The organism is Myxococcus sp. AS-1-15, from assembly GCF_020037055.1.
Lineage (GTDB): Bacteria > Myxococcota > Myxococcia > Myxococcales > Myxococcaceae > Myxococcus > Myxococcus fulvus.
The window spans coordinates 402714-458994 of the sequence record NZ_JAIQDF010000005.1 but is presented as its reverse complement, the minus strand read 5'-3'; the positions used below and the strand labels follow the sequence as shown (position 1 = coordinate 458994).

Genomic DNA, 56281 nt, shown 5'->3' with positions numbered 1-56281 from the left:
CCGGGACGACGTGGTGCGCTTCCACCAGGAGCGGCTGGGGCCCAAGGTCGCCATGCTGGTCGTGGTCGGCGCGGTGGACCCGGGCCGGGTGGCCGCGGCGGCCGAGGAGGCCTTCGCCGGTTGGACGGGCGGGCCGGACAAGGCGCCCGTCATTCCTCCGCTGGAGAAGGTGGCCAAGGCGGGGCGGGTCATCGTGGTGGACAAGCCGGACCAGACGCAGTCGCAGGTGCGCATGGGCGGCCCGGGCTACCGCACGGGGCACGAGGACTACTTCCCGGCGGCGGTGATGAACACCGCGCTGGGCGGCGGCTTCACGTCGCGCCTGATGAACGAGGTCCGCGTCAACCGGGGCCTCACGTATGGCATCGGCTGCTGGTTCGACGCGATGCACGCGGCCGGCATCTTCGCGCTGTCCACCTTCACGAAGACGGAGTCGACGCGGGAGATCATCGACGTGTCGCTCGGGGAGATCGCCAAGGTGCGCGACTCCGGCCTCAAGCCGACCGAGCTGCGCGACGCGCAGGCGTACATGGGCGGGCTGTATCCGCTGCGCACGGAGACGAACGAGTCCATCGCGAGCGCCATCTCCGACATCCGGTTGAACGGGTTGGGGGATGACTGGGTGTTGCGCTTCCGAGACAGGCTCAAGGCGGTGACGCCGCGGCAGGTGGCGGCGGTGGCGAAGAAGTACTGCTTCGCGGAGCCGCCCACGATTGTCGTGCTGGGCAACGCGGCCGCGGTGAAGAAGCAGCTGAAGGGCCTGGGGCCCATCACCGTCGTGCCGGCGTCGGAGTACGAGTGACCGAGCCTCGCATCCTCTTCGAAGGGGGAGGGGTGCTGGTGGTGGACAAGCCGCCCGGGGTGCCCGTCATCCCCGGGCGGGACGGCGGGCCCTCGCTGCGCGATGCCTTGGAGTCGCAGCGCGGGCGGAAGATCTTCGTGGTGCACCGGCTGGATCGGGACACGTCGGGGGCGCTCGTGTTCGCGCTCGACGCGGCCGTGCACCGCGCGCTGTCCATCGCGTTCGAGTCCGGCAAGGTGCGCAAGCGCTACCTCGCGCTGGTGGAGGGCCGCATCGACGCGCCGTCGCTCGTCGATGTGCCGCTCATCGCCGCGCGAAAGGGCCGCATGCGGGTGGCGAGGCCGGGCGAGGCGGAGGCGAAGCCGTCACGCACGCGGGTGCGTCCGGTGGAGAGCTTCGACAAGGCCACGCTCGTGGAGGCCGAGCCGCTCACGGGCCGCACGCACCAGATTCGCGTGCACCTGCTGTCGCTGGGACATCCGCTGCTGATGGACCACCAGTACGGCCGCGACACGGCGTTGACGGAGAAGGACCTGGGAGGGCAGGGCGACGGCGTGGTCCTCGAGCGCACGCCCCTGCATGCCGCGCGGGTCGAGTGGCCCGCGCTGCCAGGCGTAGAGGCTCGCGGAGTGGATGCGCCGCTGCCGGAGGACATGGTGCGCGCGCGTGACCTGCTCCGGCGCACGCTGGGTTGAGCGGGTGGCGCCGAGGTGGGCGTCACTGCCGGAGGATGCGCGCGCCTGCGCCGGTGAAGCCGTGTGAGGTGCCTGCGCCGCTGCTGGCGACATGGCGCACGCATGCTGCTTCGGCCCGCGCCCTGTCGAGCCGAACGGGCTACTTCACCTTGAAGGCGTTGGACGACGCCTGCACGCCGAAGCGGTCCGTCACGGTCAGCACCACGTTGGCGCCCTGCGCGTCGATGGCGATGTTCTGCACGCAGATGCCCCCGACGAACTTGTCCAGTGAGGTGGGGTTCACGTTGCCGTTGTTCTTGCTGATGGACAGGTCGACCTTGTCCGTGAAGTCCGCGGCGCGCGGGCCCACGGCGCGGACCGTGATGGTGAAGGGCTGGCCGATGTCCTGGTCCGAGATGGGCTCGAACGCGTAGCCGGTGATGTCTCCCTCGCCCATCGGTCGGGTCGGATCCTGCCCCGCGTCGGGCTCCGGGCCTCCATCCGCGACGTAGACGCCTCCGTCGGGGATGCCATCGGGCCCCGCGTCCGGCGTTCCCGCGTCCTGATTCCAGAGCGTGAATCCCTGGGGGCTCGTGGTCTCACGCCCATCGTCCAGCGCCACGCGCACGTCATAGGCCGCGGCGCCGAGGTTCGCGGGGAGGTCCACCGCGAAGAGGCTCTGCGCGTTCAGCGCGATCACCCTGGCCTCCTGATCTCCGATCCACACCCGCGTGCGGCCTTGGAGCTGCGCCTCTCCCTCGGCGTAGTCCAGGCGGACGGGGAACGCCGCATCGATCTCCAGGAGGATGGGGTCGGTGCGGCCGACGGTGTCCGAGGCGGGCCTGACGGAGACGATGCGTGGCGCGGGGAGCGACGTGCTCGAGCCACAGGCGGACAACACCAGCATCGCCAGGAGCACGAGCGCGCGGGTCATGGCTCGAACCTCATCCCCAGCAGCACCGAAACACCGCCGAGCTGGGCGTCCAACCACGGCGTGCTCGCCGGAGCCCACGCACCGCGCAGCTCTCCCAACGCGCTCCAGCGCCCGAATCGGTACGCGCCCTGGATGGCCAGCAACCCCATGCCGGAAAGCTTGCTCTCTTTCACCTCCGCCGGGAAGTCGGTCTGGAGTCGGTGACGGAAAGGCGCCACTCCTCCTCCTGCTCGGCCGTACAGGGACAGCGCCGCGCCGCGCAACAACTCGACGCGCGCCGACACGAGCACCGGCACCGCGAACACCTGCGAGCGCACCGCGCCGAGCGCGCCCACCGTGCCCCGGAAGGACGCGGCCCGCACGCCCACCTCCAGCTCCCCCGCCAATCGTCGCTCCCACCAGGGCGTGGTGAACGCCACCCCCAGCGCACCGAAGGGACCCGAGTTGTCGCCCCGCGCGAACACGCCCCCCGCGAGCACCTGGACCGCCGGGCGCCACGGTGCATCGCCCACGAGGGCAGGGGGCGGTTTGGCCGCGGGAGGCTTCGTCACGACGACGACGCGGAAGACCTCCGCGTGCGCGCGCACGTCGTCTCCAGCGCCGTCGGCCTGGACGACGGCCGTCACCGAGGCCGCGTCCTCCTCCGGCGTCACCCGGAAGCGGGCGATGTCACCGACCTCGATGGGCTCGGCCCGTCCCCCATCGACGTGCAATTTCAACCGCGCCACATCCAGCGGCCCCTCGCCCGCCACGAGCAACCACCCGCCCCGGGCAGGCAGCGGTGCGGGCGTGAGGGCCGCGACATGGGGACTCACCCTCGGGACATCCAACGGCGCGGAGGCATCCGTGCGCAGCTCCCCGCGCGTGGCGAGCACCCGCGCCGAAGCGACCCCCGGAGGCACCTCGAGAGGGACACGCGCCTTGCCCTTCCCATCCGCCTGGACGGGACCGAAGTGCGTCTCACCCACGAGCACCGTGACGGAGGCCCCTGGCGAGGTCGCCACGTCGAGCGTCGTCTGCCCCAGCAGGGCGAGCCGCAGCACGGTGACCTCGGGCGGGCCGTCGGCGGCCTCCACCCAGAACAGGAACACCGCCACCAGCGGATGCCGGACGGGCGGCGGCGTCCACTGGAACGTCCGCACCGCGCCGTGCGCCAGGCGCTCCTCGGCGAAGTGTCCGGAGGAGGCGGCCACCCGCAGCCCCCCCGTCTCCGGAGGCACGCGGACCTTGAGGGACACCGTCTTGTCCCTCCCGAGGACGACCCGGGTGGGGGAGGCGAGCACCTCCAACCCGGGCCCTCCCGAAACCGGGACCGCCATGGCCGACGACGCGGCCACGGCGAAGACTAGAAAAGCCAGGAAGGGCGGTAAGCGGGTGCGCACGAGCGATTCCGCCGAACTTCGCCCTCCAGGCTCTTTCCGGTCAACCCTCGCTGACGGGGGCGTCCTCGGCGGGGGTGTCCAGCGCGGCGGCCTGCGGCTTGTCCGCGGGGCCGGTGGCCTGCCGGACGGGCGGGCTGAAGGCGGGCTTCTCGGTGGGAGCGCCGCCCCGACCGTGCACCAGCGTCTTGGTGTCGGTGCGGAAGGTGATGTCGAACTTGTCGCCCCGCACGGCCGTCACGAAGCCCACGCCGAACGTCGGGTGCTGGAGGACCTGATCCACCGCGTAGGTGTCCTTCGGGCTGTAGCGGGGCGCGTTGGCCACGTCCTTGCCCGCCAGCTGCTCCTCGAAGGAGATGATGATCTTCTCCGCCTTGGTGGTGCCGCTGGACGACGCCCGGCTCGCGCGCGGGGTGCTGCTGCTGGTGGAGGTGGGGCGGTCCGTGGTGCCAGGAGCCCCGCGGTAGGCGTGGTCCCCGTTGCACGTGTTGCAGCGCACCCGAGCAATCTTCGTCCCCACCATCGCCAGGATGGTGTGCGCGAGGGTGAGCTTGCAGCGGGTACAGTACGCGTCCACCTCGCCGCCGACCTTTTGAGTTGCCATGTTCGTCTGAGTTCTCGGCCCGGCGCGCCTGTGACGGGGAGCCGGGCATGAAGGAAAGGGGCGCGGAACATAAACGCAACGCTTCGAAGTGAGGTAGTCCCTTCGTCGTCCGCTCGCACGGGAACACTTCGCTTGTGCCCCCCTTCGCACCACGTAAGAGTAGGCGCCTGAACGCATGACCACGCAGACCCCCAGCAAGCCGGCTCGCGAGCCCGGGATGCTCACCCAGACGGTGAGCAGCTTCGGCAAGGGCCTCATCGACGTCGTCAGCTCCATTGGTGGCGTGGTGACGCTGGCCTTCGACGTGGCCCGGTGGAGCGTCCGACCTCCCTACCGGCTCCACAACCTGTTCGCCCAGCTGGACTTCGTGGGGGTGGGCTCCATCTTCATCGTCGGGCTGACCGGCCTCTTCACGGGCATGGTGTTCGCCCTGCAGACCTCCGAGGCCTTCCGCATGTTCGACGCGGAGAGCCTGGTGGGCCCCACGGTGGCGCTGACGCTGACGCGGGAGCTGGCGGCGGTGTTCTCCGCGCTGATGGTCACCATGCGGGCGGGCTCGGCCATGTGCACGGAGCTGGGTACCATGCGCGTCACCGAGCAGGTGGACGCCCTGGAGACCATGGCCGTCAACCCGGTGCAGTACCTGCTGGTCCCCCGGGTGCTGGCGGGCCTGTTCATGGTCCCCATGCTGACCATGCTGTTCAACACCACGGGCATGTCCGGCGCCTACTTCGTCGCGGTGGGCGGGCTGGGCATCTCCCCGGGCACGTTCCTCACGCGCACCCAGGCTTGGCTGGAGCCGGCGGACGTCTACGAGGGCGTCATCAAGGGCGCGGTCTTCGGCCTCTCCGTGGCGCTCATCTGCTGCTACAAGGGCTTCAACGCCTCGGGCGGCGCCAAGGGCGTCGGTCAGGCGACGACGGAGGCGATGGTGGCCAGCGCGCTGTCCATCTTCATCCTCGATTTCCTCGTGGGCATCGTGATGCACTGATGGCTGCCTCCGGTCCTCCTCCGCGTCCCGAAGCCGGCGCGTCCACGAAGCCGATGATTCAAATCGTGGACCTGCAGAAGACGTTCGGTGAGAACAAGGTGCTCACCGGCATCAACCTCTCCGTGCCCCAGGGCAGCACGTGCGTCATCCTCGGGGGCTCCGGCTCCGGGAAGACGGTGCTGATGAAGCACATGATCGGCCTGCTCCGCCCGGACAGCGGCCAGGTCAACATCGATGGGGAGGACATCGTCCCCATGGGCGTCGAGGACCTGCAGCGGGTGCGCAACAAGTTCGGCATGGTGTTCCAGGCCGCGGCCCTGTTCGACTCGATGACGGTGTTCGAGAACGTGGCCTTCCCGCTGCGCGAGCACACGAAGCTGTCGGAGGACGAGCTGTACGCCAAGGTCCGCGCCAAGCTGGACCTGATGGACCTGAAGCGGGAGGTGGAGTCGAAGTTCCCCTCGGACCTGTCGGGCGGCATGCGCAAGCGCGTGGGCCTGGCGCGGGCGGTGGTGCTGGACCCGAAGATCGTCCTCTACGACGAGCCGACCACCGGCCTGGACCCCATCACCACGGACTCCGTGGACGAGATGATCCTCGCGGCTCAAAAGGGGCTGGGGGTCACCAGCGTGGTCATCAGCCACGACATCTCCTCGGCCTTCAACGTGGCGGACCAGATCGCCTTCCTGTCCAAGGGCGTCATCGTGGAGAACGGCACCCCGGAGCAGCTGCGCATGTCCCAGCACCCCGCGGTGAAGGTGTTCCTGGAGACGTGGTTCGGGAAGAATTGACAGGGTCTGCGCCCGCCGGGTCCGGTTTCAGGAAAATGTGGCACTCCGGATGCAAAACGTTAGAGTCGCGCCCGGCCGGTAGCCCTCGGAGTCACATCAGGTGAAGAAGCTCGTTACGCCTTTCCGTGTTGGCCTGCTGGTCATCGCCGCGGGGGCCTTTTTCGTCGGCTTCGTGCTGTTCGCGCGCGAGGGCGGCCTGAGCGACAGTGACTCCACGCGTGTCTGGGCCTACTTCCGGGATGCCTCCGGCCTGGCGGTGCGCGGGCGGGTGCAGATCGCCGGCATCCGGGTGGGAGAGATCGACGACATCGTCCTGGAGGGCACGCGGGCGCGGGTGTTCCTGAAGATCCGCAACGACGTGGACCTGCGCGAGGACGCGGTCCTCACCAAGCGCTCGGAGTCGCTCCTGGGCGACTACCTGCTGGACCTGAACCCGGGCACGGAGAACGCCCCCAAGCTGGAGACGAACGGGCAGATCCGCCGCGTCATCGACAGCCAGGGCATGGAGGCCATCTTCGAGTCGCTGTCGCAGATCACCTCCGACATCCAGCAGGTGACGGGCGCGCTGCGAGAGGTGCTCGGCGGCGAGCGCGGGGCGGGCTCGCTCCAGCGCATCGTCGAGAACCTGGTGCGGCTGTCGGACTCGGTGGACGCCACCGTGCGCCGCAACGCGGACCGCCTGGACGTCATCCTGGCCAACTTCGAGGGCGTGTCGTCCGACGTGCGGACCATCACCCAGAGCAACCAGGCCGACGTGGGCCGCATCGTCGACAACATCGAGTTCATCACCCGCGACGTGCGCGAGGTGCTCGCCAGCGTCAAGAACATCGTCGGCAGCGGGGAAGGGGACTTCAAGGAGAGCGTCGCCAGCCTCAAGCAGACGCTCACCAAGCTGGACAACTCCCTGGGCAACCTGGAGGAGATCACCCGCAAGGTGAAGGACGGCGAGAGCACCGCCGGCATGCTGCTCACCGACGAGAGCGTGGGCCGCGAGGTGCGCGAGACGGTGCGCGACGTGTCCAGCCTGGTCTCCCGCCTCACGGAGCTGCAGACGGAGGTGGGCATCCAGAGCACCTACCTGGCCGCGCAGGGTCGCTCGAAGAACATGCTGTCCCTGCGCCTCATCCCCCGGCCGGACAAGTACTACCTGCTGGAGATCGTCGACGACCCGCGCGGCACCGTCACCACCCAGGTGGTGCAGACCAACCCGCCGTCGGAAGGCGACCCGGTCATCCAGACGCAGAAGGTGACCAAGGAGAGCCTGAAGATCAGCGCGCAGTTCGCCAAGCGCTGGTACTTCACCACCCTGCGGGTGGGCCTCATCGAGTCCACCGGCGGCGTGGGCGCGGACCTGCACCTGTTCGACGACGCGCTGACCCTGAAGATGGACGCGTTCAACTTCGCCGCGGACGAGCTGCGCTACCCCCGGCTGCGCGCCACGCTGCGGGCCCAGGCCTTCGACCACCTGTTCGTCGTCGCGGGCATGGACGACATGCTCAACGCGCAGCAGCGCGACGTCGTCACCCAGCGGCTCATCGCCGGCCGCGACTTCTTCGTGGGCGGCGGCCTGTTCTTCACCGACGACGACCTCAAGGCCATCATCACGGCCACCGGCATCCCCTCGCCCTGAGCGTCGCCGGAGCGCGGCGAGCTTGACGCCGGCCGTGAAACCGCGTACCCGGCACGGGCACGGGGTCCTGGTAGGAAGCCGTGCTTTCTCGGCCATTTCCAGGAAGCTCGCATGTCCCTGCTCGTCGTCGGCTCCGTCGCATTGGACTCGGTGGAAACCCCCTTCGGACAGAAGGAGGACGTCCTCGGCGGGTCCGCCACGTTCTTCTCCACGTCGGCGTCGTTCTTCTCCCCCGTGCGCGTCGTCGCCGTGGTGGGGGAGGACTTCCCCGAGGCCCATGTCAGCTTCCTGAAGGGCCGGGGCATCGACCTGGAGGGCCTCACCCGCGAGTCCGGCCGCACGTTCCGCTGGAAGGGCCGCTACGGCTACGAGCTGAACGAGGCGAAGACGCTCGACACCCAGCTCAACGTCTTCCAGGCGTTCTCGCCGGACCTGCCCGCGTCCTACCGCGACACGCCCTACGTCTTCCTGGGCAACATCCACCCGGAGCTTCAGGCACGCGTGGTGGACCAGGTCCGCAACCCCAAGCTGGTGGCCGCGGACACCATGAACTTCTGGATCCAGGGCAGCCGCGACGCGCTGCTCAAGACGCTCCAGCGGGTCAACCTGCTCTTCGTGAACGACGCGGAGGCGCGGCAGCTGGCCGGCGAGCACAACGTGGTGAAGGCCGCCCGCGCCATCCTCGGCATGGGGCCCCAGCGCGTGGTGGTCAAGCGCGGTGAGTACGGCGCGCTCCTCTTCGAGAAGGACCACATCTTCGCCTGCCCGGCCTTCCCCCTGGCCGAGGTCTTCGACCCCACGGGCGCCGGAGACACCTTCGCGGGTGGCTTCATGGGCACCGTGGCCACCGCGGCGTCCGGGGTGGACTCGGCCGTCCTGCGCCGCGCCATGGTCATGGGCAGCGTCATGGCCTCCTTCACCGTGGAGAAGTTCAGCCTGGAGCGCCTGCGCGAGGTGACGCGCCCGGAGATCCACGCCCGCTTCGCGGAATTCAAGAAGCTGACCCACTTCGAGGACCTGGGGCCGCTGGAGCGCTGAGTGCCGGGCGGGCAGGGTGGGGTCCGGCCCCACCCATGAACTTGACGGTGGATTCAGGCCGTCCCTAGGCTTTCCTCCTTTTGGGTGCTCGGGGAAGGAAGAGGGTTGAGCGATAACCGAAAGTCCGCGCGGGTGCCGACCTTGCTTCGTTGTTGGTGCGAGACCGACAATGTCACCCTGTACGCGCGCATCACCAACCTGAGCGAGGGCGGCCTGTTCCTGCGGACGAGCACGCCGCTGAAGCGAGGGGCGAAGGCGGTGCTCCGGCTGACCCCGGGGGATGATCCCGAGGTGCAGACCGCGGCCACGGTGGTATGGCTGCGGGAGGAGGAGGACCGGGCCTATCCGCCGGGGATGGGGTTGCGGTTCGAGTCGCTGGACGCGGAAACCCTGGGGCGGCTCCGGCGGATTATCTCTCAGCAGCAGAAGAACCCCGTGAAGGCGGTCTGGGCCGGCTGAGCGCCGGGCTCCCACCAGCCGAGGCATCCATGCGCATCGCCGTCATCTCCGACATCCACTCCAACATCGAGGCGCTCACCGAGGTGCTGCGGGTCTGCGAGCAGCAGAAGGTGGACCGCATCGTCTCCCTGGGTGACATCGTCGGGTACGGCGCGTCGCCGAATCCCTGCTGTGAGCTGGTGCGCTCGGTGGCGGAGGTGACGCTCTTGGGCAACCACGACGCCGCGGTGGCGGGGCGGATGGACTACTCGTACTACTACGACGCCGCCCGGCACGCGCTGGACTGGTCCGCCAACGTCCTCACGGACGAGAACATGGCGTGGCTGCGCAGCCTGCCGTACACGTACCGCATCGGCGAGGTCGGCTTCTGCCACGGCTCGCCCATCGACCCGAAGGCGTACGAGTACATCTTCGCGCTCGAGCAGGCGCGGGAGCTGACGCCGTACGTGGAGGAGCTGCCCGAGGTGACGTTCATCGGGCACAGTCACCTGTGCCGCGCGTTCGCCATCGGCAATGGCGAGGTGAACGACGTGGTGGCCCAGAAGTTCGGTATCCGCCGGGGCTACAAGTACATCATCTCCGTGGGCAGCGTGGGCCAGCCGCGCGACTACGACAACCGGGCCTGCTTCGTCATCTGCGACACGGACGCTCGCACGGTGGAGTACCTGCGGGTGGAGTACGACATCGAGACGGCGGCGCAGAAGATCTTCGACGCGGACCTGGCGCTCAACTTCGGCAAGCGACTGTTCCTCGGGGTTTGACGCGCCGCCTTCGGAAAACTGTGCACGGGCCGGGGGACATGAAATAAACCGGGTCCGTGCGCCCCCAGGTCCTCCGAGTGTCCCTCCGGCCCTTCGCGGCCCTGCTGTCCTCCCTGTTGCTGCTGCTGTCGGCCTGCCGCCGCGAGCCGCAACCGTCGTCGCCGGAGTACCAGCAGGCCACGCGCCAGTTCCGCGAGCTGTACGCGCAGAAGCTGGATGAGGCCTACCTGGACCCGAAGATGGGCCCCATCGAGGCGCAGCTCCAGCGCGTGCCGCAGGACAGCCTGGATGCCCCTTCCGCGCAGGAGCTGCTCCAGCGCATCCAGCGCGAGCGCACCCGCATGCAGTCGGAGCTCGCCGCGCGCCAGAAGGCCGTGGCCAGCGCCCGCGAGATTCCGCCCGGCGCGCCCTCCACCACGCTCGCGCCCCCGCCGCCTCCTCCTCGCGCCGAGCCCGTGGACGCGGGGCCTCCGGACGCGGGCCCCATCAACGGTCCCCAGGTCGGTTCTCCGGCGAGCGAGCTGGTGGCCGGCTTCCGCGGCTGCTTCAAGCGCGGCACGCCCATCGACGTGGAGGGGCGGGGCATCCGGGACGCGTGGGAGATGACCGACAGCACGGCCTGCCGCCTGGAGTACCCGGGCCACGTGGGCACGGTGCTGCTGACCGAACAAGGCCGGGTCCTGATGTTGTTGCCCAAGAGCTCCGTGACGACGGTGACGCGGACACTGGATGCCGGGACCGTGCCCCCCGCGGCGACGGACGCCGGCCGTTAATCAAAGACGCCCCATGAACGACCAGACCTTCATGAAGTTGATGCGCCTGTTGCCCAAGTCGGCCCTGTCGACGGTGGTGGGCATGGCCACTCGAGCCCCGCTGCCCGCGCCGGTGCACCAGGCGGCCATGCGCGCGTTCGCCCGCTCCTACAACGTGGACATGGCGGAGGCCGAGCACCCCATCGAGCACTACCCGACGTTCGCCCAGTTCTTCACGCGCGGCCTGAAGACGGGCCTGCGCCCCATCGACGCGGACGCGAAGTCCGTGGTGTCGCCGGTGGACGGGCGCGTGTCGCAGGTGGGCTACTCCGACCTGGGCCGGTGCCTGCAGGCCAAGGGCATCGAGTACACGGTGGACGAGCTGTTGGGTGACGCGGAGGCGGCGAAGCCGTTCCACGGTGGCGCCTGGACGACCATCTACCTGTCGCCCAGGGACTATCACCGCATCCACTCGCCGCTGGCGGGCACCATCACCGGCTACGCGTACATCCCCGGTGAGTTCTGGCCGGTGAACCCGGCGTCGGTGCTCAACAAGCAGTCCCTGTTCTGCGTCAACGAGCGGCTGGTGACGTACCTGGAGACGGCCGCGGGCAAGTGCGCCGTGGTGAAGGTGGGCGCCACCTGCGTGTCGCGCATCAAGGCGGCGTACGACGACGTCACCACGCACACGGGCCAGCCGGGCAAGGTGCACCGGTATCAAGAGGGCTACAAGGTGGAGAAGGGCGGCGAACTGGGCCGCTTCGAGATGGGCTCCACCGTCATCCTGCTGTTCGAGCCGGGCCGCGTGAAGTGGGACCCGGTGCTGCAGGAGGACGCGGTGCTGCGGCTGGGGCAGCGCATCGGAGTGGTGCCGTGAGCCAGACGCTCGCCGCCGTCAAGGGCATGAATGATCTCCTGCCAGGGGAGATTGAAATCTGGCAGCACGTGGAGGGGCTGGCCCGGGAGCTGTTCGGGCGCTTCGGCTACGGGGAGATCCGCACGCCCATGGTGGAGGACACCGCGCTCTTCGTGCGCAGCGTGGGCGAGGAGACGGACATCGTCGGCAAGGAGATGTACACCTTCGACGACAAGGGTGGCCGCAGCCTGTCCTTGCGTCCCGAGGGCACGGCGCCCGCGGCGCGCGCGTACATCGAGCACTCCATCCTGAACCAGGAGCCGCTGACGCGCTGGTTCTACACGGGGCCGATGTTCCGGTACGAGCGGATGAAGACGGGCCGCTACCGGCAGTTCTATCAAGTCGGCGCGGAGGCCTACGGCTCGAAGGAGCCGGCCCAGGACGTCGAGGTGATGGACATGGTGGCCCAGTTCCTCCAGGCGCTGGGGCTCCAGGACATCGCGCTCAACCTCAACTCGCTCGGCGACGAGGCCTGTCGGCCCGCGTACCACGCGAAGCTGGTGGAGTACCTCAAGGCGCACATCGACGAGCTGTGCGGCGACTGTCACCGCCGCATGGAGACGAACCCGCTGCGCGTGCTCGACTGCAAGAACCCCAAGTGCCAGGAGGTCGCCGGCAAGGGGCCCAACGTGCTCGAGTTCCTGTGCGAGCCGTGCAAGGCGCACTTCGACGACGTGCAGCGCAAGCTGACGGCGCTGGACATCAAGTACGTCGTCAACCCGCGCATGGTGCGCGGCCTGGACTACTACACGCGCACCGTCTTCGAGTTCATCGCCTCGCACCCGGCGCTCGGCACCGCGAGCACGGTGGGCGGCGGTGGTCGCTATGACAAGCTGGTGAAGAGCCTGGGCGGGCCGGACGTGCCCGCCGTGGGCTTCGCGTGTGGTCTGGACCGGCTGGTGCTGCTCTTGAAGGAGGGCACCCGGAAGTTCGGCGTGTCGCCGGACCTGTTCATCGCGGTGGCGGATCCGGGCTCGCAGGACACGGCCTTCACCCTGGCCAGCAAGCTGCGGCGCGAGGGCCTGCGCGTCGACTTCGACACCCGGGGCGGCAGCCTCAAGAGCCAGATGAAGCGCTCCGACAAGAGCGGGGCCCGCTTCACGCTGGTGCTCGGTGAGCAGGAGCGCACCTCGGGAGAGGCGAAGCTCAAGCGGATGGCGGATGGCTCGCTGATCCCCGTGAGCCTGAGCGGCCTCGCCGCCGCGGTGCGTGAGCATTCGGCGACCGAGGTGGTGCAGCGCATCATCAAGACCTGATGTGTCAGTCAGGGAATTTGTTGAATCCCTGATATTTCGCTGAATCCCGGAGGTGGTCTGTAACCTCCGGGAAATTCAGGGAGAACTCCGGGCGACTCAGTCGCGTGACCTTGGCCGGTGCGGTAGACTTCCGCCGTCAATGTCGAGTGAGTCCCCCAGCTCCGCTCCGTCCCAGGCCTTGCGCTGGATTCCCGTTCGGGGAGACAGCATGTGGCCGTCGTTGCGGGATGGAGACGTGGCGGGTGTCGAGCCGCTGTCTCGCGAGCCCCGCCCTGGTGAGGTCGTGCTGGCGCGGTTCGACGATGCGCTGGTGCTCCATCGGGTGTGCGCGGTGCGCGAGGGCGTGCTGTCGCTGCGCGGTGACAACGCGGCGGGAGAGGACCCTCCCATCGCCGCGTCGCGGATCCTCGGGTGCGTGGCGCGCGTGCGCAGGAGGGGCGTGGAGCTGGACTCGGCGTGGGATGGTGGGCCGTCGCGCCTGGGACGGCTGCGCGCGTTGGTGCGCGGGCGGGTGGCGCGGTGGCTGGGGCGGCGCTCATGAGCGGCGACTTCGGAGGGGACAGTCATCCCCGGCGTCGCTCGGGAGCGGAGGGGCAGCGCTTCGGCGCGGACTTCCTGCTGCTGGACGCGGAGGGCCGCACGCTGCGGGGCCTCAACGCGACGGCGGTGCGAATCTGGGAGCTCAGCGACGGGACGCGCTCGGCGCGCTCGGTGGCCGAGGTGGTGGCCCGTGAGTTCTCCATGGACGTGGGCGCGGTGCTCGCGGACACGTTGCGATTTCTGACGGAACTGGCCCGCTTGGGCCTCATCGAAGAGCTTCAGGAGGTGCGGTGATGCGAGCGCGCATTGCGGGCTTCTCGGCGGCGGCGCTGCTGCTGGCGGCCTGTACGGAGGGCGGCGTGGCGCCCAAGGTGTCGGAGTGGACGGACGCGCCTTCCCGGGAGGTGCCGCCGGTGTCCCCGACGGACGTGTTGGGCGAGGAGGACGTGGCGGCCCGGCCTCCCGCGGCGGAGGTTCCCGTCGTCGGCGAGCCGATGCCCGCGCCCCTGACGGGGCACGCCGAGGTGGTGGAGTCCGGCTCGCGAGGCCTGTCCGACGTGTCCCAGGTGGACGTGGACCTGACGCTCACGGGCGTGCGCGGCAAGGGCACGGTGGAGGTGGAGTTCGTGTCGCCCGCCGGCCACCCGTATGAGCGGCGGACGAGCGTGGTGGTGGCGAAGCCGGACATGACGCGGACCTTGCGCTTCTCGCTGCCCGTGGCCGGGACGACGGTGGCCACCTCCGCCATGATCGGCACCTGGCAGGTGCGCTTCCTCTTCGACGGGGCGCCGCTGACCACGGCCGCCTTCACCCTGGAGCCGTGACGTGAGCCCCGCCCCCCTGAAGTCCGTCAACGCCCGCCTCGCCGCGCTCGTCGCCGCGCTCGTGCTGCCCTCGGCCGCGCTGGCGCAGAGCACCACGCGCGCCGCCGTCTTCACCACGCTCCCTGGACCCGGGGAGACGGTGGCCACCGTGGTGATGGACGAGGTGTCCGAGCTGCGCGTCCGGGTGCGCAACAACACGCGCGCCAACTCGCCGCAGTTCCGTCCCATCAACCAGGTCAACTTCGTGCTGCCCACGGGCTACACGCTGTTGGAGAGCCCCGCGCCCGCCGGATGGGTCGCCACCCACAACGTGGCGACGCGCAGCGTCCGCTACAACCTCCCGGTGAACTGCGCGGGCGCGGATGCCGGGCTGATGTTCGACGAGTCCGCGACGTTCACGCTGCGGATGATCCCGAACATCAGCGCGACGAACGCCGTCGGCCAGCAGTTCACGACACAGCTCTCCGCGCACGAGGCCTGCGGCAACCTGTCGTTCGGCACCAATCGCACGCAGGATGAGGCCGAGTGGCAGCGCGTGAGCCTGGCGACGCGCGTGGACATCTCCCCGCGCGCCGTGGGCGTGGGGGACGACATCACCGCGCGGCTGGTCGTCGAGAACCGCTCCTCCACCGCGAACCAGACCAACATCACGGCCGAGGGTCCGAGCACGGGCGCCGGTGGCGTGACGTTCCAGGTCGTCGAGGTGCAGCCCGCCAACTTCGCGGTGACCATCCCCCAGCGTGGCGCGGGCATCCTCTCCGCCCGGGCCACGACGCAGACGGGGGGAACCATGGTGGCCAGCGTGCGGGGACGCAACGGCTCGGCCTCCGTCACGTCGAACGTCGCGGACACCCCCATGGTGAACGTGGCGCCGCTGGCCGCCGCGGGCGACGTGGACAACACCCAGGCCTTCACGGGCGAGACGGTCAAGGTGCGCCTGAGCGTCACCAACACGTCCCCCACGAACGCGTATCTGAACGTGACGCCTCGGGCGCCCGTGCTGGTCGGCTCGGCGCAGGTTGCGCTCGCGTCGGGGCCCAGTCCGGCCAACGTGGCGCGGCTGGCGCCGGGAGCGTCCGCGCACTTCATCTGGAGCTACACCGTCACCGGCGCGGAGCTCTCGACCTATGCGTTCGATGTCCAGGCGGATGCGACGCTGAATGGCGCCACCGTCTCGACGCCGGTGGTGCGCTCGGCCGAGGGCCGCGTCGTCGCGCACCGGGTGAAGGTCAGCCCGTCGGTGCTGGTGCCGGGGCAGGGCAATCAGACGGTGACGTACACGGTGCAGAACCGCGGCACGGTGCCGCTCGATGAGGTCAAGCTGCTCCGGCCGCCGGTGAACTTCTTCGGCATCACCGGCAACCCGCCCGCGCCCACCGGATGGATGTCCTATTACGACACGGCGACGGCGAGCTACACGTGGCTGGCGAACACCAACGCGGTGCGCATCATGCCCAACCAGGAGCGCACCTTCACGGTGACGTACGCCTCCGTGGCCAACGTCAACGCGCCCACCGTGTTCCGACACCGCGTGCACCTCCCTCTGGCCTACGCGTCGGATGCTGCTGCCCGCATCGAGACGCCGCTGGTGCTCGCCACGGGCCTGGCGCCGGAGGTCGAGCGCCTCACCGCGGTGGCTCGCGATGCCAGCGTGACGGTGACGTGGGACAACCCCTCGGTGCACAACGGGGTGCTCATCCTCCGCTCCGCCGGTGCCGCGCCGAACGCGGCGCCCGTCGCGGGCCAGACGTACGCGGCCGGTGCGACGCTGGGCAACGCCACCGTCGTCCTGTCGGAGTCGTTCAGCTCGGCGACATCCTTCGAGGACACGGGCGTCGTCAACGGCACGACGTACTACTACCGCGTCTACAACACGGATGACGTGGGGTTGTACTCGGCGGGCAATCGTCCCACGGCCTCGGTGGCGCTGATGGCCACGCCTCGGGCGCGCGTGGGCTCGGCGCCGCTGTGGTGCTACTCGGTGGGCCTGGACGCGCGGCTGCAGCCCATCACCGAGCTGGGCGTGGGCATCTTCAGCTCCTTCAATGACTCGGTGGTCGCCAACCTGACGAACGTCACCCACCCCTCCGCGGATGGCGCGGAGCGCTGGCGTCCGCTGCCGCTGTCGGGGCTCATCGGCAGCCGCTTCCCGGTGGTGCCGCTCAATGGCCTGCCGGGCCAGTACATCCTCACGGCGGACCAGAGTGGCGTGGCGTATGCGCTCAACGCGACCACGGGCACGGTGCTGTGGCGCTGGAACAACAACGGCGCGCCCATCGGCACCATCCAGTCGTTCCCGGTGACGCAGCTCCACGACTACGCGAACGCGGCGTACAAGGCCGCGCGTCCGAACACGGACCTGGTGTTCTTCGCGACGCGGCTGGCGAACGCCGCGCAGAACCGCGTGGTGGCGCTCAATGCGCGCACGGGTGCGCCCGTCTTCACTTACCAGCCCGGGGACCTGGGCATGGTGAGCGGCGGCATGGTGGTCGACTACACCACCAACCGGCTGTTCATCGGCGCGAAGGCGAACGGGTCCGCGGCCACGTTCCGTGTGCTCAACACGCTCAACGGCGCCGAGGTGGGGCGCCTGTCACTGGGGGATCTGGAGCACAGCCTGGTACGCAACGGCGTGGCGAATCAGATCTTCGCGACGAACAGCGACGGCGTGGTGCACGCCGTCGACGGCAACACGATGCAGGCCGTGTGGAGCGTGAACGTGGGGACCCGGCCCTCGCCGAGCACGCCCGCCTTCACCAGCTTCGTGCGCCCGCTCGGCGGCGGCTTCGTGGCGAGCCTGGCCAGTGGCGCCGTGGAGTTCTGGGACTACTCGGCGCCCGGCGCGACGGCGCCCACGCGTGTGTGGACCACGCCCATCGCGAACCCGTCCGGTACGTTCACCCTCAACCAGGCCGGCGTGGTCCGCATCTACGCGGGCAGCTCCGATGGCAACGTGCACCAGCTCGAGATGATCGGCGGCGTGGACTCCGGCCAGGTCGCCATCGGTGGTACGCAGCTCATCGGCACGCCGACCATCGACACCACTGTCTCCCGACTGCACGTCGGCTCTCAGGACGGCCGCATCTGCGCCTTCCCGGTACCGTTCCCGTGAACCCTCCCTCGACCCCCTCGGCCCCGCAGTCCCCGGCGGTGGAGACGTCTCCGTCGTCCGTTGTCACGCCTCGCTACGAGGCGCCCGCCATCCTGTGGGAGCAGCCCTTCGTCGCGCTCGCGGCGATGTCGCAGTGCAACATCCCTGGCGAGTCGGAGTGCACGCCCTGAGCTCGTCGGGAGCCGGCCCGTCCGGTCCCCGTCGCTCGGGCCGCCTCGATGATTCGCAGGAGACGTCCGGCCCCTGGCTCACGCTGGCGGGCTGGACGGTGGGGCTTCATGTGCCGGAAGCCCGCGTCCAGGAGCTGCTCCGGCGCTCGCTCGCGGGCTTCATCGTCGACGCGCCTCCGGCGGGTGCTCGCGTCTCACGGTTGGAGGTGCGTCCGCCCGAGGTGCCGCGCGCGGAGCCGGCGACGCGAGCGCTTCCCCGTCCCTGGCGCGCGGAGGATGGCGCGCTCGTCCTCGAGGGGGAGGACTACTCGGCGCGCATCGAGGCGGGTGGTGCGCGGGGCGCGGTGGTCGGCGCGGGGCGCTTCCCGGTGGAGGTGGTCCTTCGCGTGATGCTGGCGGCGGAGCTGGCGCGGCGCGGTGGGATGTTGGTGCATGGCGTGGCGCTCGTGCATGACGGGGCCGCGGCGCTGTTCACGGGGCACTCGGGCGCTGGCAAGAGCACGCTGGGCGGACTGTGGATGGGGGCGGGGGAGTCACTGCTCTCGGACGAGCTGGTCGCGATATGGCCGGAGGCACCGGGCCTGTGGCGGGCCTCGGGGACGCCGTGGAACGTGGGCTTCCCTCGGGAGGCGCGACTGGGGGCGGTGGGGACGCTGGCGTGGGATTCGAGCTCGCGCTGGGAGCGTCAGGGTGGGGGAGAGACGGGGCGGATGCTGGTGCACAATGTGCTGTTGCCCGAGGCGTCCCCAGCGGGCAGGGCCGCGATGCTGGCGTCCGCGGGTCGACTGTTGTCCGAGGTGGAGTCGGCGCGGTTGGTGTTCTCTCGGGATGAGTCCGCCGTCACGGTGGTGAGGGCTGCGTTGGGAGCGTCGCGACATGGGTGAGGGGCCGGTGTTGACGGTGGTCGCGGGGCCGACGGCCTCCGGGAAGACGGCGCTGGGCATCGAGCTGGCGCGTCGCCTGGGCGGAGAGATCGTCAGCGCGGACTCGCAGCAGGTGTATCGGCACTTCGACATCGGTACCGCGAAGCCGTCCGTGGAGGAGCTCGCGGCGGTGCCGCACCACCTGCTGTCCGTGGTGGACCCGCTGGAGACGTTCTCGGCCGCCGAGTACCAGCGTCGCGCGGACGCGGCCATCGCGGACATCGCCGGCCGCGGTCGGCCTGTCATCGTCGTGGGCGGGACGGGGCTCTACCTGCGCATCCTGCTGCACGGCGTGGTGGAGGCTCCAGGCGCGCTCCCCGCGCTGCGCGCCGAGATGGAGGCGGTCGCGGCCGAGCAGGGACGTGAGGCCGTCCACCGTCGACTGGCCGCCGTGGATCCCGAGACGGCCGCGAAGCTGCCGATCCAGGACCTGGTGCGTGTCGTCAGGGCGCTGGAGATCCACGCGCAGACGGGCGTGCCCGCCTCGGAGTTCCGCAAGGCCCATGCGTTCCTCCCGGACCGCTATCCCTTCCGCCTCTTCGTCCTGGAGCCGGCTCGCGAGGACCTGTACGCGCGCATCAACGCGCGCACCGAGGCCATGTTCGCCGCGGGCCTCGTGGACGAGACACGCGCGTTGATGGAGCGGGGGTTCGCGGACGCGGCCCCCATGCGCAGCGTGGGCTACGTGCAGGCGCGCGCGGTGGTGGACGGACGCATGAGCCTCTCGGAGGCCATCCAGGACACGGCGCAGGAGACACGCCGGTACGCCAAGCGTCAGCTCACCTGGTTCCGCAAGGAGGCGGGCGCCGTCTTCGTCCAGCCTCCGTACGCCGCGCTCCGCGAGCACTCACCGCAATCCCCCGGGTGAGGCCTTGGTGCCTCGCCCCCCGTGGGTGAGGCCTGCCCCCGAGGGAGGGGCGAGGAGGGGAGGGACCGGGAAGGCGCGACGTTGTCCCCGCGACGCGAGGCACCCATGTTCGCCGCTGAATCCTTTCTCGACGCGGGAGCGGAGCGACATGGATACACAGTTCAGACGTGACCCCATCTCGACCGAAGGAGGAAGAGCCACCTCGGCGGCCTGGGGACCTCTCTTCGTCCTCGGCGTGCTGATGGCGATCCTGGGCCTGGTGGCGTTGGGCTCCTCGTTCATCACGAGCATGGTCTCCGTCATCCTCTTCGGCGCGCTGCTCGCCGGGACGGGCATCGCGGAGATCGTCTCCTCCTTCCGCGTGCGGAAGTCCGGAGGCCCGTTCTGGCTCTACCTGCTCAACGGCGTGCTCTCCACCGTGGTCGGCATCTTCGTCCTGATGAACCCCGCGGCGGGCCTGGGCGCATTGACGCTCCTGCTCGCGGGCTACTTCTTCGCGAGCGGCCTCTTCCACGTGGTGACGTCGCTGATGGACCGCTATCCGAAGTGGGGCTGGGACTTCGCCTACGGCGCCATCTCCATCGCGCTGGGCGTCATCGTCATGGCCCAGTGGCCCATCTCCGCGGTGTGGCTGGTGGGCACCCTGGTGGGCATCTCCATCCTCATGCGCGGCATCGCCCTCATGGCGGGTTCCCTGGAGCTGCGTCGCGCGATGCGGAGCGTCTCCGTGTCGCCCTGACCCCAGGCCGCTGATTCCAGATTGAAAGGGCACGGTGACCGTCTGGCCACCGTGCCCTTGTTCTTCGCGCAGACGCCTCGCGTGACTAATAGGCGGCGTAGCGGTCCGATGCGCCCGTCTCGCTCGGGGGCGGGGGCGCGACCCGCTCGTTCGTGCCGCCGGACGACGTCAGTCGGCCCGTGAGGATGCGCATCAGCAGCTCCGGGTCCACGGGCTTGGGCAGGAAGGCCTCCGCCCCCGCGTCGAGCGCGCGCTGACGCACGTGTGGCCGGTTCAGCCCGCTCATCACCACCACCCGCGTGTTGCGCGTGAGGGGATGCTGCTTCAAGCCCTCGCACAGCCGCAGCCCATCCACCCAGTGCAGCACGACGTCGAGGACGATGGCCGTCGGAGGTCTGCGCGCCACCGCGCAGAACAGCGCGAGCTCGTCCGCGAAGGCGACGACCTTGGCCCCCGTGCTCTCCAGGAGCGCCGTGAGCGCCTCGCGGGCATCGGCGTCGTCATCCACCACGTAGTACAGGTCCGGCTCCAGCTCCGGGATGGCCAGGGGCACCGGCTCCAGCGACATCCGCAGCCAGTTGCTCATCGTCTCGCGCAGGCCCGCCCAGCGCACGGCCCCCAGCAGGGCCAGCGGCGTGGGAGCGTTCAACCCGAGCACACCACCGCCATGGACGCCCACGGACGTGCGCCGCCCCTTCGCCGCGACGAAGGCGGAGGGCGCCCGCTTGCCGGCGCGCCGCAACCAGCCCACCGCCCGGGCGCCGGCCGACGCGTCCTCCATCAGCTCGCACAGGCCCTCGCGCACATACCGGCGCTCCAGGGCCCCCGCGTCCAATCCCCCATCCAGGAGCGCCACCGCCGCCCGGCTGCACGACGCCAGCGTCTCCGACAGCCCCACCTGCAGCGGATGTCCGAAGGCCGCCGGACCCACGGCAATCTGCCCCGGAGCCACCAGCGTGCGCCCGGGCCCGAAGGGCAGCCGCGTGGTCTCCAGCGCCGCCAGCTCGAAGCCTTCCTCCAGCAGCCCATCCCGCGAGGCCATCATCAGCGCCTGGCACAGGTCGGCCGGCGTCACCGCGGGCCCGAAGGCCAGCGCGTAGACGGAGTCCGCGCCCGGCAGGAGGAACAAGCCATCCACCGTGGGAAGCGGCGCGACCCAGAGCCGCGCCACCGGCGCGATCTCCAGCCGCGACGACGCATGACGCAGCCGAGCCTGCACCGCGGGCATCGTCGGCGCGGGCCGGAAGCCCGGGAAGAAGTGGTCGCCCATGAGGGGCCCCGCCCCCCCCGCCAGGGCCACCGCGTGGAAGCGCTCGCCGCCTCCCTGGGCGCGGACCACCAGGGGGCCCGCGCCTCGCACGGACGCCGGCGCATCGGGGGCCGCGGGCTGCCGCTCCACCCGGTCCACGTGCCGCTCGAGGAAGCGCGCGCCCTGGGCGCTGGCCGCCGTGGCCAGCACGTCCCGCACCTGGGCCAGCCCGCCTTGCCCCTGGGGCCAGCCGTCCACCACCCACAGGCCACCGGGAGAGGAGGGGAGCAGCTCGCGCCGCCCCTCGGAGATGATCTCCACGCCGCGCAGCTCGTGGGCGCGCCACTCGGTGGGGATGCGACAGCCCAGCGCGGCCAGCCGCGAGCGACACTCCGGCGTCAGCACGGCGGGCGGCGCGGTGCGCTCCGACAGGCCACCCGAGTAGACGCGCACATCGAGCGTCAGCCCCCGCGCCCTGCCATTGAAGAGCAGCGAGGCCGCCAGCCCCGCACCCGCGATACCGCCTCCGACGACCGCCACCCTCGAACCGCTCGTCAGCCTGTTGCCCAGAATCATCCGCACCCTCTTGCTTCCCGCCGTCGCCTGCTGCGTCGTGCCCGCGCTCAGTGCCGTTGCACGGAAGGCGCCATGGCCGGACGGCCGAACACCACCACCCGGTCGCGCCCCTCGCGCTTGGCCTCATAGAGGGCCGCGTCGGCGGCCTTCATCAGCCCTTCCGTGTCGCCCCGGGGTGTCTCCAATGTGTGGTCCGCGATGCCCACGCTCACGCTCAACCCGAAGGAGGCGGGGCGGCCGTCGCTCTTCTGCACGCCCACGGAGCGCAGGCCGGAGCGGATGCGCTCGGCGAACACCGCCGCCTCCAGCGCCGTCTGGTGGGGCAAGAGCGCCACGAACTCGTCGCCGCCGAAGCGCGCCGCGAAGTCCGACTCGCGCAGGTTGCCCTTGAGCTGGTTGGCCAGCGCGAGGATGGCCCGGTTGCCCACGTCGTGGCCCATGCCGTCGTTGATGGCCTTCAAGTGGTCCAGGTCGATGATCACCACGCTCAGCGGGTAGCCGTAGCGCTGGGCGCGCCGCAGCTCCTCCTCCAGCCGCACGGTGAGCGCCCGGAAGTTCGCCAGCCCCGTGAGGGCATCCGTCTGGGCGAGGATCTGCAGCCGCCGCTGCTGTTCACTCTGCCGCAGCGCCCGGTCGATCCGTGCCATGAGCTCCCTCGCGCTCGCCGGCTTGTGGATGAAGTCCACCGCGCCCATCTCCAGGCAGCGCTCCAGGGTGGCCTCGTCCGCGTCCCCGGTCAGGAAGATGACCGGCGTGGACTCCGTCCGGGAGTCCTCCTGCAGCGCCTCCAGCACCGCCAGCCCATCCCCGCTGGGCAGGAACCTGTCCAGCAGCACCAGGTCCGGCCGGTGTTCCCTCGCCAGCTCCAACCCCACGCCCGCGTCCGCCGCCCCCAGCACGTCGAAACGCGAGGCGAGCAGATCCGACAGGCTCTCCAGCACGCTCGCGTCGTCCTCGATGACCAGGAGGAGGGACCGCTCCGAGGTGCGCCCTCGCCGTTGCATGAACCTCTCCGCTTCGTTGCGCTCCTGATGATTGGCGGTCCAGAGGTCTCGGATGCCACGCCCCACCAGGTGCTCCCGCCGCCCCTGCGCCCCAGGCGCATCCGCCGCCTCCCGGTCCTGCGAGCACCCACCGCCTCCCGCAACCTTCACCCGAGACCTCCGGCCGCCAAGCCCATCGCCCTTGCCCGACGGGGAGTCACCCCCACCGACGCGCGTGGGCGTGGAGCAAGCTGCATGCCCTCGAGGAGGGCATCCGAGCGGACGTCATTTCAGGGGGTTGCACTCGCGCGCGGCGCCGCCAGCAGGAGCCAGGCGGAAGTCGTTCCAGCGTGCGTCGTGGGGAACCGGTAGGAATTCCCGGGCGGAGGAGGGCGGGGCGCCCTCCACTCCGGCCCGTCGCGGCGGATCAACGTCGGGTAACGAACTGCATGCGCCGGCCACCGCCACCGCCCATGGGGGGCATCATCGGCGGGGTCTCCAGGCCGAACTGCCACCACATGGGCTCGTACGGCTTCATCTTCAGTCGTTTGTCGTTCTGGAGCTGGCCGAGGCTGGCCTTGAGCTTCTCGTCCTTGGGGTTCTCCTCCACCCCGCGACCGAGCACCTTGAGGGCCTCGTCCTTCTCCTTCTTCTGCAGGAGGCACCAGGCGTACACCGCCCAGACGATGGCCTCCTTCTTCCCGCTCTTGGCGGCGGCCTCGAAGGCGGCCTTCATGGCCGGGGTGTCATTGCGCTGGAAGTACAGGGCGCCCTCCATGGCCTTGGCCATGTAGTTGCGCGAGCTGCCCTGCTTGAAGTGGACCAGCGCGCCGTCCAGGTCCTTCACCATGTACTTCAACATTCCAATCTGCGCGTGAATCTCCGGCCCCACCATGAACTGCCACCTGTCGTAGACGAGGCCCTTCTCCAGCGTCTTCACCGCGCGCTCCACCCGGCCCTCGGCGTCCTTCTTGCTCGTGGGCTGGGACTGGAGGTCCGACTGCACCGTCGTCATGAGCGCCTGGATCTGCCCGGCGACCCGGCGGCCCAGGAAGAAGAAGGTGATGACGGCCGCGATGAGGCCCGGGACGAGCCCGGCCCAGATGGAGAAGTTGGCGAGCTTCACCAGCAGCGCGACCACGATTCCCACTGCCAGCGAGATAAGAAGGTTGTACATGCGGGGGCCCTCATAGCGATGTACGTGCAGCACCGCAATCTTCGGATGCATCCGCGCGGCCATCGCGGTATACGTCTGGCCGCTTCACCAACAAACGGCCCTCTGTCGAAATTGGTAGACGAGGCGGACTCAAAATCCGCTGCGGCTGACCCCGCGTCCCGGTTCGAGTCCGGGGAGGGCCAATTCCCACGAGGGGCGGGCTGCCAGCATCCGCTGGGCGGCCCCCCTGCCCGGGAGTGTGGAGGACGAGCTCCCGTCAGGGGCGTCGGAGATACCCCGCGATGAAGGTTCTGCTGGTCGAGGACGACGCGAGCCTCCGGGAAGGGATGGGCGAGTTGATCGCCGACCTGGCGGAGGTCCGCTCGGTGGGCGACGTGGCCCAGGCGCTGGAGGTCCTCTCCCAGGAGCGCTTCGAGCTGGTCCTCACGGACCTGCGCATCGGCGGCAGCGAGGCGGGCGGGCGGGCCGTGCTGGAGGCGGCCCGGAAGGGGCGCCAGGCGGTGGCCATGGTCAGCGCGGCGTCCCCGGATGAGGTGGCGCGGGCGCTGCGTCCCCATGTCCCCGACGGCATCCTGGTGAAGCCCTTCCAGATCGAGGACATCCTCGGGCTGGTGGAGCGCTTCCTCGCCGTGCACCGGGGCGTGGAGGCGGCGTCTCGGGGGACGACGGTTCCCTCGGAGGGAGATTGGGTGGAGTGCTCGCCCGGTGTGCACCTGGCGTCGCCAGGGGGTGGGGCGGGTGGCGCCATCTGGGTGCGGCTGGTGGCGGGCGGCCAGTGGGCCTGGGCGGCGCGGCCGCGGGGACGCGAGGCGGCGCTGCTGCTCGAGGGTGAGCTGGACGTCGAGGGGACGCGCTTCGTGGCCCCGGCGTCATTCTTCGTGGGCGCGGAGGACTCTCCCGAGGTGCGTACGGCCACCGGGTGCCTGGTCATCACGCTCGGCGTGGACGGTTGAAAGGGCAGGTTGGCATCCGTGGACACTGTCTGGCCCACACATCCGCTGGAGGCGGCGCGGCTCGGTCGTCCTTCGAGGCGGGGCGCGACGGCGGCGCTCGAGGCGCACATCGCGGTGTTGCGCGGCGAACCCTTGAAGGCCGCGCTGGCCAATGCGCTGCGCGACGCGGATGGGCTCGGAGGCCAGGAGCGCCGGTTCGCCGCGCTCGTGGTGCGCGAGCTGTCCCGGCATCAGCGCCTGCTGGACCTGGCGGCGAAGCTGTTGGGGCATCCTCCGGGGAAGCTGGTGCTCACGGAGGACCAGGCGCTGGTGCGCTACGCGCTGTGGCGGCGCATCTTCTGTGGTGAGGGCTGGACGCGCATCGGCCCGGAGGTCCGGCTCCCCGGGCCGGTGAGGCCGCGCACCCTCAAGGACGAGGTGCTCCAGAAGGTGGTGGAGTCTCCGCTGCCGGAGGCGCCGCTGCCGGACACCCACGCGGAGCGGCTGGCGGTGCGCTACTCGTTCCCCAACTGGCTGGTGCAGAAGCTGGCGCAGGCCTATCCGGAGTCGGTGCTGGAGGGGCTGTTGTCCTCACTCGACGAGGAGCCCGGGCTGCACTTCCGGGTGCGGCCGCCGGGGACTCGCGACGCGGTGCTGGCCGCGCTCCAGGAGGAGGGCGTCGCCGCGGAGGCGGTGCTCGCGGCGCCGGACGCGGTGCGGGTGGTGGACGCGAGCCACCGCATCTTCGAGACGCGGGTGATGAAGACCGGGCGGCTCCAGGTCCAGGACGTGGGCAGCCAGCTGATCTCAGAGGTGTGTCGTCCGGTGGGCGGCTCGCTGCAGGGGCTCACCGTGGCGGATGTCTGCGCGGGCGCGGGCGGCAAGACGCTGGCGCTGGCGGACTTCGTCGGTCCCACGGGGAAGGTGCTCGCGGGAGATCGCTCCCGTCGCCGGCTGGCCGAGGCCCGGGAGCGCGTGCGCCACTTCTCCTTGAGACAGGTGGCCTTCCCCCATCCGCTGCCGCTGTCGGAGGCGGACGTGCTGCTGATCGACGCGCCGTGCAGCGGGACGGGCTCGCTGGCGCGCGAGCCGGATCAGAAGTGGAAGCTGAACGCGGCGGAGATCGCCAAGTACCAGACGACCCAGTCGGAGCTGCTCGACGAGGTGAGTCGTCAGGCGAAGCACGGGGCGCTGGTGGTCTACGCCACGTGCTCGGTGCTGCCGGACGAGGACGAGGCCGTCGTCGAGGGCTTCCTCGCGAAGCACCCGGAGTTCACGCTGGAGCCGGTGGCGGACGTGCTCGGAGCGGAACGGGCGGCGCTCGCCGCCCAGGGGCCGTACCTCAAGGCGCTGCCTCCTCGCGTGCCCGGGGGCGGCTTCTTCGCGGCGCGGCTCCGGCGGACCGGGCAGGGTTGACAGTCCACGAGGCCACACGCTACGCCAGCGTAGGTCCTTCAAGGGGTGTCACCGACGTGCCGGCCGACCCGAAGCAGTCCGAGGTGGTGAAGCAGATCAACGAGGCCTTCCAGGCGGCGCAGGCCCGACTGGCGCAGCTGCGCGAGGCGGTGGAGCGCAACTCGGACCTGGCCCGGGCGAACGCCAAGGCCACGGTGCTGAAGGACCAGAAGGAGCGCGCCTTCAAGGAACTCGGCGAGGTCGTCTACCGGCAGATCCAGAAGGGCAGGCTGGAGCTGCCGGCCGGCTTCGCGTCCGCGCTCAAGGCCATCGAGGCCGCCGAGCAGGCGGCCGAGGCGCACGCGCGCGAGCTGACGGACATCCTCCGGGAAGGGGAAGAAGTCGCTGAGCGGTTGAAGGTTGGAAAAAACGCACCGAAGCCGCAAACAGTTCTTGGCCCTGGGAGCAAGAGGCGGTAGAAGGCACCCACTTTCGACGTCAGGCCGCTCCCCAAGGCGGCCGGCAGCAAAAGACGGGGCTATAGCTCAGCTGGGAGAGCGCTTGAATGGCATTCAAGAGGTCACCGGTTCGATCCCGGTTAGCTCCACTCTGAAGTAGGAAGGCCCGCCTGGGAAACCCGGCGGGCCTTTTTCTTTTCCGGTGAGTGTCGCCGGGCAGAGCGACGGTCCGCGCGCGATGGAGTCTCGTGGCACGACGCGGATCCGCGGGCCCCTCGTTCCCGAGCCACCTCGGATGTCACCGGGCCAGGTGGCTCGCGTCGGCTCGCTGCTTCGGAGTCCTCGAGAAATCGCCGCTGCGTTTCGCGTCATCACGCATCTGTTCGTGCGACGGCGTGGTGCGGGACAGGGGCGCGCGTTGACGGGCGACTCTCGACAGCGAACGAAGTTGGTCAATGACTGGGCGTCGGCGAACGAAGATGCTGCGCCGTCGCCGGGTTCTCGGATATGGGGCCCGCACGAGGCCGAGTGATGCGCAGACACCTGGATCGAGGCGTGACAGTGGCGCTGGTGCTCGCGGCCGGGATGTCGGCCGCGCAGTTCACACCGGGCTCAGCGGGGCAGGGTGGCGGTTCGACGCCAGGGACGACGGGGACGGGCACGACGTCCGGCACCTCCGGCACGGGCACCTCGGGTGGCGCGTCTGGGGCTTCGACGACCTCGGGCACGGGCACGGCGACACCGACTCCGGGGACTGGCTCCGCGGCGCCTGGTGTCTCGGGGCCGCAGACGCCCGCGCCGACGACGGGCGCCGGTGGCGGCACGCTTCCTCCGGGGCCTCCGACAATTGCTCCCGAGTCGGTGGACTCGGCATCGACGCCCTCCGGCGGACGGACGGTGTCTCCGGCTCCGATGAAGGAGCCCGCGCGAGAGGCCCAGCAGGTGAAGCAGGGCGTCGCCAACGTGCCCGACACACAGGCCCCGCGGAAGGCCGGTCCGTTGACGCTGGCTCAGCTGGTGGAGCGCGCGCGCACGTCTGATTTGCGGGTGGAGGAGGCCTCCGCGGAGCTGCGCAAGTTCGAGGCGCTCTACAAGCAGGCGCGGTGGGCCTGGTTCCCCAAGTTCGAAATCACCGTGGGCATGGGCGGCCCCATCCCCGAGGCGCGCAACGATGGCCTCGGCGGCCCGCCCACCACCAAGGCCTCGCTCGAGGGAGACCTCGACTTCGGCAAGGTGGGCGTGACGGTGTTCTCCAACGGCAACGCGGTGTTGCCCATCTACACCTTCGGCAAGCTGTCCGCGCTGGAGAAGGCCGGGGCCCAAGGGCCCATCCTCGGCGCGGCGCTGCGTGAGCGTGTGCGGGACGAGGTCGGCTTCCAGGCCGCGCAGGCGTACTACAGCTATCAGCTGGCGCGCGCCGGCCTCCAGCAGATGGAGGAGGTGTCCAAGCGCCTGGAGGACGCCGCCGAGAAGATCGCCGCGCTCCTGAAGGAGGAGTCGCCGCAGGTGGCCCAGGTGGACACGTACAAGGTCCGCTTCTTCCGGCAGGTGGTGGAGGCGCGCAAGGCGGACGTCATCCAGGGGCGCGCGCTCGCGATGACGGCCATCGGCCTGCTCGCCAACGCGCCGCCGGGCGAGGAGGTCGCCGTCGTCGAGGAGGACCTGCCGCTCGAGGACGAGGTTCAGCCCCCGTCGCTGGAGCGCGCGCTGGAGCTGGCCGAGCAGTACCGCCCCGAGCTCACCGCGGTCGCCGCCGGCATCGTCGCGCGCGAGTCCGAAGTGTTGATTCGCGAGCGGAGCTACTTCCCGGACTTCGGCCTCGCGGGCTTCTACGATTTGCGCTTCACGACCAGCGCGACGCGGCAGCGCAGCCCCTTCGCGTATGACCCCTACAACGACCGGACCGCGGGCGTCGGCCTGGTGATGCGGGGGACGTTCGACATCCCCATCAAGGACGCGCAGCTGGACCAGGCGCGCGCGGAGCTCGACAAGCTGCGCGCCCAGGAGAAGCAGATCCACGCCGCCATCCGCCTGGAGGTGACCAAGGTCCACGGCGAGCTGGTGGCCGCGTGGGCCAAGGCCAAGGCCTTCACGGACGCGGAGAAGAGCGCCCGTCGCTGGGTGACCTCCGCCTTCGCCGCCTTCGACCTGGGCACCGGGGAGACGAGAGACCTGGTGGACGCCTTCACCGCCTATGCGCAGGTTACAGGCGACCGGGCGAAGAGCTGGTTCGACGTCCGGTTGGGAATGGCGGCCCTCTCTCGTGTCACCGGGACGCCCCCGGCCCTGCGTGAATAATCGGGGCCACGCGCCTGTCCGCTGTATCGACCTTCTGCACGGAGCCGAAAACCATGATTGCTTCCCTGCTCGCCGCAACCCTGCTCGCCGCGGCGCCCACGCCCCTCACCGTCGTCAAGTCCGGGAACGCGGATGTCCAGAAGGCGGCCAATGCTCCCGGCGCCACCGTCGAGTCGCTCGCCAGCGTCGTCGAGAAGTTCGTCGACTTCCAGGAGCTGGCCAGGCGCGCCCTGGGTGACAAGACGTGGGACTCGCTCACGCCCGCCCAGCGCAAGGACTTCTCCGAGACGATGACGGGCCTGCTTCGCGCCTCCTACGCCCAGAAGGCCATCGGCCAGGCCCAGGCGGACGTGAAGTACGGCAAGGAGACCATCAAGGACTCCGAGGCCACCGTCGACACGACGCTCACCCTCAAGAAGGACCAGATCCCCGTCGACTATCGCCTCTACAAGGTGAAGAACGACTGGCGCATCTACGACGTCGTCACCGATGAGGTGTCCCTCGTGGACACGTACAAGGGCCAGTTCCAGAAGCTGCTGAGCACCAAGGGGTTCGACGGCCTGCTCTCCACGCTGAAGACCAAGCGGGCTCAGCTGGAGAAGGAGAACGCGGCCCAGTCCGCCAAGGGCACCGGCGGCTCCGCGGCGCCCGCGAAGTGAGCTGAACACAGCTCGCGCTGACTTCGGGCCGGGGCTCCTCGAAAGAGAGCCTCGGCCTTCGTCGTTCCAGGGCTCAGGCGTGGCCGTAGGACGCGAGCGTCCCGACGAGTCCCTGGTCCAGGGGGATGGTGGGCGCGAAGCCCAGCTCCTGGGTGGCGCGCTCGGTGGTGCACGTCCACGCGGCGCACTTCATCTCCCGAACCTTGTCGCGGTTGAGGATGGGCACGGTGCCGCGCAGGCGGGCCATGGCCTCGGAGCCCAGGCCCAGGAAATAGCCGACGGTGTCGGGCACCGGCAGCACGGTGGGGGGCCTGCGGCCCAGGGCCCGGGCCACCGCGGCGCAGACGTCCTCCCAGGTGTACTCGCGACCGTCGGACACGGTGTACACACCGCGCGCCGCGTCGGCCTTGTCGAGCGTCGGGCCGCGCTCGGCGGCCGCGAGCAGCGCGGTGTTCAGGTCATCCACGTGGATGAGCGAGTAGCGCTTGGGGCCGAAGCCGCTCTTCAGCGCGAAGCCGCTCTTCGCCATGGGGATGACGGAGGGGATGAACTCCACGTCGCCCGGCCCGTAGACCATGGGCGGACGGACGATGACGGACGGCACCTTGTCCGCCAGCTCGCGCACGGCCTCCTCGCCCCCCAGCTTGCTGCGGCCGTAGGTGGAGACGGGGGCCGGCGGGTCCTCCTCGCGGCGAGGGCGCTCGGGGGTGGACGGGCCCGCCGCGGCGAGCGACGAGCAGTAGACGAGCCGGGGCGGGTGGGGCAGGGCGGCCATGGCCTCGGCGAGGCGGCGGGTGCCGTTGGCGTTGCCCTCGAAGTAGCCCGCGGGCTCCCGGGCCTTGGTGACGCCGGCCAGGTGCAGCACGCAGTCCACGTCGCGCACGGCCTCGGTGAGGCCCTCTCCCGTGGTCAGATCCCCCACGGCGAACCGGGCGCCGAGCGCCGCCAGCGCGTCGCGACGCGAGCTGGGACGCACGAGCACGGTGAGCGAGTCGCCTCGCTCGACGATGCGGCTCGCGAGCCGCTGGCCGATGAAGCCGGTGCCACCGGTGAGCAGGAAACGCACGGCGAGGACTCCCTGGGGTTACAGCGAACGCTGGTAGAGGCGGTACGTCTTCGAGCGCTTGCCGCCCATCGACTCGATGGCGCGGTTGACGAGGTGGTTGTCCTCGAGCGTCCAGGAGATCTCCCCGCCCGAGTAGCCCAGACGGTGCGCGGTGCGCAGCGTGTCCAGGTACAGGATGGCGTCCAGGCCCCGGCGCCGGTAGCCCTCCTTGATGCCGAGGGTGATGAGGCGCAGCCGGTGGATGCGGCGCGAGGCCAACAGCATCTTCGTCAGGCCGATGGGCAGCCCGAAGGTGGTCAGGCGCCCGTTGGCGGCCTTGAGGGCCACGTTGGCGTCCGGCAGCGTCATGGAGAAGGCCACCGGCTCCCCCTTCACCTCGGCGATGAGCACCAGCTCCGGCCGGACGATGGTCTTCATCTCCTTGGCCAGGTGGTCGAACTCCTTGTCGGTGAAGGGCACGAAGCCCCAGTTCTTCTCCCAGGCGGAGTTGTAGATCTCCCGGATGCGCTCGACCTCGGCGGGGAAGTCCTTGAGGTTCACCGCGCGCACGGTGATGCCCTCGCGCTGCCGCATCTTCTCCGCGATGCGCACCACCTTCTCCGGCGGCTCCGCGGACGAGGACAGATCGAAGGCGAACAGGTCCTTCGCCTTCACCAGCCCGCACGCCTCCAGCAGCGTGGCGAAGTAGGGCGGGTTGTACGGCATCATGATGGCCGGGGGTGACTCGTATCCCTCGATGAGCAGGCCCCAGTCCTGGTTGGACGAGAAGTTGGCCGGACCGATCATGCTGTCCAGCCCGCGCTCCTTCAGCCACGATGCCGCGGCGTCCAGGAGCAGCCGCGCGATGCCCGCGTCGTTCACGCACTCGAAGAGGCCGAAGAAGCCCTCCTTCGTGCCGTGGATCTCCTGGTGCCGGGGGTTGCGGATGGCGGCGATGCGGCCCACCACGTCCTGGCCTCGCCACGCGAGGAACAGCTCCACCTCGCCGTACTCGAAGAAGGGGTTCTTCTTCGGGTCCAGGAAGTCCTTGCGCTCCATCTCCAGCGGAGGGACCCAGTTCGGGTCCCCCGTGTAGAGCGAGAACGGGAAGCGGATGAACGTCATCCGCGCCGCGGCGTCCCGCACGGGCGTCACCAGGACGTCCGAGGGGAGGGGCGGAAGGGCGGGCTGGACTGCGGGCGGCTCGGCGGGCAGGGCCATGGTGGAATCAGGTCCTCTCGGCGGAGTTGCCGTCGGTGCCGTTCTTCAGGAAGAAGTGCGCGCCCTTCTCCAACAGGAAGCCGGGCAGCTCGCCGCGCTTCTCCCACAGCTTCATGGGCGCGGCGCGCAGCTGGCGCAGGTCCTCCGGCTGCAGGTTCGCCGCGCGCCAGGTGAGCTGCTCCACCGCGTCGAAGATCTTCCCGGCCACCTCGCGCGACGACATGCGCGACAGCTGGTCCAGGGTGATGCCGCCCTTGTCCGCCAGGAGGCCCGCGGAGCCCGCCGCCCACTTCTCGCTCGCCTTGTTGGAGCGCACGGACGTGCCCGGGCGGGCGATCTGCACCGGCTCGTACACCGTGGGGCGCGTCTGCGGAATCACGTTCAGCTTGCGGCCGATGGTCTCGAAGGTGTCCAGCACGCGGTCCAACTGCGCGTCCGTGTGCGTGGCCATGAACGAGGTGCGGATGAGCGCGTGGCCCGCCTCCACCGCCGGCGGAATCACCGGGTTGGCGAAGACGCCCGCCTCGTGCAGCGCGCGCCAGAAGCGGAAACACTTCGTCTGGTCGCCGATGTGCACGGGGACGACGGGCGTCACGGACACGCCGGTGTCGAAGCCCATGGCGCGGAAGCCGTTGTGCATCTTCTCCGCGATGTCCAGCAGGCGCGCGCGGCGCTGGGGCTCCGCCTCGATGATCTCCAGCGACTTGAGCGCCGAGGCGATGGACGCCGGCGTCATGGACGCGGAGAAGATGACCGAGCGCGACTTGTGCTTGATGTAGTTGATGACGTCGAAGGGGCCGGCCAGCACGCCGCCCAGCGACGCGAAGCTCTTGGAGAACGTCCCCATCACGAGGTCCGTCTCCTTCTCCAGGCCGAAGTACTCGGAGGTGCCCCGGCCCTTCTCACCCAGCACGCCCATGGCGTGGGCGTCATCCGTCATCACCCGGGCGTTGTACTGCTTCGCCAGCTCCACGATGCGCGGCAGGTTGCAGACGTCTCCCTCCATGGAGAAGACGCCGTCGGTGATGATGATCTTCCCGGCGTTGGGATCGGCCTGGGACAACAGCTGCTCCAGGTGGTCCATGTCGTTGTGGCGGAACTTGCGCTCCGTGGAGAACGACAGCCGGATGCCGTCCACCAGCGACGCGTGGTTCTGGCGATCACTGAAGACGATGTCGTGGCGGCCCAGGATGGAGGACAGCGCCAGGTTCGTCTGGAAGCCGGTGGAGATGACCACCGCGGCCTCGCGGTTGAGGAACTTGGCCAGCCGTCCCTCGAGCTCCTCGTGCAGCGCCAGCGTGCCGTTGAGCAGACGCGAGCCCGAGCACGTGGTGCCGAACTTCTCCGTCGCCTTGATGGCGGCTTCCTTGACGCGCGGGTCCGCGGACAGGCCCAGATAGTTGTTGGAACCGACCATGATCACCCGCTTGCCCTCGATCTCCACCTCGGTGGCGCCGTGCGACGCCTCGATGACGCGGAAATAGGGGTAGAGGCCGGTGGCCTTCGCGATGCGGTAGTCCTTCCAATTGCTGCACTTGTCGAAGACGTCGCTCATGGTGCTCTTTCTGTAGGCCTGCGTCGGGGGAGGGTTTGGGCCTCTTCAGGAGAGGCGGAGTGCGGCACTGCGGTCGCCACTCACCATGCAGGGCTCGTTCCCGAGCCGGGGGCAACCATGCGCCCGACGACCTCCCTCGGGGGACGCGGGGCCGTGAATAAAGAGGCCGAGGGGCAGTGTCAAGGCGCGGACCGTTGCTTGGGACCCTTGCGAGAGGGGCCAAAAGTCCCCTCGGCTTGACAGCACCGTTGCATTGGTGGCACCCCGCCGACGCAGACCGTCTTCCAGTGGATAATGGGAAGCGAGGTCGCCCGCCCGCCTTCGTGCGCAAGCAGCCGACCCAGGGACGGAAGGCTTTCCGGTCGCCCATTGTTTGAGGGGGCTACGACTGGCCGGGAATTTGCTAAGCCCGGCGAAAATCGAGGAGTGGACGGTGGCCAGGTCTCTGCGGCAACGGTGGTTCAAGGGGTTCATCCAGACGGCGGTCTCCCGGCCCTGGTACGTGCTGCTGATCTCCGCATTGCTGGCCGCCGGCGGTATGGCACTGGCGTCGCGGTTGGAGTTCCGTGGTTCATTCGTCGAGCTGCTCCCGCAGGGTGCCCGCGAAGTCCAGGACCTGACACGCGTGTCACAGAAGGCGGGTGGGGACGGGTACCTGGTCATCGTCGCGAAGGGAGACACACCCGAGCGGCTGAAGGCTTACGCGCGCGAGCTGAAGGGACGGCTCGAGGCGCTCCCCGAGGTGCGCTACGTCGAGCACAGCTACGACGTGGAGTTCTTCAAGCGCCACGCGCTGTGGCTCCTGCCCGCGGAGACGCTGGCGGAGCTGCGCGCGGACCTCTCGGCGCGGGTGCGCTACGAGCGGCAGCAGGCCAATCCCTTCTATATCGACCTGGGGGCCACGCCTCCGCCGCCCACGTTCGAGGAGATTGCCCGGAAGCACTCGCCCAACGCGCCGGTGCACGAGTCCCTGGCGAACGCGGACGGCACCGAGGTCTACCTGATGCTCAAGCCCATGGGCACCGCGGGGGACCTGGACTTCGCGCGTCGCTTCGTGGAGCTGGCGCTGGGCACGGGGCGCACGCTGGCCTCGGAGCGCTACCCGGCGGTGAAGCTGGAGGCGACGGGCAACTTCCAGAACCGCATCGAAGAGGACGCGGTGATGCGCGGTGATTTGTCGCGCGCCGGCACGCTGTCCGCGCTCATCGCCATCGGCCTCATCCTGCTGGCCACCCGGCGCATCGCGGCGCTGGCGGTGGTGGGCCTGCCCGTCGTCGTCGGCCTGTTGATGACGTTCGGCATCGCGTGGCTCGCCATCGGCCACCTCAACGTGGTGACGGGCTTCCTGGTCGCCATCCTCATCGGCCTGGGCATCGAGTACGGCGTGCACCTGTGCATGCGCTACTGGGAGGAGCGGCGCACCCGCTCCGCGCGCGACGCGCTGGCCACCGCCGTGGGCGGCACCTTCAGCGGGGCGATGACGTCCGCGGTGACGAACGCGGCGGCGTTCTTCGTGCTGATGCTGGCGCAGTTCCACGCCTTCAACCAGTTCGGCTTCCTGGCGGGGCTGGGCGTGCTGCTCGCGGTGCTGGCGGCCTATGCACTGGGGCCCTCGCTGCTGGCCATCGCGGAGCGGCTGCGCCCGGCCCGCGTGGACACGGCGCCCGCCTCCGAGGTCGCCGCCCCCGTGGTGGCGCCGCCGAAGCCCGAGCGGGAGTGGCGCCGGTGGCCCACGTCCGTCCTCGTCGTGCTCGCGCTGTCCGTGGTGGGCTTCGCCGCGTTCTCCGTCTCCATCGCGCCCCGGCTGGGCTTCGAGACGGACATGCGCAAGCTGAAGGGGGACTCCCCGGCGTCGCGGCTGGATGACCACGTCACCGAGCAACTGGGCCAGCCGCTCAACCCCGCCATCTTCCTGGTGGACGACCTGGGGCAGGCGGCGAAGGTCGAACGGATCATCGCCGAGGTGAAGCAGAAGAACGGCGCCGACTCGGTGTTCCTGCGCACGACCTCCTTGAACGACCTGGTGCCCGGAGACGTGGAGCGCCGGGGCGCGGAGATTGGCGGCATCCGCACGCTGCTGCACGGCCTGCCCGAGGCGGCGTACGAGGACCCGCGCCTCAAGGAGTTCCAGGGGATGGTGGAGGCGAAGCCGTATGGGCTGGACTCGCTGCCCGTGGAGGTGCGCCGCCGGTTCGAGGCCACGGACGGGCAGGGCACCTTCCTGCTGCTGTTCCCCTCCGTGTCGAACTACGACACCAAGGACCTCACGCGCTGGGCGGCGCAGATCGACCAGGTGGTGGAGGGCGCGAAGGCGGCGGGCGTGGAGATGGCGGTGCTGGACAGCAACCGCATCGCCTCGCGCATCTTCGCGCTGGTGAGCGCGGACGGCCCGCTCATCCTCTGGGCGGCCGCGGCGGCGGTGTTCCTGGTCATCCTGGTGAGCCTGCGCAGCGTGAAGCGGACGCTGCTGGTGACGGGGCCGCTGTTCCTGGGCATGACGTGCCTGGCGGGCGGCATGTACCTCTTCGACGTGCAGCTCAACTTCATCAACGCGGTGGTGCTGCCCAACCTGCTGGCCATCGCGGTGGACAACTCCGTGCACCTGTATCACCGGTACGAGGAGGAGGGCCCCGGCTCGCTCGGCAAGGTGGTGCGGCACACGGGGCTGGCGGCCGTGGTCGCCACGCTGTCGAACGCGGCCGGGTACGGTGCGCTGCTCGTCGCCAACCACCAGGGCCTGCGGAGCATCGGACAGATTGCGCTCCTCGGGGTCGTGTGCACCTTTCTGGGGACCACAGTGTTCTTCCCCGCGCTGCTTGCCCTCCTGGAGCGCTGGAAGGGGCGCAAGGGCCTGCTCGTCACCCAAGAGGGCGCGGTCGTCCGGAGTCTCGATCTCGACGCGGCCACCTCCGAGGTGGGGGCGTCGGGGGAGCGGAAATCGGCGTGAGTCTCTTGAATGCCCAGGGGCTGCGTGGCTCCGTCCCGTTGAAGGGTTCCCGCGAGGCGCAGGTCCGACTCGGGCCCGTGGACCTCATCATCGTCATCGCCTGTTCGCTCGCGGCGCTGGTGCTGCTCGGCCCCGGGCGGTGGACGCTGGGGTCGCTCCACCATGTCTGGCTGTTCGCCTCGATGGCGGCGGGCCCGCTGGTGCTGCGCACGCTCGAGTCGCGCTTCCCGACGCAGCGGTGGCTGACCGTCCTGGCGGACTTCTGGTTGCTGCCCGTGGCGGTGCTCACGCACGGCTGGCTCACCCCCGTGGTGGACACGCTCAACCCGTTCCTGCGGGACGCGCAGCTGGTGGCCGCGGACCAGCGCATCTTCGGGTTCCAGGCCTCCGTGGTGCTGGCGAACGTCATCCCCGGCTGGCTCAACGACGTGCTGCTCATCTGCTACTACGGCCACTTCGTGTGGCCGCTGGTGCTGGGCATCGGCCTGTACCGGCGCGCACGCGGCGCCTCGCCGGAGTTCGACGAGTACCTGTTGGGGCTGGGGCTGCTGTTCATCCTGAACTACTCGGCGTACTCGTTGGTGCCGGCCGTGGGGCCGCGCTACTTCTTCGTCGACGCGTTCGATGCGCCGCTGCAGGGAACGCTGACGCCGTGGCTGGACTCGCTGATGCGCAGGCCCGTCTTCGCGCGGGACTGCTTCCCCTCGGGGCACACGGGCACCACGCTGCTGGTGCTCTTCTATGCGTGGCGGTTCTCCCGGAAGGTGTTCTGGGTGATGTTGCTGCCGGGCCTGGGGCTCATCTTCGCGACGCTCGCCGGTCGCTTCCACTACGCCACCGACTTGTTGTGCGCGGTGCCCCTGGTGATGGTGGTGGTAGGCATGGCCACGGCGCTGACGCGGGCGGCGCGGCATCGCGAGAGCGAGAGGGCCGCGCGTTCCGTCCCGGTGGACGCTATCCTGCGCCCCTGAGCACGGCTCCGGCCCCTCGAGGCCGGCCGTGTCGGGAGCGCTCCATGTCCAGGTCCGTGTCGTCGCAGCGCGTGTCGCGGTTCGGCACCACCGTCTTCTCCGAGTTCAGTGCCCTGGCCCAGAAGCACGGCGCGGTGAACCTGGGGCAGGGGTTCCCCGACTTCGACGGGCCGGAGGTCGTGAAGGAGGCCGCGCGGCGCGCCATCCACGACGGCGTCAACCAGTACGCCATGAGCACCGGCGCGCGGGACCTGCGCGTGGCCATCGCCGAGCACTCGGCCCGCTTCCACGGCCAGGCGGTGGACCCGGACACCATGGTGACGGTGACGAGTGGGGCCACGGAGGCCATCCTCGACGTCATCCTCGGCCTGGTGGACCCGGGGGACGAGGTCATCGCGTTCGAGCCGTTCTACGACTCGTACGACGCCAACATCACCTTCGTTGGCGCCACGGCGCGCTGGGTTCCCCTGAGGCCGCCGGACGCGGCGCATGCGCAGTGGTGGTTCGACTGGGACGAGCTGCGCGCGGCCTTCAGTCCACGCACGCGGCTGCTCATCCTCAACACGCCCCACAATCCGACGGGGAAGGTCTTCACGCGCGAGGAACTGGAGCGCATCGGCGCGCTGTGCGCCGAGCATGACGTGAAGGTGCTGTCCGACGAGGTCTACGAGCACATCACCTTCGCCCCCGCGCGCCACGTGCGCCCGGCCACCGTGCCCTCGTTGGCGGACCGCACGGTGACGGTGAGCAGCGGAGGCAAGACGTTCAGCCTCACGGGCTGGAAGGTGGGCTGGGTCATCGCGCCGCCCCCACTGCGCGACGCCATCCAGCGCGCGCATCAGTTCGTGACCTTCGCCACCGCGTCCCCCTTCCAGGCGGCCATGGCGGCGGCGCTCCGGCTGCCGGACGCGTACTTCGACGGACTGTCGGCGGCCTACGCCGCGCGGCGGGAGCGGCTGTTGTCCGGTCTTCGCGACGCGGGCCTGAAGGCCCATGTCCCGGAGGGGAGCTACTTCATCCTCACGGACATCTCCGGCCTGGGCTTCGCGGACGACGTGGCCTTCTGCCGGCACCTGGTGTCGGAGGTCGGCGTGGCGGCCATCCCCCCGAGCGTCTTCTACGGCCCCGAGCACCGCCACCTGGGCCATGGGCTCGCCCGCTTCGCGTTCTGCAAGACGGACGCGGTGCTGGACGAGGCCGTGCGCCGGCTGCGCGCGAAGCTCGGGCCCGGGCGCTGAAGGCCGGCGCCCCCGCGTTGCGACGGCGGGACGGGGTTGCTACATCCCCCGGCAGAGGAGGGCGGCGTCGTTCTTCCCGGCCGCTGACGTGCGCGCGTGGACTTCTTCGGCGAGTTGTACCTGCGCAGCACGTTGCCCTTCCTGTCCGAGAGCGTGACGGCGAGGGAGGCGGACTATCTGGCGCGCGCGTTCGCCGACGTGCCCGGCCCGGAGCCCGTGGCGGACCTGGGCTGCGGCCATGGACGCCATGCCTCGCGACTGCAGGCCTCGGGCCCCCTGGCGGGGCGCGTCATCGGGCTGGAGCGGGATGCGTTGTCGCTGGCCATGCGACGTCCGGGGTTCCCCGTGGTGCGAGGCGACCTCCGGGCCTTGCCCTTCCGGGAGGGTTCCCTGTCCGGAGCGTACGCGTGGTACTCCACCTTGTTCGCCTTCACGGACGAGGAGCACGTGCGCATCCTCCGGGAGGTGGCGAGGGCGTTGAGGCGGGGAGGGCTCCTGGTGTTCCACACGGTGCCGCACGAGCGACTGGCCGCGTCACCGGGGGCCGCGTTCCAGCGGACACTTCCGGACGGGGCCGTGTTGGAGGAGGAGAGCCACTTCGACGCGGCGACGGGGCGCGACGAGGGACGGCGGACCCTCACCCTGCGGGATGGCCGTGTCCTGTCTGCGTCCTACTCCATTCGTTACTATCCCCTTGCGGAACTGACCGCGCTGTTGGAAAGCACCGGGTTTTCGATCTCCTGGGTGCATGGCGGACTCGATGGCGAGCCGCTGACGCGACGGTCGGCCGACCTGATTGTTGGAGCGGTGCTGCGAGATGCCTGAGACCTCACATTCACGAGCGCGCGGGAACCTGCTGGGCCAGCTGCCGAAGCGGGTGGACGTGTACGAGGTCGGTCCTCGCGACGGCCTGCAGAACGAGCTGCGCACGCTGCCCACGCGGGACAAGGCGCGGCTCATCAATGCCCTGGTGGAAGCGGGCGAGAAGCGCATCGAGGTGACGTCGTTCGTCTCGCCCAAGTGGATTCCCCAGCTGGCGGACGCCGAGGAGCTGCTGCGCCTGGTGGGGCGCCGCGAGGGCGTGGTGTTCTCCGCGCTGGTGCCCAACCTCAAGGGGCTGGAGCGCGCGAAGGAGGCCGGGCTGGAGGAGGCCGCGGTGTTCATCTCCGCGTCCGAGGCCCACTCCAAGAAGAACATCAACAAGAGCATCGCGGAGGCCATGGCCGGCGCGCGCGAGGTCACCACGGCGGCGCTCCAGGCCGGCATGCGCGTGCGCGGCTACCTCTCCACCGTGTGGGGCTGCCCCTACGAGGGCCATGTCCCGGTGGAGCGCGTGGTGGACATCTGCCGGCATCTGGTGGACGCGGGCATCTACCAGCTCAGCCTGGGCGACACGATTGGCGTGGGCACGCCGAGGCAGACCGAGGAGATCCTCGACGCGCTGCTCAAGCACATCCCCGTCGAGAAGCTGGCGCTGCACCTGCACGACACGCGGGGCACGGCGCTGGCCAACTCGCTCGTCGGCTTGTCCGCGGGCGTGACGACCTTCGACGCGAGCATCGGCGGGCTGGGCGGCTGCCCCTATGCGCCGGGCGCCGCGGGCAACCTGGCGACCGAGGACGCCGTCTTCATGTTCCACGGCATGGGCGTGGAGACCGGCATCAACCTGGACCGTCTGGTGGAGGCCGGGGAGATTGCCCAGGAGCTGATCGGCCGGAAGCTGGCCGGGAAGTTCCTCCAGGCCGCGCTGGGTGAGCGGGAGAAGAAGGCGTCCCGCCGCGCTCAGACCTGAGGCGCTCGTCGCAGGTAGGGCGCGGCGCTGGTGACTTCACTCCCAGTAATCATTGATGCCGGTCTGGGTCGGCATGCCGACAAGCGCCTGCTCGGCCGCCCCGGCCCCCTCTGATGAGCTCGCCGCAGGGCCTGATGTGACGTTGGTGGTGACCAGCGTTCACCGGAGCGGCGCGGGCAGGCACTTCACTCCATGTAATGGTTGTGCGCGTGGGGGTCGCCAGTCATCCCGAGGCCCGGTGGGGCTCCTCCCAGGGCAGGCAAGGAGCCGCCGCGTTGCGTCAGCGGCCGTCGATCATCGAAGCGAGCTTCTCCTGGAGGCCCAGGTGGGCGGCGGCGGACTCCAGCATCCGGCGCTCCTTGCGGTCGATGCGCCCGTCCACCAGGGCCATCTCGACGATGTTGCGCAGGAAGACCTCGGCCTCGGGGCTGCCGCGCGCCACCAGCCGGTCGAAGAGCTGTGGCCCCGCGTTGAGCGCCATCTCCACCTGTGACCACTCCACGTTCCACCGCTCCGCGCACAGCTTCAGGAGGCGCCGCTCGGCCGCGGTGACGGTGCCGTCCGCGGAGGCGATCGCGGCCATCATGTAGATGAGCCGCTGCCGCTCCTGGAGGTCCATCACCGTGTCCGAGCCCGAGGCGGGGGCCGACGCGGCACGGGTGACGCTCGGCGGTCGAGGCACCGACGCGCGCCGCGGCCTCTCACGGAAACCCGCGTCCTCGCGCGCGTTCCACGACTCGAACGGCAGCGCGGACGCGAGCACCCAGTCCCGCTCACCGTTCGCCAGCTGCGTGCCGCAGAACTCACACGTCGTGGCCGCGCTGTTCGTCAGCGGTGCGTTGCACTGCGGGCAGCGGTCCGTGGACATACCGTTCGCGGTGTTCGTCTTCGCTCCGTGCTTGCGCACCAGCGTGAAGACGAAGCGCTGGGGAAGGGTGGGCAGTTGGGGCGGCCGCTCGTTGACGGGGCCGATGCCCATGCGCGCGCTCCAGCGAATCTCCACCTGCGCCTTGTCGTACCCGCGAGGGTCGATCTCCAACGCGCGCACGTCGACGGAGCCCACCGCGCACTCCAGGAACACGCGCCGCCGTCCCTGCTGACGCAGGCCCTCCAGCTCCGAGCCCAGTGACTCGAGTGCCTCCGGCGTGGCGACCTTCGACAGCCCCGTCGTGTCACCCCGGCTCTGGGCGTCGATCCACTTCCAGAACAGCAGGGACGCGCGGTCCTCGAGCATCTCCAGGTTGAGCGCCGGGTCGTCCTGGCGCGCCTGCATCAGCCCATCCACGTTGCGGTGGTAGCGCGAGTGCTCCACGCCCTGGGTGATCTCCGCCAGCGTCCAGTCGTAGTTGCCGGAGTTGACCACCGCGCCGCAGAACTCGCAGCTGTTCGCCGCGCCACCCTGGAAGGGCGCGCCGCAGTTGGGGCACTTGCCCTGGAACAGGTCCGCGCCGATGCGCGTCTGCGCGCCCGGCTTGCGCACGAAGGTCCACACCTCCGTGAACGCCTCCAACGGCGCCTTGCGCGCGGACTGGAGGGCCTGCGCGTCAGAGTCGCTCGCCGACACGTCCGTGTCCCGCATCCGCGCGTGGACGCGGATCTGGACGCTGTCGAACCACTCGCTCTGCTCCAGGCCGATGAGCTGGAGGTCCAGCACCTCGATGTCGGTGATGGCGTCGCGGACGCCCTGGGCGTCGAGCAGCTTCAACTGCACGCCGAAGCGCTGCCACGTCGCGTCCGACAGGAAGGGCCGCACCGGCGTCATGTCGCGCTGGAACCAGGCCTGCTGCAAGTCGAGGAACAGCCGGCGCGTGCGGTCCAGCATGGGGCCGGGCTCGAAGGCGGGGTCCTTGAGCTTCAGCGCGTTGACCCAGCCTGCCACGTCGCTGGAGCTGACCTGGGTGCGCTGCTGCGCCTCGTACTGGTCCAGCGCCTTGCGTGTCGTCGCGTCCGGGTGGAGGTTGCGCTTGTAGAGCCAGTACATGACGCCGCCGATGACCAGCAGCGGAATCATCACCTTGGGGTAGCGGAACACCAGGCGGAACGCCTCGAACAGCAGCCAGATGGGCAGGCCGTCGCCGCCGCGATCGCGGCTGTCGGAGTTGCCTCGGGTGTAGTGCTCGCCGCCACCGCCTCGGGCCAGGGCCTCCAGGGGACCGAGGGCCAGGGCCACCAGGGCGAGTGCCGAGGGCAGATGATGCGCCCACGGGGCGAGCTGTCGGAGCAGGTTGCGTGGCGAAGGCATGCGGGGATGCTAACCGTTTCCGCCTTGCCAGACCCGCCTTCCCACCGCACTCTGCCGCGTCCCAGGGCAGCCCGCCGGGCGGGCCCTGGAAGGGGAGCGGATATGCCGGAATTCAAGGTCGACGCACGCGGTGCCATCGAGATCTGGACCATCGACGGCGAGGGCCGCCGCAATGCCATCAGCCGCGCGATGCTCCAGGAACTGGGCGCGCTCGTCGAGCGTGTGTCATCGGGTCATCAGGTCCGCGCGGTGGTCATCACCGGCGCGGGCGACAAGGCGTTCTGCGCGGGCGCGGACCTCAAGGAGCGTGCGGGCATGCAGGAGGCGGAGGTGCGCGCGTTCCTCGACGGCCTGCGCCGGACCTTCCGCGCGATCGAAAAGAGCGACTGCGTCTTCATCGCCGCCATCAACGGCGCGGCCTTTGGCGGAGGCACCGAGCTGGCGCTCGCGTGTGACTTGCGCGTGGCGGCCCCCGCGGCCGAGCTGGGCCTCACCGAGGTGAAGCTCGGCATCATCCCCGGCGGTGGCGGCACGCAGCGCCTGTCTCGCCTCGTGGGACCGGGTCGGGCCAAGGACCTCATCCTCACCGCGCGCCGGCTCAACGCGGCGGAGGCGTTCGCCATCGGCCTGGTCAACCGGCTCGCGCCCGAGGGACATCTCCTGGAGGTGGCGCACGCCCTGGCCGAGTCCGTCGTCGACAACGCGCCCATCGCCGTGGCCACCGCCAAGCACGCCATCGACGAGGGCACGGGCCTGGAGCTGGACGACGCGCTCGCGCTGGAGCTGCGCAAGTACGAGGAGGTCCTCAAGACGGAGGATCGCCTCGAGGGCCTGCGCGCCTTCGCGGAGAAGCGCGCCCCCGTCTACAAGGGCCGCTGAGCCGCGACGCACGAAGGGCGGCGGCCCGCGAGCAGCTCGCGGACCCCGCCCCGTGAAGTGCCCGGCCGCCGTCGGCCCCCCGCTCGCGAGGGGCCCGCGGCCACCGGCTCAGGCGCTGGCGCTCTTCTCGGGCGCCAGGCCGATGTTCTGCTTGTTCATGTAGCCCATGGCCTTGTCCTTGACGGTGGTGCGCAGGTCATCCCCCGTCTTGGGCGTGAGCAGCAGCGCCGCCACGCCGCCGGCCACCGCGCCGATGACGAACAGCCCCAGGCCGCCCAGGCCGGAGCGCGCCGGCTTGTACGTCGTCAGGCCGATGTGGCGCAGCGCATCATCCGGCTCGAAGTCATCCCAGCGGTCCTTGGCCACGCGGGGAAGCTCGTCGAGGAGCTTGTGGGCCACCCACTTGCGGTACAGCTCACTCTTGGCCAAACCCTTCGCCGTCCACTTCGCCTTCTTCTTCGCGAACATGCATCCCTCCAGGGCCAGTGTGGTCGGGGCCGCGTCGCGGGCGCGGCGTGACCCCTATGAGCCTTGAAGGTAGGCAGGGGAGCCCGTGTCGCCACCCCCCGCGCCCTGGGGGTCGTTCGTCGCGTCGCCGTTTGGACGCACTCCCAGGCCCACCCCCTTGGAGAGGGGGCAGCCAGGCTCGGGGCTTTCTGGTATGTCGCCGGGCGCTCCCCGGGCCTCCAGGCGGTGCGAGAAGGTCGCCGCGCGGGGACCCTTTGCGATAGATCCGCCCGACATGGACTTCGAACTTCCCGAGAGTCACCGCGCCCTCCAGTCCTCGCTTCGCGACTTCTGCGAGGCCCGCGTGAAGCCGTACGCCGCCCAGTGGGATCGCGAGGAGAAGTTCCCCATGGACGTGGTGCGGGAGCTGGGACAGCTCGGCGTCATGGGGATCCTGGTCTCGGAGCAGTACGGCGGGGCGGACATGGACTCGCTCGCCGTGGCGGTGGCCGTGGAGGAGCTCGCCCGCTATGACGGCTCGCTCGCCCTCACCGTGGCCAGCCACAACGGCCTGGGCACCAGCCACCTGCGGGTCTTCGGCACCCCGGCCCAGCACGAGAAGTACCTGCCGAAGCTGGCCTCCGCCGAGTTCCTGGGCGCCTGGGGCCTGACGGAGCCAGGCTCGGGCTCGGACGCGTCGGGCATGAAGACCACGGCGGTGCGCAAGGGCGACGGCTGGGTGCTCAATGGCACCAAGATGTTCATCACCCAGGGCACCGTGGGCGACGTCTTCGTGGTGCTCGCGGTGACGTCCCCCGACAAGCGCCAGAAGGGCATCACCGCGTTCCTGCTGGAGAAGGGGATGCCCGGGTTCAGCCAGCGCGCCATCCACGGCAAGCTGGGCATGCGCTCCTCGGACACGGCGGAGCTGGTGCTGGAGAACGTGGAGGTCCCCGACTCGCACCGCGTGGGCGAGGTGGACCACGGCTTCATCGACACGATGAAGATCCTCGACAAGGGCCGCATCACCATCGGCGCGCTGGCGGTGGGGCTGGCCCGGGGCGCGCTGGAGGAGTCCGCGCGCTACGCCAAGGACCGCACCGCCTTCGGTCAGCCCATCGCGGACTTCCAGGCCCTGCGCTGGATGATGGCGGACATGAAGACGGAGACGGACGCCGCGCGGCTGCTCGTCCACCGGGCCGCGAGGCTCGCCGATGCGGGCCAGCCGTACTCCAAGGAGGCCTCCATGGCGAAGCTCTTCGCCTCCGAGGTCGCCACCCGCTCGGCCGCCAAGGCCGTGCAGATCCACGGGGGCTATGGCTACACCCGTGAATTCCCGGTTGAACGCTACCTCCGCGACGCCAAACTGTGTGAAATTGGCGAAGGAACCAGCGAGATCCAACGCACCATCATCGCGAGAGAGACCTTCAAAGGGGCTTGATGGACACCGCACGGCTGGAGGGACTCGGGCTTCAAGTCCGTGAGGACGTGGCCGGCACCGAGGCGGTGCTGGACCTGGAGTCGTCGCCGCTCGTCAATCCCGTGACCAAGGCGTTCATCGCCGAGGTGACCTTCCAGGTGATGGGGGACCGGCTCATCCCCATCTCCCCGGCGGCGGTGGTGGGACTGGCGCCCATCCTCATCGGCGCGCTGAGCGACGTGGCGGACATCGAGGCGCTGCTGTCGGACGCCTTCAACGAGCACATCTTCCACGTGCAGCGCCGCTCCGCGGAGCTCCAGGTCCTGGGGCTGTCGCCCAGGGTGGACGCGGACACGCTGGAGTTGACCACGGACGTGGTGGAGGGGGACCTGTCGGTCCTGCTCGCGGCGGACCGGCTGGGCAACTTCCGCATCGCGCGGGTGCAGCGCGACAAGGTGGACGTGGCCGGCGGTGCGGGCCACACGCTGGAGCTGTCGGAGTTCCGGGAGCGGGCGGCGCTGACGGGCTATCTGGCGGCCCTCCTGGGGGAGCCGGCGAGCCGTCCCCAGCCGACGCCCACGGGGCTGGTGCGCTTCTCGGACATCGTGGAGAAGTTCGGCGCGGAGTCGTTGGTGCCGCCCAGGAGCAGCCTGGAGTTGCTGGCGCAGTTGCAGGTGGAGGGCCGGCCGTACCGCTTCGCCGCCGCGAGGGTCGCGGGGCGCACCTTCCGGGGCCTGTTGGCGGGAGCCCAGGGCAAGGTGTGGGCGGGGCGGTTCGAGCTGGATGAGTTCCCCGGCATCGTCCGGATGGTGGCGTCGTTGTTGAAGGTGCGTCCGGATGCCGTGAGGCTGGTGGGCCCCGACGCGCCGCAGGAGTGAGAGACGTCCGTGGAGAAGCTCAGTCCGTCGGAGCGGGTGGAGGCCCTGGAGAAGCGGCTGGGGTTCGTGTTCTCGCGCAGGGAGGTCGCGCTCGAGGCGCTCACCCACAAGACCTACGTCAACGAGACGCGGGACAAGGACCTCAAGGACAACCAGCGGTTGGAGTTCCTGGGGGACTCGGTGGTGAACCTGGCCGTGAGTCACCGGCTGATGGATCGCTTCCCGACGATGCCCGAGGGCGACCTCACCAAGCTGCGCGCCCGCATCGTCAACGAGGACGGCCTGGCCCGCGTGGCCCGGAGCGTGCCGCTGGGTGATCTGCTGCTGCTGGGCCGGGGCGAGACGCTGTCGGGCGGGCGCGAGAAGAACTCCGTGCTGGCGGACGCGCTCGAGGCCGTCTTCGGTGCCATCTACCTGTGTGCGGGCCTGGAGACCGCCGCGCAGCTGGTGGACAAGTGCTTCGCGGAGCTCCTGGATGAGGTCTCCAGCGGCCAGGGGCGGCTGGACTACAAGACGCTCCTGCAGGAGATGGCCCACGAGAAGCTGAAGGTGTCGCCGCGCTACCGCGTGGTGTCCGAGGCGGGGCCGGAGCACTCGAAGGTGTTCGAGGTGGAGGTGTCGCTCGGTGAGGCGCCCTTCGCTCGGGCCACCGGGCGAAGCAAGAAGGAGGCGGAGCAGTGCGCGGCCCAGGTCACCCTGGAGCGCCTCAAGCGGGAGGCCGCCGTGGCCGCCAGTGCCCCCCCGGAGGGGCAGGCTCCCACCTCCGAGGAGGGGATGGCCGCCCCCGCGCCGGCGACCCCGGAAGTGCCACCGGACGACAACCCGACGTGAAACCCCTTGGAGGGGAGAGGGGTGGGGAATAAGGTGCCGCGCCCATGCGTCCCTCCGCCCCCTTGCGTCTGTCGCTCGCCCTGGTGGCCTGCCTGTGGGCAGGGGTCGCCGTGGCCGCGGCGCCCGCGGCTCCGGGCAAGTGGACCAAGAAGGTGACGGCGGGCAAGGACGTCTACGCCACCTTCAAGACGAGCGCGGGGGACATCACCGTGCGGCTCTTCTCCAAGGACGCCCCCAAGACGGTGGCGAACTTCGTGGGCCTCGCGGCCGGGGAGAAGGAGTGGCGCGACCCCAAGTCCGGGGAGATGTCCAGGAAGCCCCTCTACGACGGCACGGTGTTCCACCGCGTCATCCCGGGCTTCATGATTCAGGGCGGAGACCCCACGGGGACGGGCTCGGGTGACCCGGGCTTCCGCTTCGAGGACGAGTTCCAGTCCGGCCGCACCTTCGACAAGGTGGGCCTGTTGGCCATGGCCAACAGGGGGCCGGGCACCAACGGCAGCCAGTTCTTCATCACCACCAGCACGCCGGACCACCTGACGAACCGGCACACCATCTTCGGCGAGGTGGTGAAGGGCTATGACGTGGTGGAGCGCATCGGCGGCCTGCCCCGGGACAACCGCGACCGGCCCCGCGAGGCGGTGGTGCTCACCAAGGTGGAGCTGAGCGACAAGGCGCCCCCAGGCCTCGCCGCGACGCAGGCCCCGGCGGATGCGCCGACCCGGCCCGGGGCGACGCCGAAGCGGAAGGGGTCGCAGCAGCCCGAGTCGACCCGGCCGTGGTGAGACGTGAAAGACGGGCCTGCGACTTCGGCGGGCCTCTGGTAGATGGGAGGAGTGTCGTGACGTTTTACATGGAGGACGCACCGCGGACGGTGAGCCGCCCGACGTCCCAGCCGTAGGCCGCCCGCCTGCCCGCCGCTCCCCGGCAGAAGCCAGGGACGCGGGTCTGTTATAGGGCGTTCATTTGGAAGTCTCCCCTCAGGGGCTCCCGGCATCGCGGGACTCCCAGACCACCTTCGAAGCAATGGCCTCTCCCAAGAACCACCGCAGCGGCTTCGCCGCGCTCATCGGACGCCCCAATGTGGGCAAGAGCACCCTGCTCAACGCTCTCACCGGTGAGAAGATCGCCATCGTCTCCGGCAAGCCGCAGACGACCCGCAACCGCATCCTCGGCGTGGTGACGCGCCCCGAGGGGCAGGTCGCCTTCATCGACACCCCCGGCATCCACCAGGCCAAGGGGGAGCTCAACCGCTACATGGTGGAGACGGCGCTGCAGGCCGCGGAGGAGGTGGACCTGGTCCTCTTCCTCATCGAGCCGCCCGCCGGCGAGAAGCTCGAGGTGAGCCCGGGCAACCGCACCATCCTTGAGCGGCTGCAGAAGCTGGGCAAGCCCACCTTCCTGGTCATCAACAAGATCGACTCGCTGCCCAAGGCGGCGCTCTTGCCGCTGATTGATCTGTACCGGCAGGAGTTCCCGTTCGCGGAGGTGGTGCCCATCTCCGCCCGCGAGAAGGACGGCGTGGAGCGGCTGTTCCACGCGGTGTTGGGCCACCTGCCGGAAGGCGAGCGCATCTTCGACGAGGACATGCTCACCGACCAGCAGGAGCGCACGCTGGTGGCGGAGTACATCCGCGAGCAGGTGCTGCGTCACTGCCGTCAGGAGATTCCGTACTCCACGGCGGTGCTGGTGGACATCTTCGATGAATCCGAGCGCGAGCCCCGTCCGGGCACGCCGCCGGGCCAGCTGGGCGGACTCATCCGCATCGCCGCGTCCATCTACGTGGAGCGCGACAGCCAGAAGGCCATCATCATCGGCAAGCAGGGACAGATGTTGAAGACGATTGGCACCGACGCGCGCAAGTCCGTGCAGCGGCTGCTGGGAGCGCATGTCTACCTGGACCTGCGCGTCCGGGTGGAGCCGCGCTGGAGCGAGCGCCCCGAAGGCCTCAAGAAGCTGGGATACGACTGAGATGAAGCCCCTGGTCGCCATTGTCGGACGCCCCAACGTGGGCAAGAGCACGCTGTTCAACCGTCTCATCGGCAGGCGCCTCGCGCTGGTCGAGGACCAGCCGGGCGTGACGAGAGACCGTCACTACGCGGACGCGGTGTGGGGAGGCCGCTCGTTCACCTTCATCGACACGGGCGGCTTCGTCCCGGGCGAGAAGGACTCCCTGCTGCAGCAGGTGCGCGAGCAGGCGCAGCTGGCCGTGGAGGAGTGCGACGTCATCGTCTTCGTCGTGGACGGGCGCGACGGCGTCACGCCCGCGGACGAGGCGGTGGCCGGCTACCTGCGCAAGAGCGGCAAGCCCGTCATCGTCGCGGCCAACAAGCTGGACAACACCACGGGCACGATGCAGGCCCTGGCCGCGGACTTCTACAAGCTGGGCCTGGGCGAGGTGCACGCGCTGTCCGCCGAGCACGCCCTGGGCATCAACGGCCTGTTCGACGAGGTGGTGGAGAAGCTGCCGCCGAAGGAGGAGGGCGAGGACGACACCGCGCCCCCGGACGACGGCATCATCCGCGTGGCCATCATCGGCCGGCCCAACGTGGGCAAGAGCACCCTGGTCAACGCCATCCTGAAGGAGAAGCGGGTGGTGGCCAGCGACGTGCCGGGCACGACGAGAGATCCCATCGACTCGCCGCTCGAGTACAAGGGCAAGAAGCTGCTCCTCACGGACACTGCGGGCATCCGGCGCAAGAAGACGATTGCCCACCAGGTGGAGAAGTACTCGGTCATCGCGGCGCTGAAGGTGATGGAGCGCAGCGACGTGGCGGTGCTGCTGATGGACGCCACGGAGCCCGCGGTGGACCAGGACGCGAAGCTGGCGGGCCTGGCCGAGGAGCGGGGCCGCGCGCTGGTCATCGTGGTGAACAAGTGGGACCTGGTGGACCAGGACCAGCGTCGCCAGGAGGCCTACCGCGAGTCGCTCAAGCACGCGCTGAAGTTCGTGGGCTACGCGCCCATCCTCTTCACGTCCGCGCTGACGGGCTCGAAGGTGGAGAAGGTGGTGGACGTGGCGGTGGAGCTGGCCGAGCAGTTCCGGTTCCGGGCGCCCACGCCCCAGCTCAATCGCCTGTTGGAGCACATGGTGGACAACCACCCGGCGCCCATCGCCCGGGGCAAGCCCCTGCGGCTGTACTACATCACCCAGGTGGCGGCGGCGCCCCCGACGTTCGCGCTCACGTGCAACTACCCGGAGGGCGTTCCGGACATGTACAAGCGCTACATCACCAATCAGCTCCGCAAGACGTTCGACCTGCGCGTGCCCATCCGGCTCTTCTTCAAGGAGCGCCCCGGCAAGGCCAAGCGAGAGGCGCGAAAGAAGCCCCACCTCCAGGGCAAACACTGAAGCGTCCGTGCGTTGACACTCGCGGCGCGCGCTCCGTACAGTGCGCCGCCCTCCCGCTCTCCGACAGGGTAGAGCATCGAAGCGCAGAGAGAGGTTGACCGACGTGGCTGGAACCAAGACCGAGAAGATTCGCCAGCAGGAGCTTCGTCAGCCGGACACCTTCCAGAAGGTGGGCAACGACGCGCGTGACTGGCTGGCCCAGCGGCAGAAGCTCATCGGCATCGTCGTCGCCGTCATCATCCTCGGCGGCGTGGGCGCGGCCATCGCCAGCGAGCTGTCCAAGCGCGGCGAGGAGAAGGCGTCCCAGGCCCTGGGCCAGGCGCTCTCCGTGCTGGACCGTCCCATCGACGGCGTGCAGCCCGCCCAGCCCGGCGACACGGAGACGCCCTTCAAGAGCGTCAAGGAGCGCGACGAGGCGCTGGTGAAGGCCCTGTCGGACTTCCGCAAGGAGCACGGCGGCACCCGCTCGGCCACCACGGCCGCGCTGTCGCTGGGCGAGGCGCAGTTCCGCCTGGGCAACTTCGCGGACGCGCAGGCCTCCTTCGGCGAGTTCCTCAAGGGCGCCGCCCAGAATGATCCGCTCCGCGCGGGCGCGTTCGAGGGTCAGGGCTATGCCTTCGAGGCGGAGAAGAAGTTCGACGAGGCCCTGAAGGCCTTCGAGCAGATGGGCGCCGCGGGCGGTGGGGAGTTCCTGGCGGGCATGGGCGACTACCACAAGGGCCGCATGCTCATCGCGCAGGACAAGAAGGACGAGGCGGCCAGCGTCCTGTCGAAGGTGTCGACGGACCACCCGAACACCACCGCGGCGCGGCTGTCGAGCGAGCGGCTGGCGGTGCTGGCCTCGCAGGGCGTGAAGATTCCGGTGCCGGCGCAGCCCGCCGCCACTGGTACGGACGCGGGGTAGCACGGACGATGAGGAAGCAGCGCGTGAGCTGGAAGCATTGGCTGGGGAGCGCTGTGGCGCTCGGTCTCCTGGGCGGGTGCAGCAGCCTGCCGCGCTACGGCAATCCGGAGCTGCCTCGGACGGAGCAGGCCCCGCCGCTGGATTACTTCTCCGTGGCCTGGTGGGCGCCGTTGGTGACGCCCACCCTCATGGAGTACGCCCCGCGCGAGGTCGCGACGCCGGCGTATGACGGGCTGAGCAGGACTGTCATCGCGCTGACGCGGGACGGGTTCATCCGCGGCATCGGGCCGGACGGCCAGGTGAAGTGGTCCAAGAAGACCAGCACGCGCTTCGCGGCGGGCGCCCGGGTGAGCGACGGCGTCGCCTTCATCCCCGGGGGCGACGGCACGCTGTACGCGCTGGACGCGGCCACGGGCGAGGAGAAGTGGAAGTACGTGGCCGGCGAGTCGCTGGCGACGGTGCCCGTCGTGGCCGAGGGCCTGGTGCTGGTGGCCTCGGAGAGCGACACCCTGTTCGCGGTGAAGGCCGCGGATGGCGTGTGGGCCTGGCAGTACCGCAGGGATCCTCCGTCGGGCTTCTCGGTGCGCGGCGCGTCCACGCCGCTGGTGCGCGAGGGCAATGTCTACGTGGGCTTCTCCGACGGCTACGTCGTCTCGCTGACCATGCGGGACGGCAGCGCCAACTGGGAGAAGTCCCTGTCCGGCAGCGGCAACGAGTTCCTGGATGTGGACTCGACGCCGGTGATGGACGAGCACGGTCAGCTCTACGTGGCCTCGTACAAGAGCGGCATCTACGCGCTCGAGGCGGAGTCCGGGGACCTGGTCTGGACCAGCTCCGTGGGCGGCATGACGGCGCTGCTGTCGAAGGGGAAGATGCTCTTCGCGGTGGGCGATGGCCGTGTGGACGCCTACCTGGCGGAGGACGGGCGGCTCCTGTGGACGCACCCCCTGGGTGAAAGGGCCGCGCAGGCTCCAGTGTTCGCCAAGGGAATGCTCATCGTCCCCATCCAGCGCTCGCTGCTGTTCCTGGACCCGAAGACGGGCCAGGCGCGCGTGTCGTGGAACCCCGGGGACGGCGTCTCGGCGACGCCCTTCGTGGCGGGCTCGAAGCTGTTCGTGCTCTCCAACAACGGCTGGCTCTACGCGTTGGACTTCAACGGATTGAAGGGGTGACGGCGGTGACGACCCGGACGGTCCGCGTGGTGGCGGCGCTGATTCCCGGTCCCGTCGACACCCAGCGCTTCCTGGTGCAGCAGCGGCTCCCCGGTGGGAGCCGCGCGCTCCTGTGGGAGTTCCCCGGCGGCAAGGTGGAGGCCGGGGAGACGGACGAGGTGGCCCTCGCTCGCGAGTGTCGCGAGGAGCTGGATGTGGAGCTCTCCGTGGGCCGGCGGCTGTGGGAGGGCAAGCACCCGTACCCGGACCTGACGGTGGAGCTGGTGCTCTACGCGGCGCGGGTGGTGTCGGGCGAGCCGAAGCCGCTGGGGGCGCATGCGCTGGCGTTCCACACGCCGGTGGAGATGCAGGCCCTGCCGTTCTGCGAGGCGGACATCCCGCTGCTGGACGAGCTGGTGGCGGGAAGGCTGGGCGCGCTCGATTGATGCTTCAGCGGACGTTCCAGCACATCCCCGGCGTGGGGCCCTGGCGTGAGAAGGACTTGTGGGCGCGGGGCATCAAGAGCTGGGATGACTTTCCGGCGGCCGGACAGGGTGTGGCCATCACCCGGAAGACGGACGACATCGCGCGCGAGCGGATTGCCCAGGCCCGTGAGGCGCTGGAGCGCCGGGACCTGCGGCGGCTCGCGGAGCTGGTTCCTCCTCGGGAGCACTGGCGGCTGTATCCCGAGTTCCAGCACGACGCCGTCTACTTCGACATCGAGACGGATGGCCGGGAGGCACAGGCGCCCACGGTGGTGAGCCTGTTCGACTCGACCGGGCTGCACGTGTTCATCCAGGGGCGGAACATGGATGCGCTGCCGGAGGCGATGGCGGCCCGCCGGCTGTGGGTGACGTTCAACGGCTCCACCTTCGACGTGCCGGTGTTGAAGAACTACTTCGGGCCGGCGCGCTTCCCGGTGCCGGAGGCGCACATCGATCTGCGCTTCGTCACGCGGCGGTTGGGGATGGGCGGCGGGCTGAAGGACATCGAGGGCCAGATTGGCGCCGAGCGTCCGCCGCACATGAAGGGTGTGAACGGCTACGACGCGGTGCTGCTGTGGCGTGCGTACACGCGGCGCGGCGACGTGGAGGCCCTGCGGTTCCTGGTCGAGTACAACCTGTATGACTCGTTCCAGCTCCGCACGCTGATGGACGTGGCGTACAACCGCGGCGCGGATGACTTGAACCAGGACGTGCCCCGGCTGCCCGTGTTCGAGCGCGGGGATGTCCTGTACGACGTGAGCCGCATCATCCTGGAGCTGGGACCCACGGAGCGGGATCTGCAGACGCTTGCCCGGGTCCGCGCCGAGGAGCAGTTTCCCTGAGCCGGGGCGGGCAGGGTGGTTTCGTGTCGTCACCCTTCTGGAGTCTCTTCCGGTGAACAACCGGGCGTCGGCGCGTGGCCGGGGCCGTGGAATGCGCCGGGGAGTCGTTTGTAGGGTGTGACTCACCCTGGAGGGATGCGCACATGAGCGAACCGACGGACCCGATGCAGAGCTCGGAGACGCCCAAGCCCGGCTCGGCTGGGAAGAAGGCCGCGCTGATCGGAGGTCCCGTGGTGGCCGTGGGAGTGGGCGTGGCCGTGGCGATGGGCGCGTTCCGCAAGGAGCCGGTGCCCGTGCCCGTGGTGGCGGAGGCGCCGAAGCCCGTGGATGCTGGAGTCGCTCCCGCGGCGCCCACGGCGTCGCTTCCGGAGAGTGACGGCCGGGTCCGTGAGCTGGCGAGTCGGATGTCGGAGGAAGCCGAGCTCCAGCGCTGGCTCCAGGAGAAGGACCTGGTGCGCCGGGTGACGGCGGCCGTGAACAACGTCGCCGACGGCACGAGTCCTCGGATGGTGCTGGGGTTCCTGGCGCCGGCCGGTGGGTTCCAGGTCGTCGAGGGCAAGGACAAGAAGGTGACCATCGACCCGCGCAGCCATGCCCGGTACGACCTGGTCGCGCGTGTGTTCGGGACGTTCGATGCGCAGGTGGCTCGGAGCCTGTTCAAGGACCTGAAGCCGCTCATCGACCAGGCCCATGGCGAGATTGCTCCGCCGGGACAGTCGTTCGACTCGACGCTCAACCGGGCCATCGAGCATCTGCTCTCGGTTCCGGTTCCGGAGGGCGCGCTGGAGGTCCAGCCTCAGGCCGGGCTCTATGTCTACGCGTCGCCCGAGCTGGAGGGCTTGAGCAAGGCGCAGAAGCACCTGCTGCGCATGGGCCCGCAGAACATCCGGGTCATCCAGGCGAAGCTGAAGGAGCTTCAGACTGCCTTGGAGCTGCCGCCCATGGCGGAGCGTTAGCGGGCCCGGGAGGGCGCTACATCCTGGAACCGGGATGTTCCGGGCCTGGGCTGCGGGCGTGAATGTTCTGGGGCCTGCCTGGGCTCCGGAAGAATGTTCTTGGGGCCGGTTCGAACATTCCTGAGGGGCCGCGGAACATTCTCCGCGTCCCAGGAATGTTCCGAGGGCCGGCTTACCGGCGCTTTTTCTTCTTCGAGGGCGCTGGAGCCGGCGCCGGCTTCTCCTTTTCGCCGGCGATCTGGAACGTGGTCCGGAGCTCATCGACCTCGCGGCCCAGGGTGTCCGTGAAGGCCGTTCCGGTCTGGGCGTCGACGACCAGCGTGTACGAGAAGCCGGTCTTCAGCGGCTGGGGCAGGACGATGCGGTAGACGAGCTTGTCGTCGGATTCCTCGGCGACGTCGTCGGAGACCATGGCGCGCTCGGCCTCGTCGAACAGGCGGACCCGGTAGTTGCGCAGGCCGTGCGAGGCCGTGAGCTCGAGGCTGGACGTGGGCTGGATGAGGGGCTTGTCGCCGGGTTCGAGGGAGATCTCCGCGAGGTCGCTCGTGCCGGCATCGGCAAGGGGCTGGTAGCGCAGCGCGAACGTGGTCGGAGGCGGGGTCTTGGGGGCCTCGGGCACGGCGGCGACGCTCGCATCGGGGGCTCCGGGGGCCGTCTTGTCCGGGCAGCCAGTCAGGGCGAGCAGGCCGCAGCAGAACGCGGAGGCCAGCGCGGTTCGTCGAAGCAAACGCATGGCGGGCACGGTACGCGTCCAGCGTGGCCGCGAGAAGCGAGGAGTCGCGACCAGCGCCCAGCCGGGCAGGCGCTCGGTCCGAAACGAGGTTCGGTGAACGGTGCGCGGACAGGTCCGGCGTGGTCCGGAACGAGGGACGACGAACAGTGTGCGGAAGGTCTGGGACGGCATGTCGGCTCAAGTGTCGGAGGTACGGGCAGAGGCTCCGGTGGGGCCCCAATTCAGGGGCTTCGGGCGGGACGCCAGGAGGCCCGGGGATGGCCCAGGAGAGCCCGCCGTCCACCCTGGTCTCCCTCTGTCGGAACGTCCGATAACATGCGTTATGTAAACTAAGTCTGCGGGGAACCAGGGGGCGATTTCGTCGGGTTCTTCCCCGCTGCCCCCGGGCTTTCCGGGCGCCGTTCCGGCCGTTCCATCCGCCAAGATGCGGGCCTCCGCCCATCCACCAACATCACCCCGAACGGTCCCATGAGACTCCTCGACAGCCTGCTCGCGGATGCAC

Annotated in this window: 54 protein-coding genes and 2 tRNA genes (2 of these 56 only partly in view); 44 read left to right on the top strand and 12 right to left on the bottom strand. The window is 70.0% G+C overall.

The annotated features are described in order from the left end of the window. Both K8625_RS17525 and K8625_RS17520 read left to right on the top strand, forming a co-directional pair. A protein-coding gene (locus K8625_RS17525) for a pitrilysin family protein (protein WP_223783336.1) crosses the window boundary here: on the top strand, positions 1–802 show its 3' portion. It extends 650 nt beyond the left edge of the window; 802 of the gene's 1452 nt are visible here — the last part of the coding sequence; its start codon lies beyond the left edge, outside the window; its stop codon occupies positions 800–802. After that, complete coding sequence (locus K8625_RS17520; protein WP_223783335.1) at positions 799–1497, top strand: RluA family pseudouridine synthase; 699 nt, start codon at positions 799–801, stop codon at positions 1495–1497. The genes K8625_RS17525 and K8625_RS17520 overlap by 4 nt, the downstream gene beginning before the upstream one ends. Before the next feature lie 139 nt (positions 1498–1636). On the opposite strand, the gene K8625_RS17515 is transcribed toward K8625_RS17520, so the two are convergent. From K8625_RS17515 to K8625_RS17505, 3 genes are read right to left on the bottom strand one after another with little or no spacing between them, the layout of a single operon-like run. Further along, on the bottom strand, positions 1637–2410 hold the full coding sequence (locus K8625_RS17515) for a hypothetical protein (protein WP_223783334.1): 774 nt from the start codon (positions 2408–2410) through the stop codon (positions 1637–1639). Then, the gene (locus tag K8625_RS17510; RefSeq protein WP_223783333.1) at positions 2407–3792 is read right to left on the bottom strand and encodes a hypothetical protein; all 1386 of its coding nucleotides are present in this window, start codon (positions 3790–3792) and stop codon (positions 2407–2409) included. The genes K8625_RS17515 and K8625_RS17510 overlap by 4 nt, the downstream gene beginning before the upstream one ends. 40 nt (positions 3793–3832) lie before the next feature. Next, complete coding sequence (locus K8625_RS17505; protein ID WP_223749025.1) at positions 3833–4393, bottom strand: hypothetical protein; 561 nt, start codon at positions 4391–4393, stop codon at positions 3833–3835. A 175-nt stretch (positions 4394–4568) separates the two neighbouring features. On the opposite strand from K8625_RS17505, the gene K8625_RS17500 reads away from it, so the two are divergent. The 17 genes from K8625_RS17500 (at position 4569) to K8625_RS17420 (ending at position 20163) form a co-directional block, all read left to right on the top strand. Beyond that, on the top strand, positions 4569–5384 hold the full coding sequence (locus K8625_RS17500) for an ABC transporter permease (RefSeq protein ID WP_223749024.1): 816 nt from the start codon (positions 4569–4571) through the stop codon (positions 5382–5384). Next, complete coding sequence (locus tag K8625_RS17495) at positions 5384–6175, top strand: ABC transporter ATP-binding protein (RefSeq protein WP_370640380.1); 792 nt, start codon at positions 5384–5386, stop codon at positions 6173–6175. The genes K8625_RS17500 and K8625_RS17495 overlap by 1 nt, the downstream gene beginning before the upstream one ends. Before the next feature lie 100 nt (positions 6176–6275). Continuing rightward, a complete protein-coding gene (locus K8625_RS17490; protein WP_046713871.1) occupies positions 6276–7805 on the top strand; it encodes an MlaD family protein in 1530 nt (509 codons plus the stop codon). 111 nt (positions 7806–7916) lie between these two features. After that, complete coding sequence (locus K8625_RS17485) at positions 7917–8843, top strand: PfkB family carbohydrate kinase (protein ID WP_223749023.1); 927 nt, start codon at positions 7917–7919, stop codon at positions 8841–8843. A 105-nt stretch (positions 8844–8948) separates the two neighbouring features. After that, positions 8949–9302 carry a TIGR02266 family protein gene (locus tag K8625_RS17480; RefSeq protein ID WP_223749022.1) on the top strand — a complete coding sequence of 118 codons (354 nt, stop codon included), beginning with the start codon at positions 8949–8951 and terminating at the stop codon, positions 9300–9302. A gap of 29 nt (positions 9303–9331) precedes the next feature. Further along, positions 9332–10063 (top strand): metallophosphoesterase, encoded by a 732-nt coding sequence (locus K8625_RS17475; RefSeq protein WP_141330841.1) that lies wholly within the window; start codon positions 9332–9334, stop codon positions 10061–10063. 77 nt (positions 10064–10140) lie between these two features. Continuing rightward, a complete protein-coding gene (locus K8625_RS17470) occupies positions 10141–10836 on the top strand; it encodes a hypothetical protein (protein ID WP_223783332.1) in 696 nt (231 codons plus the stop codon). Positions 10837–10849: 13 nt separating this feature from the next. After that, positions 10850–11692 carry an archaetidylserine decarboxylase gene (asd, locus tag K8625_RS17465; protein WP_141330837.1) on the top strand — a complete coding sequence of 281 codons (843 nt, stop codon included), beginning with the start codon at positions 10850–10852 and terminating at the stop codon, positions 11690–11692. Positions 11693–11718: 26 nt separating this feature from the next. Beyond that, positions 11719–12987, top strand: a complete 1269-nt coding sequence (gene hisS / locus K8625_RS17460) for a histidine--tRNA ligase (RefSeq protein ID WP_223783377.1) — start codon at positions 11719–11721, stop codon at positions 12985–12987. Between the two features lie 139 nt (positions 12988–13126). Further along, positions 13127–13528, top strand: a complete 402-nt coding sequence (locus tag K8625_RS17455) for a S24/S26 family peptidase (protein ID WP_223783331.1) — start codon at positions 13127–13129, stop codon at positions 13526–13528. Beyond that, positions 13525–13821 carry a PqqD family protein gene (locus K8625_RS17450; RefSeq protein WP_223749019.1) on the top strand — a complete coding sequence of 99 codons (297 nt, stop codon included), beginning with the start codon at positions 13525–13527 and terminating at the stop codon, positions 13819–13821. The genes K8625_RS17455 and K8625_RS17450 overlap by 4 nt, the downstream gene beginning before the upstream one ends. Then, positions 13821–14351 (top strand): hypothetical protein, encoded by a 531-nt coding sequence (locus tag K8625_RS17445; RefSeq protein WP_223783330.1) that lies wholly within the window; start codon positions 13821–13823, stop codon positions 14349–14351. Before K8625_RS17450 ends, K8625_RS17445 begins: the two co-directional genes overlap by 1 nt. Before the next feature lies 1 nt (position 14352). Next, entirely contained in the window at positions 14353–17463 is a 3111-nt protein-coding gene (locus K8625_RS17440) for a PQQ-binding-like beta-propeller repeat protein (RefSeq protein WP_223783329.1), read from the top strand. Further along, a complete protein-coding gene (locus tag K8625_RS17435) occupies positions 17460–17633 on the top strand; it encodes a hypothetical protein (protein ID WP_223749016.1) in 174 nt (57 codons plus the stop codon). Before K8625_RS17440 ends, K8625_RS17435 begins: the two co-directional genes overlap by 4 nt. Further along, positions 17621–18517: a hypothetical protein gene (locus K8625_RS17430; RefSeq protein WP_223783328.1), complete on the top strand. Its 897-nt coding sequence runs from the start codon at positions 17621–17623 to the stop codon at positions 18515–18517. Before K8625_RS17435 ends, K8625_RS17430 begins: the two co-directional genes overlap by 13 nt. Beyond that, positions 18510–19424, top strand: coding sequence for a tRNA (adenosine(37)-N6)-dimethylallyltransferase MiaA (gene miaA / locus K8625_RS17425; RefSeq protein WP_223783327.1), 915 nt, complete (start codon positions 18510–18512; stop codon positions 19422–19424). Before K8625_RS17430 ends, miaA begins: the two co-directional genes overlap by 8 nt. A 148-nt stretch (positions 19425–19572) precedes the next feature. Then, positions 19573–20163: an HdeD family acid-resistance protein gene (locus K8625_RS17420; RefSeq protein ID WP_141330825.1), complete on the top strand. Its 591-nt coding sequence runs from the start codon at positions 19573–19575 to the stop codon at positions 20161–20163. An 85-nt stretch (positions 20164–20248) separates the two neighbouring features. Here the strand turns inward: K8625_RS17420 and K8625_RS17415 are convergent, their stop codons facing one another. The 3 genes from K8625_RS17415 to K8625_RS17405 all read right to left on the bottom strand — a co-directional run bounded on the left by K8625_RS17415 (position 20249) and on the right by K8625_RS17405 (position 24148). Then, a complete protein-coding gene (locus K8625_RS17415; protein ID WP_223749013.1) occupies positions 20249–21988 on the bottom strand; it encodes a two-component system response regulator in 1740 nt (579 codons plus the stop codon). A 47-nt stretch (positions 21989–22035) separates the two neighbouring features. Further along, a complete protein-coding gene (locus K8625_RS17410) occupies positions 22036–22992 on the bottom strand; it encodes a diguanylate cyclase (RefSeq protein WP_255653393.1) in 957 nt (318 codons plus the stop codon). A 406-nt stretch (positions 22993–23398) separates the two neighbouring features. Further along, positions 23399–24148 (bottom strand): lipopolysaccharide assembly protein LapB, encoded by a 750-nt coding sequence (locus tag K8625_RS17405; RefSeq protein WP_223749011.1) that lies wholly within the window; start codon positions 24146–24148, stop codon positions 23399–23401. Between the two features lie 96 nt (positions 24149–24244). Here K8625_RS17405 and K8625_RS17400 point away from each other — a divergent pair. From K8625_RS17400 to K8625_RS17370, 7 genes are all read left to right on the top strand, one after another. Next, positions 24245–24330, top strand: a tRNA-Leu gene (locus tag K8625_RS17400). Positions 24331–24429: 99 nt separating this feature from the next. Beyond that, on the top strand, positions 24430–25101 hold the full coding sequence (locus K8625_RS17395; RefSeq protein WP_223749010.1) for a response regulator: 672 nt from the start codon (positions 24430–24432) through the stop codon (positions 25099–25101). A gap of 114 nt (positions 25102–25215) precedes the next feature. After that, a complete protein-coding gene (locus K8625_RS17390; protein ID WP_046713856.1) occupies positions 25216–26496 on the top strand; it encodes an RsmB/NOP family class I SAM-dependent RNA methyltransferase in 1281 nt (426 codons plus the stop codon). Positions 26497–26552: 56 nt separating this feature from the next. Beyond that, positions 26553–26954, top strand: coding sequence for a hypothetical protein (locus K8625_RS17385; RefSeq protein ID WP_223783326.1), 402 nt, complete (start codon positions 26553–26555; stop codon positions 26952–26954). Between the two features lie 55 nt (positions 26955–27009). Continuing rightward, positions 27010–27082: transfer RNA gene (locus K8625_RS17380), tRNA-Ala, on the top strand. 382 nt (positions 27083–27464) lie between these two features. Beyond that, entirely contained in the window at positions 27465–29231 is a 1767-nt protein-coding gene (locus K8625_RS17375) for a TolC family protein (RefSeq protein ID WP_223783325.1), read from the top strand. Between the two features lie 53 nt (positions 29232–29284). Beyond that, on the top strand, positions 29285–29890 hold the full coding sequence (locus K8625_RS17370; protein ID WP_223749006.1) for a phospholipid-binding protein MlaC: 606 nt from the start codon (positions 29285–29287) through the stop codon (positions 29888–29890). 73 nt (positions 29891–29963) lie between these two features. Here K8625_RS17370 and K8625_RS17365 read toward each other — a convergent pair whose 3' ends face one another. The 3 genes from K8625_RS17365 to K8625_RS17355 are packed head-to-tail and all read right to left on the bottom strand — an operon-like array spanning position 29964 to position 33711. Beyond that, entirely contained in the window at positions 29964–30956 is a 993-nt protein-coding gene (locus K8625_RS17365; RefSeq protein WP_223783324.1) for an NAD(P)-dependent oxidoreductase, read from the bottom strand. 18 nt (positions 30957–30974) lie between these two features. After that, on the bottom strand, positions 30975–32156 hold the full coding sequence (locus K8625_RS17360; RefSeq protein WP_223749004.1) for an N-acetyltransferase: 1182 nt from the start codon (positions 32154–32156) through the stop codon (positions 30975–30977). A gap of 7 nt (positions 32157–32163) precedes the next feature. Continuing rightward, complete coding sequence (locus tag K8625_RS17355; protein WP_141324050.1) at positions 32164–33711, bottom strand: pyridoxal phosphate-dependent aminotransferase family protein; 1548 nt, start codon at positions 33709–33711, stop codon at positions 32164–32166. A 433-nt stretch (positions 33712–34144) separates the two neighbouring features. Between K8625_RS17355 and K8625_RS17350 the strand changes: the two genes are divergently transcribed. The 5 genes from K8625_RS17350 (at position 34145) to K8625_RS17330 (ending at position 40659) form a co-directional block, all read left to right on the top strand. Then, positions 34145–36658, top strand: coding sequence for an MMPL family transporter (locus tag K8625_RS17350; protein WP_223749003.1), 2514 nt, complete (start codon positions 34145–34147; stop codon positions 36656–36658). Between the two features lie 5 nt (positions 36659–36663). Continuing rightward, positions 36664–37629, top strand: a complete 966-nt coding sequence (locus tag K8625_RS17345) for a phosphatase PAP2 family protein (protein ID WP_223783376.1) — start codon at positions 36664–36666, stop codon at positions 37627–37629. A 44-nt stretch (positions 37630–37673) separates the two neighbouring features. Continuing rightward, positions 37674–38867, top strand: a complete 1194-nt coding sequence (locus K8625_RS17340) for a methionine aminotransferase (RefSeq protein WP_223783323.1) — start codon at positions 37674–37676, stop codon at positions 38865–38867. A 96-nt stretch (positions 38868–38963) separates the two neighbouring features. Continuing rightward, positions 38964–39692 (top strand): class I SAM-dependent methyltransferase, encoded by a 729-nt coding sequence (locus tag K8625_RS17335; protein WP_223749001.1) that lies wholly within the window; start codon positions 38964–38966, stop codon positions 39690–39692. Further along, the gene (locus K8625_RS17330; protein ID WP_046713845.1) at positions 39685–40659 is read left to right on the top strand and encodes a hydroxymethylglutaryl-CoA lyase; all 975 of its coding nucleotides are present in this window, start codon (positions 39685–39687) and stop codon (positions 40657–40659) included. The genes K8625_RS17335 and K8625_RS17330 overlap by 8 nt, the downstream gene beginning before the upstream one ends. A gap of 280 nt (positions 40660–40939) precedes the next feature. On the opposite strand, the gene K8625_RS17325 is transcribed toward K8625_RS17330, so the two are convergent. Further along, positions 40940–42901, bottom strand: a complete 1962-nt coding sequence (locus K8625_RS17325; protein WP_223749000.1) for a TIM44-like domain-containing protein — start codon at positions 42899–42901, stop codon at positions 40940–40942. Positions 42902–43003: 102 nt separating this feature from the next. Here K8625_RS17325 and K8625_RS17320 point away from each other — a divergent pair, with 102 nt between their 5' ends. Next, entirely contained in the window at positions 43004–43780 is a 777-nt protein-coding gene (locus tag K8625_RS17320; RefSeq protein ID WP_223748999.1) for an enoyl-CoA hydratase-related protein, read from the top strand. Between the two features lie 108 nt (positions 43781–43888). On the opposite strand, the gene K8625_RS17315 is transcribed toward K8625_RS17320, so the two are convergent. Next, positions 43889–44248 carry a YtxH domain-containing protein gene (locus tag K8625_RS17315; RefSeq protein ID WP_223748998.1) on the bottom strand — a complete coding sequence of 120 codons (360 nt, stop codon included), beginning with the start codon at positions 44246–44248 and terminating at the stop codon, positions 43889–43891. 274 nt (positions 44249–44522) lie between these two features. Between K8625_RS17315 and K8625_RS17310 the strand changes: the two genes are divergently transcribed. The 11 genes from K8625_RS17310 to K8625_RS17260 all read left to right on the top strand — a co-directional run bounded on the left by K8625_RS17310 (position 44523) and on the right by K8625_RS17260 (position 55046). Continuing rightward, entirely contained in the window at positions 44523–45668 is a 1146-nt protein-coding gene (locus tag K8625_RS17310; protein ID WP_141324059.1) for an acyl-CoA dehydrogenase family protein, read from the top strand. Further along, positions 45668–46525, top strand: coding sequence for a hypothetical protein (locus tag K8625_RS17305; protein ID WP_223783322.1), 858 nt, complete (start codon positions 45668–45670; stop codon positions 46523–46525). The genes K8625_RS17310 and K8625_RS17305 overlap by 1 nt, the downstream gene beginning before the upstream one ends. A gap of 9 nt (positions 46526–46534) precedes the next feature. Further along, on the top strand, positions 46535–47356 hold the full coding sequence (gene rnc, locus K8625_RS17300) for a ribonuclease III (RefSeq protein WP_223783321.1): 822 nt from the start codon (positions 46535–46537) through the stop codon (positions 47354–47356). Positions 47357–47400: 44 nt separating this feature from the next. Beyond that, positions 47401–48141, top strand: coding sequence for a peptidylprolyl isomerase (locus tag K8625_RS17295; RefSeq protein ID WP_223783320.1), 741 nt, complete (start codon positions 47401–47403; stop codon positions 48139–48141). Between the two features lie 241 nt (positions 48142–48382). Beyond that, the gene (gene era / locus K8625_RS17290; protein ID WP_223748994.1) at positions 48383–49327 is read left to right on the top strand and encodes a GTPase Era; all 945 of its coding nucleotides are present in this window, start codon (positions 48383–48385) and stop codon (positions 49325–49327) included. 1 nt (position 49328) lies between these two features. Further along, entirely contained in the window at positions 49329–50708 is a 1380-nt protein-coding gene (gene der, locus K8625_RS17285) for a ribosome biogenesis GTPase Der (protein ID WP_141324063.1), read from the top strand. Positions 50709–50811: 103 nt separating this feature from the next. Next, complete coding sequence (locus tag K8625_RS17280) at positions 50812–51612, top strand: tetratricopeptide repeat protein (RefSeq protein ID WP_223748993.1); 801 nt, start codon at positions 50812–50814, stop codon at positions 51610–51612. Positions 51613–51620: 8 nt separating this feature from the next. Beyond that, a complete protein-coding gene (locus K8625_RS17275; RefSeq protein WP_223783319.1) occupies positions 51621–52784 on the top strand; it encodes a PQQ-binding-like beta-propeller repeat protein in 1164 nt (387 codons plus the stop codon). Continuing rightward, the gene (locus K8625_RS17270; RefSeq protein ID WP_223748991.1) at positions 52781–53209 is read left to right on the top strand and encodes a (deoxy)nucleoside triphosphate pyrophosphohydrolase; all 429 of its coding nucleotides are present in this window, start codon (positions 52781–52783) and stop codon (positions 53207–53209) included. The genes K8625_RS17275 and K8625_RS17270 overlap by 4 nt, the downstream gene beginning before the upstream one ends. Continuing rightward, positions 53209–54090: a ribonuclease H-like domain-containing protein gene (locus tag K8625_RS17265; RefSeq protein ID WP_046713834.1), complete on the top strand. Its 882-nt coding sequence runs from the start codon at positions 53209–53211 to the stop codon at positions 54088–54090. Before K8625_RS17270 ends, K8625_RS17265 begins: the two co-directional genes overlap by 1 nt. A gap of 143 nt (positions 54091–54233) precedes the next feature. Next, positions 54234–55046, top strand: a complete 813-nt coding sequence (locus tag K8625_RS17260; protein WP_223783318.1) for a DUF3014 domain-containing protein — start codon at positions 54234–54236, stop codon at positions 55044–55046. 172 nt (positions 55047–55218) lie between these two features. Here the strand turns inward: K8625_RS17260 and K8625_RS17255 are convergent, their stop codons facing one another. Then, positions 55219–55950: a hypothetical protein gene (locus K8625_RS17255; protein WP_223783317.1), complete on the bottom strand. Its 732-nt coding sequence runs from the start codon at positions 55948–55950 to the stop codon at positions 55219–55221. Between the two features lie 297 nt (positions 55951–56247). Between K8625_RS17255 and K8625_RS17250 the strand changes: the two genes are divergently transcribed. Beyond that, positions 56248–56281, top strand: the beginning of a protein-coding gene (locus K8625_RS17250; RefSeq protein WP_223783316.1) for an ABC transporter permease. 2354 nt of this gene lie beyond the right edge of the window; the window shows 34 of its 2388 coding nt (coding positions 1–34); its start codon is at positions 56248–56250; the stop codon falls past the right edge of the window.

Bases quoted from the DNA above. Each gene is read 5' to 3' on its own strand.
- K8625_RS17515 (WP_223783334.1), bottom strand. From the start codon at position 2,410: ATGACCCGCGCGCTCGTGCTCCTGGCGATGCTGGTGTTGTCCGCCTGT.
- K8625_RS17500 (WP_223749024.1), top strand. From the start codon at position 4,569: ATGACCACGCAGACCCCCAGCAAGCCGGCTCGCGAGCCCGGGATGCTC.
- K8625_RS17475 (WP_141330841.1), top strand. From the start codon at position 9,332: ATGCGCATCGCCGTCATCTCCGACATCCACTCCAACATCGAGGCGCTC.
- K8625_RS17310 (WP_141324059.1), top strand. From the start codon at position 44,523: ATGGACTTCGAACTTCCCGAGAGTCACCGCGCCCTCCAGTCCTCGCTT.
- K8625_RS17315 (WP_223748998.1), bottom strand. From the start codon at position 44,248: ATGTTCGCGAAGAAGAAGGCGAAGTGGACGGCGAAGGGTTTGGCCAAG.
- K8625_RS17305 (WP_223783322.1), top strand. From the start codon at position 45,668: ATGGACACCGCACGGCTGGAGGGACTCGGGCTTCAAGTCCGTGAGGAC.
- K8625_RS17295 (WP_223783320.1), top strand. From the start codon at position 47,401: ATGCGTCCCTCCGCCCCCTTGCGTCTGTCGCTCGCCCTGGTGGCCTGC.
- K8625_RS17420 (WP_141330825.1), top strand. From the start codon at position 19,573: ATGGATACACAGTTCAGACGTGACCCCATCTCGACCGAAGGAGGAAGA.
- K8625_RS17450 (WP_223749019.1), top strand. From the start codon at position 13,525: ATGAGCGGCGACTTCGGAGGGGACAGTCATCCCCGGCGTCGCTCGGGA.
- K8625_RS17340 (WP_223783323.1), top strand. From the start codon at position 37,674: ATGTCCAGGTCCGTGTCGTCGCAGCGCGTGTCGCGGTTCGGCACCACC.
- K8625_RS17445 (WP_223783330.1), top strand. From the start codon at position 13,821: ATGCGAGCGCGCATTGCGGGCTTCTCGGCGGCGGCGCTGCTGCTGGCG.
- hisS (WP_223783377.1), top strand. From the start codon at position 11,719: ATGAATGATCTCCTGCCAGGGGAGATTGAAATCTGGCAGCACGTGGAG.
- K8625_RS17275 (WP_223783319.1), top strand. From the start codon at position 51,621: ATGAGGAAGCAGCGCGTGAGCTGGAAGCATTGGCTGGGGAGCGCTGTG.
- K8625_RS17255 (WP_223783317.1), bottom strand. From the start codon at position 55,950: ATGCCGTCCCAGACCTTCCGCACACTGTTCGTCGTCCCTCGTTCCGGA.
- K8625_RS17330 (WP_046713845.1), top strand. From the start codon at position 39,685: ATGCCTGAGACCTCACATTCACGAGCGCGCGGGAACCTGCTGGGCCAG.
- K8625_RS17265 (WP_046713834.1), top strand. From the start codon at position 53,209: ATGCTTCAGCGGACGTTCCAGCACATCCCCGGCGTGGGGCCCTGGCGT.
- asd (WP_141330837.1), top strand. From the start codon at position 10,850: ATGAACGACCAGACCTTCATGAAGTTGATGCGCCTGTTGCCCAAGTCG.
- K8625_RS17495 (WP_370640380.1), top strand. From the start codon at position 5,384: ATGGCTGCCTCCGGTCCTCCTCCGCGTCCCGAAGCCGGCGCGTCCACG.
- K8625_RS17370 (WP_223749006.1), top strand. From the start codon at position 29,285: ATGATTGCTTCCCTGCTCGCCGCAACCCTGCTCGCCGCGGCGCCCACG.
- K8625_RS17455 (WP_223783331.1), top strand. From the start codon at position 13,127: ATGTCGAGTGAGTCCCCCAGCTCCGCTCCGTCCCAGGCCTTGCGCTGG.
- K8625_RS17415 (WP_223749013.1), bottom strand. From the start codon at position 21,988: ATGATTCTGGGCAACAGGCTGACGAGCGGTTCGAGGGTGGCGGTCGTC.
- K8625_RS17375 (WP_223783325.1), top strand. From the start codon at position 27,465: ATGCGCAGACACCTGGATCGAGGCGTGACAGTGGCGCTGGTGCTCGCG.
- K8625_RS17485 (WP_223749023.1), top strand. From the start codon at position 7,917: ATGTCCCTGCTCGTCGTCGGCTCCGTCGCATTGGACTCGGTGGAAACC.
- K8625_RS17260 (WP_223783318.1), top strand. From the start codon at position 54,234: ATGAGCGAACCGACGGACCCGATGCAGAGCTCGGAGACGCCCAAGCCC.
- K8625_RS17325 (WP_223749000.1), bottom strand. From the start codon at position 42,901: ATGCCTTCGCCACGCAACCTGCTCCGACAGCTCGCCCCGTGGGCGCAT.
- K8625_RS17410 (WP_255653393.1), bottom strand. From the start codon at position 22,992: ATGCAACGGCGAGGGCGCACCTCGGAGCGGTCCCTCCTCCTGGTCATC.
- K8625_RS17405 (WP_223749011.1), bottom strand. From the start codon at position 24,148: ATGTACAACCTTCTTATCTCGCTGGCAGTGGGAATCGTGGTCGCGCTG.
- K8625_RS17320 (WP_223748999.1), top strand. From the start codon at position 43,004: ATGCCGGAATTCAAGGTCGACGCACGCGGTGCCATCGAGATCTGGACC.
- K8625_RS17505 (WP_223749025.1), bottom strand. From the start codon at position 4,393: ATGGCAACTCAAAAGGTCGGCGGCGAGGTGGACGCGTACTGTACCCGC.
- miaA (WP_223783327.1), top strand. From the start codon at position 18,510: ATGGGTGAGGGGCCGGTGTTGACGGTGGTCGCGGGGCCGACGGCCTCC.
- K8625_RS17355 (WP_141324050.1), bottom strand. From the start codon at position 33,711: ATGAGCGACGTCTTCGACAAGTGCAGCAATTGGAAGGACTACCGCATC.
- der (WP_141324063.1), top strand. From the start codon at position 49,329: ATGAAGCCCCTGGTCGCCATTGTCGGACGCCCCAACGTGGGCAAGAGC.
- K8625_RS17395 (WP_223749010.1), top strand. From the start codon at position 24,430: ATGAAGGTTCTGCTGGTCGAGGACGACGCGAGCCTCCGGGAAGGGATG.
- K8625_RS17360 (WP_223749004.1), bottom strand. From the start codon at position 32,156: ATGGCCCTGCCCGCCGAGCCGCCCGCAGTCCAGCCCGCCCTTCCGCCC.
- era (WP_223748994.1), top strand. From the start codon at position 48,383: ATGGCCTCTCCCAAGAACCACCGCAGCGGCTTCGCCGCGCTCATCGGA.